At 55.4% G+C, this 56203-nt stretch carries 61 protein-coding genes and 1 pseudogene (1 of these 62 only partly in view); 2 read left to right on the forward strand and 60 right to left on the reverse strand.

Annotated features, from left to right (window positions below):
* The 23 genes and pseudogenes from ACESY8_RS00480 to ACESY8_RS00590 all read right to left on the reverse strand — a co-directional run.
* Positions 1–1043, reverse strand: a pseudogene (locus ACESY8_RS00480) (suppressor of fused domain protein) (its annotated part extends 433 nt beyond the left edge of the window); the annotation flags it as partial.
* Positions 1044–2233: 1190 nt separating this feature from the next.
* Positions 2234–2557: a DUF7716 domain-containing protein gene (locus tag ACESY8_RS00485; protein WP_156621878.1), complete on the reverse strand. Its 324-nt coding sequence runs from the start codon at positions 2555–2557 to the stop codon at positions 2234–2236.
* Between the two features lie 66 nt (positions 2558–2623).
* Complete coding sequence (locus ACESY8_RS00490) at positions 2624–3049, reverse strand: immunity protein PIM1 family protein (protein ID WP_156621879.1); 426 nt, start codon at positions 3047–3049, stop codon at positions 2624–2626.
* Entirely contained in the window at positions 2988–4079 is a 1092-nt protein-coding gene (locus ACESY8_RS00495) for a hypothetical protein (RefSeq protein ID WP_156621880.1), read from the reverse strand. The genes ACESY8_RS00490 and ACESY8_RS00495 overlap by 62 nt, the downstream gene beginning before the upstream one ends.
* On the reverse strand, positions 4030–5208 hold the full coding sequence (locus tag ACESY8_RS00500) for a hypothetical protein (protein ID WP_156621881.1): 1179 nt from the start codon (positions 5206–5208) through the stop codon (positions 4030–4032). The genes ACESY8_RS00495 and ACESY8_RS00500 overlap by 50 nt, the downstream gene beginning before the upstream one ends.
* A 35-nt stretch (positions 5209–5243) precedes the next feature.
* Entirely contained in the window at positions 5244–6341 is a 1098-nt protein-coding gene (locus ACESY8_RS00505) for a hypothetical protein (RefSeq protein ID WP_156621882.1), read from the reverse strand.
* Positions 6342–6356: 15 nt separating this feature from the next.
* Entirely contained in the window at positions 6357–7085 is a 729-nt protein-coding gene (locus ACESY8_RS00510) for a hypothetical protein (RefSeq protein ID WP_156621883.1), read from the reverse strand.
* Positions 7086–7136: 51 nt separating this feature from the next.
* Complete coding sequence (locus ACESY8_RS00515) at positions 7137–7526, reverse strand: hypothetical protein (RefSeq protein WP_498794342.1); 390 nt, start codon at positions 7524–7526, stop codon at positions 7137–7139.
* A 63-nt stretch (positions 7527–7589) separates the two neighbouring features.
* Positions 7590–8597 (reverse strand): hypothetical protein, encoded by a 1008-nt coding sequence (locus ACESY8_RS00520; RefSeq protein WP_156621885.1) that lies wholly within the window; start codon positions 8595–8597, stop codon positions 7590–7592.
* Positions 8598–8621: 24 nt separating this feature from the next.
* Positions 8622–9623, reverse strand: a complete 1002-nt coding sequence (locus ACESY8_RS00525) for a hypothetical protein (protein WP_156621886.1) — start codon at positions 9621–9623, stop codon at positions 8622–8624.
* Between the two features lie 100 nt (positions 9624–9723).
* Positions 9724–10740, reverse strand: a complete 1017-nt coding sequence (locus tag ACESY8_RS00530; protein ID WP_498794344.1) for a hypothetical protein — start codon at positions 10738–10740, stop codon at positions 9724–9726.
* A gap of 133 nt (positions 10741–10873) precedes the next feature.
* Positions 10874–11227 (reverse strand): Imm51 family immunity protein, encoded by a 354-nt coding sequence (locus tag ACESY8_RS00535; protein WP_156621888.1) that lies wholly within the window; start codon positions 11225–11227, stop codon positions 10874–10876.
* Between the two features lie 115 nt (positions 11228–11342).
* Entirely contained in the window at positions 11343–12224 is an 882-nt protein-coding gene (locus ACESY8_RS00540; protein ID WP_156621889.1) for a hypothetical protein, read from the reverse strand.
* Between the two features lie 51 nt (positions 12225–12275).
* The gene (locus tag ACESY8_RS00545) at positions 12276–13103 is read right to left on the reverse strand and encodes a hypothetical protein (RefSeq protein WP_498794346.1); all 828 of its coding nucleotides are present in this window, start codon (positions 13101–13103) and stop codon (positions 12276–12278) included.
* Positions 13104–13113: 10 nt separating this feature from the next.
* The gene (locus ACESY8_RS00550) at positions 13114–13329 is read right to left on the reverse strand and encodes a YdbC family protein (protein ID WP_498794347.1); all 216 of its coding nucleotides are present in this window, start codon (positions 13327–13329) and stop codon (positions 13114–13116) included.
* 73 nt (positions 13330–13402) lie between these two features.
* The gene (locus tag ACESY8_RS00555; RefSeq protein ID WP_156621890.1) at positions 13403–13714 is read right to left on the reverse strand and encodes a hypothetical protein; all 312 of its coding nucleotides are present in this window, start codon (positions 13712–13714) and stop codon (positions 13403–13405) included.
* 278 nt (positions 13715–13992) lie between these two features.
* Entirely contained in the window at positions 13993–14355 is a 363-nt protein-coding gene (locus ACESY8_RS00560; RefSeq protein WP_156621891.1) for a hypothetical protein, read from the reverse strand.
* Between the two features lie 75 nt (positions 14356–14430).
* On the reverse strand, positions 14431–16188 hold the full coding sequence (locus ACESY8_RS00565; protein WP_156621892.1) for an HSP90 family protein: 1758 nt from the start codon (positions 16186–16188) through the stop codon (positions 14431–14433).
* A gap of 68 nt (positions 16189–16256) precedes the next feature.
* Positions 16257–16916 (reverse strand): hypothetical protein, encoded by a 660-nt coding sequence (locus tag ACESY8_RS00570; protein ID WP_156621893.1) that lies wholly within the window; start codon positions 16914–16916, stop codon positions 16257–16259.
* A 24-nt stretch (positions 16917–16940) separates the two neighbouring features.
* Positions 16941–17387 (reverse strand): hypothetical protein, encoded by a 447-nt coding sequence (locus ACESY8_RS00575; RefSeq protein WP_498794349.1) that lies wholly within the window; start codon positions 17385–17387, stop codon positions 16941–16943.
* A gap of 85 nt (positions 17388–17472) precedes the next feature.
* Positions 17473–18162 (reverse strand): hypothetical protein, encoded by a 690-nt coding sequence (locus tag ACESY8_RS00580; RefSeq protein ID WP_156621895.1) that lies wholly within the window; start codon positions 18160–18162, stop codon positions 17473–17475.
* Positions 18163–18252: 90 nt separating this feature from the next.
* A complete protein-coding gene (locus tag ACESY8_RS00585; RefSeq protein ID WP_196037175.1) occupies positions 18253–18426 on the reverse strand; it encodes a hypothetical protein in 174 nt (57 codons plus the stop codon).
* 50 nt (positions 18427–18476) lie between these two features.
* Positions 18477–18965, reverse strand: coding sequence for a hypothetical protein (locus tag ACESY8_RS00590; RefSeq protein ID WP_498794351.1), 489 nt, complete (start codon positions 18963–18965; stop codon positions 18477–18479).
* 193 nt (positions 18966–19158) lie between these two features.
* Between ACESY8_RS00590 and ACESY8_RS00595 the strand changes: the two genes are divergently transcribed.
* Together ACESY8_RS00595 and ACESY8_RS00600 are read left to right on the forward strand one after the other, a co-directional pair.
* Positions 19159–19482: a helix-turn-helix domain-containing protein gene (locus ACESY8_RS00595; RefSeq protein WP_498794353.1), complete on the forward strand. Its 324-nt coding sequence runs from the start codon at positions 19159–19161 to the stop codon at positions 19480–19482.
* A 191-nt stretch (positions 19483–19673) separates the two neighbouring features.
* Positions 19674–20816: a DUF4317 domain-containing protein gene (locus tag ACESY8_RS00600; protein WP_498794354.1), complete on the forward strand. Its 1143-nt coding sequence runs from the start codon at positions 19674–19676 to the stop codon at positions 20814–20816.
* Between the two features lie 180 nt (positions 20817–20996).
* Here ACESY8_RS00600 and ACESY8_RS00605 read toward each other — a convergent pair whose 3' ends face one another.
* From ACESY8_RS00605 to cpaB, 37 genes are all read right to left on the reverse strand, one after another.
* On the reverse strand, positions 20997–21218 hold the full coding sequence (locus ACESY8_RS00605; RefSeq protein ID WP_498794355.1) for a hypothetical protein: 222 nt from the start codon (positions 21216–21218) through the stop codon (positions 20997–20999).
* A 12-nt stretch (positions 21219–21230) separates the two neighbouring features.
* Positions 21231–21485, reverse strand: coding sequence for a helix-turn-helix domain-containing protein (locus tag ACESY8_RS00610; protein WP_498794356.1), 255 nt, complete (start codon positions 21483–21485; stop codon positions 21231–21233).
* 14 nt (positions 21486–21499) lie between these two features.
* Entirely contained in the window at positions 21500–23314 is a 1815-nt protein-coding gene (locus ACESY8_RS00615) for a type IV secretory system conjugative DNA transfer family protein (protein ID WP_498794357.1), read from the reverse strand.
* Positions 23315–23604: 290 nt separating this feature from the next.
* Positions 23605–25050 carry a DUF3991 and toprim domain-containing protein gene (locus ACESY8_RS00620; RefSeq protein ID WP_498794358.1) on the reverse strand — a complete coding sequence of 482 codons (1446 nt, stop codon included), beginning with the start codon at positions 25048–25050 and terminating at the stop codon, positions 23605–23607.
* A gap of 201 nt (positions 25051–25251) precedes the next feature.
* Positions 25252–28026, reverse strand: a complete 2775-nt coding sequence (mobP3, locus tag ACESY8_RS00625) for a MobP3 family relaxase (RefSeq protein WP_498794360.1) — start codon at positions 28024–28026, stop codon at positions 25252–25254.
* Between the two features lie 22 nt (positions 28027–28048).
* A complete protein-coding gene (locus ACESY8_RS00630) occupies positions 28049–28456 on the reverse strand; it encodes a hypothetical protein (protein ID WP_006876451.1) in 408 nt (135 codons plus the stop codon).
* A 563-nt stretch (positions 28457–29019) separates the two neighbouring features.
* Positions 29020–29475, reverse strand: a complete 456-nt coding sequence (locus ACESY8_RS00635; RefSeq protein ID WP_498794362.1) for a hypothetical protein — start codon at positions 29473–29475, stop codon at positions 29020–29022.
* A gap of 165 nt (positions 29476–29640) precedes the next feature.
* Entirely contained in the window at positions 29641–31083 is a 1443-nt protein-coding gene (locus ACESY8_RS00640) for a hypothetical protein (RefSeq protein WP_498794364.1), read from the reverse strand.
* Positions 31083–31343: a DUF6103 family protein gene (locus ACESY8_RS00645; RefSeq protein ID WP_498794366.1), complete on the reverse strand. Its 261-nt coding sequence runs from the start codon at positions 31341–31343 to the stop codon at positions 31083–31085. The genes ACESY8_RS00640 and ACESY8_RS00645 overlap by 1 nt, the downstream gene beginning before the upstream one ends.
* Before the next feature lie 13 nt (positions 31344–31356).
* A complete protein-coding gene (locus ACESY8_RS00650; protein WP_498794368.1) occupies positions 31357–32820 on the reverse strand; it encodes a hypothetical protein in 1464 nt (487 codons plus the stop codon).
* A 40-nt stretch (positions 32821–32860) separates the two neighbouring features.
* Positions 32861–33922 (reverse strand): hypothetical protein, encoded by a 1062-nt coding sequence (locus ACESY8_RS00655; protein ID WP_498794369.1) that lies wholly within the window; start codon positions 33920–33922, stop codon positions 32861–32863.
* 277 nt (positions 33923–34199) lie between these two features.
* The gene (locus ACESY8_RS00660; RefSeq protein WP_498794370.1) at positions 34200–35282 is read right to left on the reverse strand and encodes a M23 family metallopeptidase; all 1083 of its coding nucleotides are present in this window, start codon (positions 35280–35282) and stop codon (positions 34200–34202) included.
* A complete protein-coding gene (locus ACESY8_RS00665; RefSeq protein WP_498794372.1) occupies positions 35279–36673 on the reverse strand; it encodes an ankyrin repeat domain-containing protein in 1395 nt (464 codons plus the stop codon). The genes ACESY8_RS00660 and ACESY8_RS00665 overlap by 4 nt, the downstream gene beginning before the upstream one ends.
* Before the next feature lie 18 nt (positions 36674–36691).
* A complete protein-coding gene (locus tag ACESY8_RS00670; protein WP_498794374.1) occupies positions 36692–37501 on the reverse strand; it encodes an adenine nucleotide alpha hydrolase family protein in 810 nt (269 codons plus the stop codon).
* Positions 37498–39276, reverse strand: a complete 1779-nt coding sequence (locus ACESY8_RS00675) for a VirB4 family type IV secretion system protein (protein WP_498794450.1) — start codon at positions 39274–39276, stop codon at positions 37498–37500. The genes ACESY8_RS00670 and ACESY8_RS00675 overlap by 4 nt, the downstream gene beginning before the upstream one ends.
* 189 nt (positions 39277–39465) lie before the next feature.
* The gene (locus tag ACESY8_RS00680) at positions 39466–40047 is read right to left on the reverse strand and encodes a hypothetical protein (RefSeq protein ID WP_498794376.1); all 582 of its coding nucleotides are present in this window, start codon (positions 40045–40047) and stop codon (positions 39466–39468) included.
* Complete coding sequence (locus ACESY8_RS00685) at positions 40044–40334, reverse strand: hypothetical protein (protein WP_006876463.1); 291 nt, start codon at positions 40332–40334, stop codon at positions 40044–40046. The genes ACESY8_RS00680 and ACESY8_RS00685 overlap by 4 nt, the downstream gene beginning before the upstream one ends.
* Positions 40335–40401: 67 nt before the next feature.
* Positions 40402–41010, reverse strand: a complete 609-nt coding sequence (locus ACESY8_RS00690) for a hypothetical protein (RefSeq protein ID WP_498794378.1) — start codon at positions 41008–41010, stop codon at positions 40402–40404.
* A gap of 131 nt (positions 41011–41141) precedes the next feature.
* The gene (locus tag ACESY8_RS00695; RefSeq protein ID WP_498794380.1) at positions 41142–42977 is read right to left on the reverse strand and encodes a DNA cytosine methyltransferase; all 1836 of its coding nucleotides are present in this window, start codon (positions 42975–42977) and stop codon (positions 41142–41144) included.
* A complete protein-coding gene (locus ACESY8_RS00700; protein ID WP_117546615.1) occupies positions 42977–43366 on the reverse strand; it encodes a DUF7768 domain-containing protein in 390 nt (129 codons plus the stop codon). Before ACESY8_RS00700 ends, ACESY8_RS00695 begins: the two co-directional genes overlap by 1 nt.
* Positions 43363–44268, reverse strand: a complete 906-nt coding sequence (locus ACESY8_RS00705; protein ID WP_498794382.1) for a conjugal transfer protein TrbL family protein — start codon at positions 44266–44268, stop codon at positions 43363–43365. Before ACESY8_RS00705 ends, ACESY8_RS00700 begins: the two co-directional genes overlap by 4 nt.
* A 119-nt stretch (positions 44269–44387) precedes the next feature.
* Positions 44388–44816: a hypothetical protein gene (locus ACESY8_RS00710; protein WP_006876413.1), complete on the reverse strand. Its 429-nt coding sequence runs from the start codon at positions 44814–44816 to the stop codon at positions 44388–44390.
* Positions 44817–44833: 17 nt separating this feature from the next.
* A complete protein-coding gene (locus ACESY8_RS00715) occupies positions 44834–45379 on the reverse strand; it encodes a DUF4259 domain-containing protein (RefSeq protein ID WP_039997420.1) in 546 nt (181 codons plus the stop codon).
* Positions 45380–45423: 44 nt separating this feature from the next.
* Positions 45424–45888: a hypothetical protein gene (locus tag ACESY8_RS00720; RefSeq protein ID WP_498794385.1), complete on the reverse strand. Its 465-nt coding sequence runs from the start codon at positions 45886–45888 to the stop codon at positions 45424–45426.
* A 34-nt stretch (positions 45889–45922) separates the two neighbouring features.
* Positions 45923–46264 carry a DUF3852 domain-containing protein gene (locus tag ACESY8_RS00725; RefSeq protein ID WP_006874004.1) on the reverse strand — a complete coding sequence of 114 codons (342 nt, stop codon included), beginning with the start codon at positions 46262–46264 and terminating at the stop codon, positions 45923–45925.
* Positions 46265–46395: 131 nt separating this feature from the next.
* Entirely contained in the window at positions 46396–46707 is a 312-nt protein-coding gene (locus ACESY8_RS00730; protein WP_498794388.1) for a hypothetical protein, read from the reverse strand.
* A 15-nt stretch (positions 46708–46722) separates the two neighbouring features.
* Positions 46723–48420, reverse strand: coding sequence for a DUF8193 domain-containing protein (locus ACESY8_RS00735; protein WP_498794390.1), 1698 nt, complete (start codon positions 48418–48420; stop codon positions 46723–46725).
* A 67-nt stretch (positions 48421–48487) separates the two neighbouring features.
* Positions 48488–49045: a DUF6550 family protein gene (locus ACESY8_RS00740; RefSeq protein ID WP_498794392.1), complete on the reverse strand. Its 558-nt coding sequence runs from the start codon at positions 49043–49045 to the stop codon at positions 48488–48490.
* A 196-nt stretch (positions 49046–49241) separates the two neighbouring features.
* Positions 49242–49787, reverse strand: a complete 546-nt coding sequence (locus tag ACESY8_RS00745) for a TadE/TadG family type IV pilus assembly protein (RefSeq protein ID WP_419515691.1) — start codon at positions 49785–49787, stop codon at positions 49242–49244.
* Positions 49784–50179: a DUF4320 family protein gene (locus ACESY8_RS00750; RefSeq protein WP_498794451.1), complete on the reverse strand. Its 396-nt coding sequence runs from the start codon at positions 50177–50179 to the stop codon at positions 49784–49786. Before ACESY8_RS00750 ends, ACESY8_RS00745 begins: the two co-directional genes overlap by 4 nt.
* Entirely contained in the window at positions 50176–50496 is a 321-nt protein-coding gene (locus ACESY8_RS00755) for a hypothetical protein (RefSeq protein WP_007492876.1), read from the reverse strand. The genes ACESY8_RS00750 and ACESY8_RS00755 overlap by 4 nt, the downstream gene beginning before the upstream one ends.
* Positions 50497–50511: 15 nt before the next feature.
* Positions 50512–51384, reverse strand: a complete 873-nt coding sequence (locus tag ACESY8_RS00760) for a type II secretion system F family protein (RefSeq protein WP_498794394.1) — start codon at positions 51382–51384, stop codon at positions 50512–50514.
* 100 nt (positions 51385–51484) lie between these two features.
* Complete coding sequence (locus tag ACESY8_RS00765; RefSeq protein WP_498794396.1) at positions 51485–51805, reverse strand: hypothetical protein; 321 nt, start codon at positions 51803–51805, stop codon at positions 51485–51487.
* A complete protein-coding gene (locus tag ACESY8_RS00770) occupies positions 51802–52731 on the reverse strand; it encodes a type II secretion system F family protein (RefSeq protein WP_498794398.1) in 930 nt (309 codons plus the stop codon). The genes ACESY8_RS00765 and ACESY8_RS00770 overlap by 4 nt, the downstream gene beginning before the upstream one ends.
* A complete protein-coding gene (locus ACESY8_RS00775; RefSeq protein WP_498794400.1) occupies positions 52728–54254 on the reverse strand; it encodes an ATPase, T2SS/T4P/T4SS family in 1527 nt (508 codons plus the stop codon). The genes ACESY8_RS00770 and ACESY8_RS00775 overlap by 4 nt, the downstream gene beginning before the upstream one ends.
* A gap of 260 nt (positions 54255–54514) precedes the next feature.
* The gene (locus ACESY8_RS00780; protein WP_498794402.1) at positions 54515–55330 is read right to left on the reverse strand and encodes a CpaE/TadZ family protein; all 816 of its coding nucleotides are present in this window, start codon (positions 55328–55330) and stop codon (positions 54515–54517) included.
* On the reverse strand, positions 55330–56175 hold the full coding sequence (gene cpaB / locus ACESY8_RS00785; protein ID WP_498794404.1) for a Flp pilus assembly protein CpaB: 846 nt from the start codon (positions 56173–56175) through the stop codon (positions 55330–55332). The genes ACESY8_RS00780 and cpaB overlap by 1 nt, the downstream gene beginning before the upstream one ends.
* Between the last annotated feature and the right edge of the window lie 28 nt (positions 56176–56203).

The following is a 56203-nucleotide window of genomic DNA, read 5'->3' on the forward strand; positions in this document are numbered from 1 at the left end:
ATTCGGTGGGCGCCCATACCCATAGTGAGCAGGGTATAGTAATTGCGTTCCTCGGAAGGCGCAACCACATAGATATCCACATGAATATCAGGGGAGACCAACTCATGGAGCACAGTTTCGACCGGACCGAAACACCTCTCAATATGATCTTCAATAGCCTCCACTTCATCCTCGGTGTAGACTTCGGGTTCGTTCTGACCTTCATCCTTGGGGTTTTCGCCGTCCGAATCATCCTCACCACCATCATCCAAAGGGTTCCAACTGATTTTCAAGGTCATCTGCTCCTCCGGGAGGCTTACACCGGGGCTGCGGGTAATGGTGTGCTTATCCTCTGCCGTAAAGCCGATGGTCTTCCCATCTTGGAGCTCTATATTGTTTTCCAGTACAAAGCCAGTAAGGCTTGCCAGGAAGTTCCTCAGATCGTCCGGTTCAGCGTCAGCGTTCAGCACTTCCATCTCATCCTTGCCGAAAACATCCATGCCATAGGTATATGCATTCAGGCCGCCTTTGCTCCGATACAGGCCGAACCAAACCCAGTTGAAGATGGGCAGTTCGCCTTCCTGCATCATGTCGGCAAAACTCTCATAGAATCGGGGTTCAAACACCACGCCGCTGGTGTAAACACCAACAGCATATTTTTGCCGGCAACAGGCGGCTGCCAGCTTGGTGTAGAACATGCCCTTCTCCAGAATATTTTCCTCTTTGCCCAGCACCGCCACCATAAGGTGGGCGCGGTGCTCCTTGGCAACTTTCACAGCGTCCTTCCACAAATAGTTATTTTCTGCGTTAGCCTCAGCCTCTCCATTGGGGATGGGCGCAGGCATTAGGCTGACGGCTGCGATCATGTCATCCACCTTGAACACCACTGCATCATCGCGCTGGTCCGCGTCCTCCACTACGGCGATGTCCCACTTTTCTTTCATGTCTTGGATGAACTGCCGCTTGTCCCATTCCCCTTCGGACAGGAGGACGAAACCGGCGAAGGAGCCCTTGCGGCTCTGCCCACTTTCGCCCAAGGCCTCTTCCAGAGGTTCTTCCTGCTCCTGTTCTATCTCTCCCATTTTGCTTTCCTCTTTTTTGAGGGGATCATTCATCAGCCGCTTGAGCCGCTCCCGGTAATTGGAACTGCCGTTGCGGCGGTCGAACCGTCCGCCGATCTCCTCCGCCCGCTTCCAGAACCACCGGGCCAGGGCGGCGCAGTCATACACGCCGTTTTCAGGGCAGTCTGTGAAGCCGGGAACAGGGGGGAGCTTGATTTCCGTATGTTCCGCGCTGTATGCCTGATAGAAGCTGGCCGCCCCCAGATAGAAATAGAACAGCAGCTCCTGATCCCAGAAGTTGGCCGTCCAGGGCAGGGCCTTCTTCAGCAGCTTCGATCCGTCCTTCCAATCGCCGGAGGCTCCCTTCATCCGCAGCAGGGTGCCCACCCGGCGCAGGTCTGCGGCAGCTTTGATGGGCTGGATCACCATGGCGGCGGAAAAACGCTCCGCCTCCTGGAGATCGTTCCGCTCCAGCGCGTCATCTGTGAGGATGGAGAGGAGCTTCCAGGGCTGCTCCTCGCAGAACTCCTGCTTTTCCAGAAGCTCCTCCACCAGGGCGACAGCCTCCGTCCTGCGGCCCAGGGCCAGCAGGTATTCCGCCATCGCGCCCGTCTCGCACACCGCGCAGTCGGATACATCATCCCGCTCCGCCGCCTGGAACCGGTCCAGATGCTCCTCCAGTGCGGCCAGATCCCCGGTCATCATGGCAAATTCCCCAGCGTGGCACTGCCACAGCCGCTCTCCCAGGCCATAGGTACGGACCTGATCCCGGAACTCCGCCAGCAGGCTTTTGCACTGCTCCAGCGGGATCTGGGGCAGGCGGCGGGCGATGGAGCCGGCCAGCATAGCCACCGAGATCATGGCGTCTCCCTCGGCCTCTCCCAGCTCGCCGGGATTTTCCTGATGGAGCCGCATGAACTCCGCGCACACCGGCAGGGCCTTGGCCGGATCGTCTCCAAATATGTAGGCATAGGCCAGGTCAAAGCGGCCGATCATTTGCTCCGAGGGTTCCTCCAGCCGGTCTGCCACGGCCACAGCCTCCCGGCAGAGCTCCACCCGCTGGGGCGAATGGGGGAGTTCCCGGTACTGCTCCTGCAATTTGCTCAGCTTCTCATAATCCGCCAGCATCTCCAGAAAGCCTTCCTCGCTCAGCTCGTCTTCATCTTGATAACCCATATCCGTTTCCTCCGTTTTCAAAATTCAATAAAAGCGTCATTGTCATAATAATAAAGAAATGCCTCAAATAACTGCTCAATACTACAATCTTCCACTTGCTGCCTTGCATTGTCCATAACCTGCTGAATATCCTGAATCCCTATACTTAAAGGAAGCCCCATTTCTTTCGCAATTTGAGGAATTTCATCATCTTCTGATTCAACATCATCAGGATCGCAAATGACAGCCTTTGTTTCTAACCCCCATATCAATGTGTCCGGTAAAAATAGGGAATCAGACCAAAGGAGATTTGGGGCATTTATTAAAGCATCTTTTATAGTTGTTATTTGCATATTCTCCATAACCCATATCTCCTAAAACTGGAATTGTTATTTATTGGTGCAATCCAATTTTTGCTCCGTGTATTTTTATAACTTGCCACACGGAATGACCGCGTTTTCATAACAGGCAATGAGTTTATCCAACCACATATCCGAGTAGTTTAGCAATTTGCTGTCCGCAATGAGTCCAAAATCATCTGAAATATACCCTGCTAACTCACCGCAGCCTGATTGCTGATAGACTATCATAAATGCTTTTTCCCGGATGTCTTCGGTATCGTCAATGGTTTTGTCTCTCTTTTGATCTTCAACGGCTTGATAAACCCGCACCCACTCACTGTCAAATGAATCCATCTCTCTTTTGTCTAAGATCTCATCTACATCTAATTCTGTGTAATGAATGGCACCCAATTTGCTTAGTAGACCGAACATGAAACCCCTTTCTTCCCGCTCAGCTTCTTCGCACCGCCCGCAGATGCCTCCCGTAATTGGGACAGCCGTTGCGGCGGTCAAACCGCCCGCCGATCTCCTCCGCCCAGTCCCAGAACCACTGGGCCAGGGCGGCGCAGTCATACAGGCCGTTTTCAGGACAGTCTTTGAAGCCAGGAACAGGGGGCAGCTTGATCCCGGCGTGCTGGGCGCTGTGAGCCTGGCAGAAATCCGCCGCCCCCAGATAGAAATAGAACAGCAGCCGCTGGTCCCAGAGGTTCTCCGTCCAGGGCAGGCACTTTGCCAGCAGTTTGATCCCATCCTCTCCCGCGCCGAAAGCCGCCTCCATCCGCAGCAGCGTGCCCGCCCGGCGCAGGTCCGCGGGCCGCTCGACGGGCTGGATGAGCATGGCGGTGGCATAGCGCTCGGCGGCGTCCAGATCCCGGCGGTTCAGGGCGTCCTCCGTCAGGATGGCAAGAAGCGTCCACGGCTCCTCACCGCAGTATTTGCCCTGCTTCAGCAGTTCCACCGCAATGTTAATGGCCTCGTCCTTCCGGCCCAGGGCCAGCATAAATCTTGCCGTCAGCCCGGCCTCGCACACCTCGCAGTCGGAGGTGTCATCCCGGGGAGCCGCCTGGAAGCGGCTGAGGTGGTCCGCCAGTCCCCGCAGGTCCCCGGTCATGGCCGCCACCTTTCCCGCATAGGACTGCCACAGGCGCTCGCCCATGCCGTGGGTCCGCACCTGCCGCCGGAACTCCATGAGCAGGGCGTCACACTGCTCCAGTGGGATCTGAGGCAGGTCACAGGCCAGGTCGCAGGCCAGACACGCGATATTGACCGCCAGCACCGCCTCTAAGTGGGGCTTCCCGCTGGTGTTGGGCGTCTCCTCCCGCATCTGAAGAAACTCCGCGCACACCGGCAGCGCCTTGGCCGGGTCGCCTGCGGTCGCATAAGCCCAGGCCAGATCGTACCGGCCGCTGATCTGCTGGGCCCGGGCCTGCTCCCGGTCAGCCAGGGCCACAAATTCCTGGCAGAGCCCCAAGCGCTGGGGGGAGGACGGCATTTCACGAAGTTCCTTTTGCATCCGGTCCAAAGTGATCTGTTCCTCTGTCATACTGATTCCTTCTTTCTGTCTCGCTGTCCGGCAGGCCACATTGCTTCAGCGCCGCCGCCAGATCGTCTTCAAAATAGTGGCTGCGATTGCGCCGGTCAAAGCGGCGGCCGATGGTTTCCGCCTGGGTCAGAAACCAGTCCGCCAGCTCCTGTACTGGGTATCGCCCGTCCTCCCGCCACAGGGGGAAGGACTGGGGCAGCTCCAGCTTTACCGTCTGCCGCACTCCGGCCAGCCGCCGGAACAGAATACAGGCCCCCTTATCGAAGTCATAGACTTTCTTCTGGTCCCACATCCCGATGGACCAATCCAGCCGCCGGGCGAACAGGGCGAGCCCCCGGTCAGCATTGGTCATGCCCCAGCAGCGCAGGACGGAACCGAGAAAGCGCAGGTCGGTCCGGTTGCGGTTGCCTTTCTTATACAGCTTCTGGGCCAGGGGGACGGCGGTCTCCAGATCGCCCCGGTCCAGAGCGTATTCCAGAGAGGCGGCCCAAATATTCTGAAACGAGTTCTCACAGGGGGAGAAGCGGTAAGTCTCCAGCGGCTGAACATACCGCCGGGCCTCCTCCAGCCTGCCGAGACGGATATACTGCTTAGCGGCCCAAGAATGCTCACAGGCATTGCAGTTGCCAAAGTGGTCATCCGGCGGCGTCTGCATGGCAAGTTCTATGTACTCCAGCGCCCGTTTCGGATCGGCGTACTCCCAGCGGCCCATCATCTGCCAGTAATAGGTGCGCCGGCCAATGCCATAGCGCTTGGTGAGCTGGTCGTACTGCTCCAAAAGCGCTTCGTACTGGGTCATGGGGATCTGGGGCAGGTTCTGCATCACGTCCACGCCCAGCTGGGTGATCATGAGATAGGCGTCGATCATCACAGGATCTTTTTGGATCTCAGGGGGCGCCGCTTCAAAGATGGGGCCGAATTCCGCCGCCGCGCCGATGCACTTGGGCGGATCGTCCTGAAAATACACCTCGCTGGCATAGTGGAACCGAAAGCCCAGCCGCCAATAGGCGTCCTGAGTTTGATCCGCCAGCCGGATGGCCTCCTCATAGGCGTCGATCCGGGGCTTCCCCTTGGGGAGCTTTTCTATGATCCGGCTCAGCTTCTCGCCGTCAAACACTTCCTGCTGCATCTTTTTCACCTCATACCATCCATGACCACAAAACCTTATCGCTTTGCCAAAGCCACCGCGAGATCGTGTCCAAAGCAGTGACTTCCGTTGCGTTCGTCGAAGCGCCTGCTGATGGTCTCTGCCTGCTCACGGAACCAGTTGGCCAGCTCCTTGGTGCTGTACGCTCCATCCTCCCGCCACAGGGGAAAGGCCTGGGGCAGCTCCAGATGTACCGTCTGCTGGTGCTTGGACAGCCGCTGGAAGAGAACGCAGGCGCCCTTATCGAAGTCATAGACCTTTTTCTGGTCCCACAACCCGATACTCCACTCCAGCCGTTTGGCAAACACCTCCAAAGCCCGCTCTGGGTCAGTATAAGCCCAGCAACGCAGAACCGCCCCGATGTAGCTCAGGTCGCTCTTGTCCCGGTTTCCCTTGCGGTAGAGGGCGTTGGCCCGCTTCTCCGCCTCCCTCAGATCCCCGCGGTCCAACGCATCCTCCAGGTAGGCCAGCCAGTAAAGATGGGGCGTATCCGGGCAGAAGCGCATACGCCCCTGTTCCATGGGCTTGGCATACTCGTCCGCCGCCGCTCGGTTGCCCATCAGTAACTCCATCTGCACGGCGTAGCTGCGCTCGCAGGTCCGGCAGTCGGAGAGCCCATCCCGGCCGGTCTTCCAGAACTTTTGGAAATACTCATACGCCTTTTTCCGGTCCACATACCGCCAGAACCGGGCCATCTGCCACCAGTAGGTGCGCAGGCCGATGTGATAATACTTGACCCAGTGATAAAATTCGGCCATCATCGTCTCCCACTGCTTCATGGGGATCTGGGGCAGGAATACAATGGGGTCAATGCCCATCTGCATGATCATCAGGTGCATTTCAGACGCTCCGTCCGGGGAACGCTCAATAAATGCCTCTGAGTTTTCTTCAAAGAGGGCGCAGAACTCCGCCGCCACCGGGATGGCCTTGGGCGGATCGTCCCGGAAGGTGGCCTCATAACAGTACCTGCACCGGAACATCATCCGCCAGTAGGGATCTCCGGCCTCGTCCGCCTGCCGGACGGCGTTCCAATAAGCGTCCATCTGGGGCTTTCCCTGGGGGAGCCGCTTGATCGCCGCCTCCAGCTCCTCGCCGCAAAACTTCGCCTTTCCCATACGGTTCCCCTTCGTTTATTCCGCGGACGTGACCCGAAGGCCGCCGTCCCGCATCCGCTTCACCACATCATTCCGCAGCTCCTCCTGGAAGAAGCCCATGGCGCAGTCCGGGAGGTCGTTCCCATCCAGTCCCCGCTCAAAGCGGTCCTTCCGGTAAAAGCCGATGGAATAGAGGGTAAAATAGTGGTGGGTCTTACTGCTGCCGCCGTGTGTGGTGGCGATCTTCCGCTCGGAGCCCGTCCGGATCTCCGCGATGTCGCTCAGCCGGATCAGCACGGCATAGGGCGTGCTACCCTCCTGCAGGATATAGTGGGGCGTCAGGATCACCCGGGCCGGGGTGCCCTTGGAGTTGGGTCCCGTCATCTGGTAGGAGACCACTCCCTTGTCATCCTCCAGCGCCGCCAGCATCTCCGTGCCCAGCAGTTCCCGCTCCGTTTCGTCCATGGAAAGCTCCCGGACGCTCTGCTCCAGCTTCTGGGTGTATCGGGCGGGGCTGAGACTGGGCATCAGAATGGCCAGATAAATGCCGCAGATGACCAGGCCGAACACCAGCCCTCCAATGACACCAGTCACCAGCCCCGATACACCGCCGCCATTCAGAAGCCCCATGCCGCCGAGCACAAGGGCGGTGAGCAGCAGGGTCAGGGGAACGACCTTTGTGAGGCTGCTTTTTCGGGTGCGGCTGCAATAGGCGCTGATCCATTCCCTGTCCTTGTTCAGCCAAGCTTGATAAGTAGATGTCATGATAATAGTCCTCTCTTTCTGTATTTGCCGCCGGGCATCTCCCCGGGGTCCTCACTCCTCCGCGAAGGCGCCAGTGTCGCATACTGCGTTCTCCATGCGGCGGGGCGTCTGCGCCGTGCGGTCTCCGGGCCGTTGGAACAGCAGCCCGGCAAGCTCCTGATACTCATAGAGATATGTGCCCTCCAAGGTCTCGTCCTGCCGTACCCGCAGGAAGTCCTGGACAAACATGTACTGTGCGCCGCACATAGGGCACCGGAGCCTCCAAATGCGGCAGGCCCGGCGGGCGGTGGGGATCTCCTCCTCCCGTTGGATGGGAACGCAGTTTTCCATAAAGTAGTCCGCGCTGGCGGAGTACCGCCCGTCGCTGTAAACCGGCAGCAGGAACAGCCGGGGCGGCCCCATCTGCTCCATCCGATGCTTACAGGCCCTGCATTTTGGCATTTTCTGTTCCTGCTTTGTCAAAAGAGGCCCAAGCAAAAGCTCCAAAAGGTCATACAGCATCCCTCACACACCTCTCTGCGTCTGCACGGCCCGCAGAGTTTCGCCAAGCTGATCCGCCTTGGCGATGGCCTCCATCACCCGGGGGTGCTTCATGGAGAGCTGTCCACCTGAGATGCGCAGGGTATAGATCTTCACCTTTTTGCCGTCCAGCCGGAACTGGCAGCTCACCAGGGAGGTGCCCCGTAGCTGCTGGCCGTTGTTGGTGCGGATGTCGGTGATCTGGGCCGGATCGGCCATTTGCAGACGGGAGGGGTTGTTCTTCCACACCACACCGACATGACCGCCCTCGGTATCCAGATAGAGCACACAGTTGTGGGATGTAAATTTGTAGTTGATGTTGGGGAAGTCCTTCTCCAAGACCGCCGCCCGTTTTTCCATTCTTTTTTTCATCAGGATGGGCACACAGATGGGGATGGCCACGATCAAAAGCACAAGCAGCAGGGTCAGGAAATCCAAAAACCGTTCACTCGCATCCACTCGGACAAGGAACATAAACAGAGCCGAGATCAGCAGAATGGGCGGGACATACCAGGCCAGAACATAGAGCGGATTTGTTTTCTTCATCTCCGCCGTTTCCCGATTGATTTGGCTGCCGGGACGAAGGGCGGACGGGGCTTCTTCCACGCTGTTCCGCACATCCTGTACGCTGTTTTGAAAATTATTGGTGGCATCATACCACCCGTTAAAATCCCTGTGCAGGCACCCCTGTTCATAACAGTCGAGAAGCATGGACACGCCAAGCTCTGTGGGGAATGCCTTTGTCAGTGCCTTCCACTGCCCATGGAGCTTCAAAATGATCGTGACCGCGCAATTTCCTTCCGGTGCATCCAAGGTGTTGATGCTGATCCTGCATTGCTCTGTTTCAAGCAGTAAAAACGGCCAGTCACCGGCCCGAAACCGGTCGATCATCCGCTGGAGGTCGGCCTTGCTTGCCGCCTCGTTGACAAAGGCGGTCTTTTGGTCTGGTCCCGCTGCCCCGACCTTCCTTATCTGCGGGTTCGTTTTCCTCATCACATTCATCTCCTATTGGAAAAGTTATTTTGAAAGCCCCAGACTGTCCGCGGCGTTTTGCGGGACCGGGCGCAGCTGTCCGTCCTGAAACAGCAGATAGGGGGTCCCCGTCTGGGGGTGGTAGCAGCCGCGCAAAACCTGGACAGGCCAGCTGTCCTCCTCCGGGCGGTAGAGATCAATGCGAAACTCCAGCGCTTCCGGGGACTGGTCTGCTGAAAAAGTGTGCAGGAATTCATCCCAGGAAAGCCCCTCCGTCCGGGACATGGGGTACAGCGCGTCCAGCAAAGGCTTGAGCCGGGGATCATCCTCCGTCACAGAAAGGATCTGCGGCAGGGACGGCAAGAGGGCCAGGGCATCTGTCAGTTCTGTGGGACAGGGCCGGAGCGCCCCATCCAGGCACCTTAGATAAGGAGCTCCCGTCCGGGCGCTGAAATAGAAGCCGATATGAGCGCTCAGCCCCGGGATCTCCCGGTGGGGCAGCTCCAGCCAGCGCCACAGCCGGTGGCTTTCCAGTTCCAGCGCCCGGGCCTCTGCCTGGGCGTCCTCATAGGAGAGGGAGTCTTCCTGCTCGGTACTCTCATACAGAGCCAGAAGCTGGGTGAGCTGCGCGTCTGTGAGGGCCCCGCAGGAGACCTTTTCCTCCGTCAGGGGGCCGGACAGCTCGTCCAGCAGATCCTCCCGGAACCAGACCTCATAGGACAGCGGGCCGAAGGAAAAGCCGTCCCCCCGCCCATAGAGAAGCCGCCGCTCCGTCCCGTCGGCAAAGACCAGATAGGTCTCCTGACCGCCGCGCTCCCCAGCGCTGGCGATCTGCTCTGTGACAGACTGTTCATATCTCCATCGGTGAAGCCCATCCCCAATGGATACCAGCGCCTCATCCTTTCGGTAGCGCACGCCGTCCACGGTCAGGGTATCGGCCTCCCGGTCCCATTCGCCCAGGGGCTCCTGCCCGCTGTCCCGGCAGCCGCCCAATAGAAGCAGAAAGACCAGAAGGACGGAACAAATAAAAATCGTTCGTTTTTTCATATCATTCTATCATTTATATTTTAAATCTTTTGTTTTCTGTTCCGGCCTGTCCCTTGACGCAGCGCTCTGGTCTGCCAAAGGCAGCCGGAAACAACAGATCTTAGAACAACAGATGGAAGCCCCGTGTCATGTTCTCCCAGGTCTGCACATCGGCTGTGTACACGCCGCCTATCAAGAGGATGAACAGGAGCGCGCCTCCGATAAAAAGCAAAATCCTGATCTTGGACGCCCGCTCAGCGTATGCGTCCTCCCTGGAGTGGAACAGATCCCGGGCCAGCAGGACGCCGCAAAGGAGCATCACCAGAATTCCGCCGTACATCACCACATAAAACAGAAGATTGGGCCAGAACAGAAGCGCGCCATAGGCGTCCGCCGGGAATTGGAGCGCCTCCAGCAGCTCCGCCTTCTCCCGGAAATGCTCCGCCATAACGATGGAGGCCAGGAAGCCCAGGACTGCGGCGAGGCTGCAAAAGAAGGCGGGAAGGCCGCTCATGGTCTTTTTCAGCGCCTGCTTGACGGCACGGTCCCGCTGGGACTGCTCCTCAGAGGTATCTTTGACTGCCTGCATCCTGGACTTTAAAGACAGGATCTTCCGCTCGATCTCCTCCGCCTGGGCCTGACTCACCTCCAGAGAATAGGTCACAGTATGTAAAATGGTTCCCTCCGGGCTCAAAATGTCCAGCTGATTTTTTGCCCTGCCATTTTGGCCGATGCTGACGCCCCCGATCTCCGGGTAGGGGATACAGGCAAAGCCCTGCTTGCGCCGGAACTGGAGCTGATAGACCAGGAGGAAATCGCTGGTAAAATACAGGTCATTGATCCGGTCCCCGGTTTGCAGATCCTGGTCCAGCCGATCCCTCACCAAGCTGGGGAGGGCGCGCAGACGGCGGCTTGCCCGCTGGACCTGGATCACATAGCGGATCACGCCCACCACAAGCAAAGTCCCGTGCAGAGCGCCGAATCCCAGGCAGATCCACCCCAAAACACGCGCCACCAGCTCGTCCCCACCGCTCAGGAGGCCATGGAACTGGTACAAAAGGGCGCTCAGCAGGAGCCCGAACACCGTAACTCGCACCAAGGGATAGAAGCATAGTTTTTGATAGGCTGTTTTGACCACCCTGATCCCTCATTTCTCTGTTGTTTGACCGCTCCCAGTCTGAGCACATGGAATTGCCGTTGGCCGGACCCCTACCGTCTGTCGGAGTGATGAGGGGATCTGCTCGATAAGCTGGACGCTGTCGCATCGATTTTTAGTCTAATTCAGCTCGACTAAATAAGTCTAAAATAAAAGGCTTATCCTCACAGGCCTTTTTGAAACGAAGCATAAAATCCGCCAGCACATCTTTATCTTTTGAATAGACACAGAACATGCTGCTCTCTGGGTCAAAACCTATTTTTTCTTGCAAATCCGAGCACTGTTCGTCCAAAAACACTTGTGCTAAACTTCCCCAATCATAACCGCTTCCTTCAAAGCCTTCATCTTCACGAGTATCAAAAATCTCTTGCAGATACTCTCCCACATTTAGGCAGACAGAAGCGCTTTCTTCATGCTCGACCCAGAAAAACGGTGCAATTTCTTTTTCAAATTCTTTTGTGATTTTCATATCTTTGCACTCCTTCCAAATTCCAGTTTGTCATTTCCACCTGAAACAGCAGACGCTCCCCCTCAGACCGGGGATAGAAATGCAGTTCTGGCGGCCCGGCGCTCCGCCCCCCGAATTACGGGGTCATAGGCGGGACACACAGGTCCTCCCGGTATTCGCTCCGCTCGGCCAGGGCGTCAAAGTCCATACCGGAGATGACCGCCTGGCACCGCTCCCGGTCCTCGCTCTGGTCAGAGAGGGCGGGCACGCCCTCGTCTGTCAGACCGGCGTCATAGCCAAAGGACCAGATGCTGCGCTCGGCCTGCAAGCTGGTAGAGTCCTCATAAGAGAAATAGGAGATGGACACATTATGCCTGCGGTCCTCCTGCCAGCTCAGGCCGAAGCCGTCGTAGCTTCCGTCCTCGTCCATATAGAAGTATAATTCGGCGAACCGGATCTCCCGTCCATCCGACAGCTCTATGTCAGGGTATGCAGCTCTCAGCAAATAAGGCTGCGAGGACATGGGGATATATTGGTAGGTCAGTTCTGGATCATCCCGTTCCAACAGCTGTTGGACGATGCTCCATCGATCTGCCGCGTATGCTTCAAACCCCAGATCCTCCCACGCCATATCCCGGTAAGTAATGTGGTCGTTGTCATAGTAGCTATGGTAAAGGCGGCCCTTGTGCCAGAGATAGTCTTCACCAGATGCTTCTGCCGCAAACACCATGTATTCCTCTGTCTTATAGACATCATAATCGAAATCGCTCACATCTTCGCTGAGGATAAACGGCCGAATCTGGATGATGTATCCGCTCTGATCCATAAATTCCTGCTGTTCCATATCAGCGGAGAGCTTCTCATAGACTGCCTGGGCCTGTTCGACGGGGTAGGTCTTCTCTCCAAACGGCTCCTGTCCCGGCAGCGCAATGCAGCCGGACAGCAGGCAGGCCAGTCCCACCGCCCACGCCGGAGCAGCAAACAAAAGCAGCCGCTTTTTCGTTGTCTTTCGGTACATCTCATTTTCTCCCTTCTATGGTTTGGCGGATCTGGCAAAGGAGAACCTTTTTCAGCGCCACACGATGTTCCCCAGGTGTTCCCTGAATTCTTCCAGATGCCTCTTGTCCAGCGCGCCCGCAAGGACATCCCCATAAAAGCCGTTGCTCCGAATCCATGCGATCAGCTTGTCCTCTGAATACATCACCGCGATGCCGTACACCTCAAACTCTGACAAGAGATGGTACTTGTCGTTGCAAAAGGCTTCCAGTTCCTTTGCGATGTTAAGCGCTGTCACGAACTCGCCCTTGCATCGCCCCTTTTTTACTGCCGGCTTAGCCTCCAGCGCAATGGTGATCATCCGCCCAACGCAAAATTGATAAAAGCTGACGTCGCCTTTTTCGATGCTCCATTCTTTTTTATAGCACTGCGCCAAACGGCCGCTGGCGATGTTGTAACCGGCAATGGGGGTCCGTTTCTTTTGAAAGAAAACAAGCTGTCCTTCCTCTATGTAGAGCTCGTCCAGGGTCAAAAAGCGCTCCGCGCTTGAAAAATATTCTGCCTGGTCATGGAGCGCGGTATAGATCAGCTTGAATTCCCTTGGGAGCTTCATCCGGAGTCTTTTTTCAGCAGGGGAAAAATCGACCTCCTGCTCGGTGTTCAGATCCATAAACAGGCTCATTTTGGAAAGTATCGCCTGTAAATCCGCATATTCCGGTTCAAGCAGGCTGTGGTTTTCCCAGAACCGGCAGACAGCCCTGTCTTTCCCGCTGAAATGCTCTGCCAGCTCCGGCGTCAGATCTTCAGGCCGGACATACCCGCTCCCGGCAGTCTGGTCCTCGTCATAAGTACCATAGTAGAGTTTTCTTCTATAATAATAGAAGCCTTCCTTCATCCTCATCTGTTCACCATCATTCTCCCTCTTTCATTAAGTCTTGTAATAACGCCATTTCATGTAATGTCAGGGTAACACCTTTTCCGTACTTCGTGTGTTCTTGATTCCAAGTCCTAATATCATAAACAGGTTCTCTATGATTCCAAGATATAAAATTAAGCTCTTTTGTATATCCGTTATTTATATCAGACAGTTTACCTATATGTTTAACTATTTCAAATTTATTTTCCATAATTATTTTACGCTCCAAAGGGTATTCCGAGTCCTTGCTCTGCTTAACTTCTCGGCAAACTGGAATTGTTATTTTACATACGAGTTTTTTGAAAATACTTAAAATCATACCCTTCTTCTGGCTCACCAATTTCATACCCTAAAGCTTCGGTTAATCTTTCTTTTAATAAGCAATACCATTCCTCCCAAATATCATCAGGCATTATTCCAGCAATCTGTATTCCGCTTGGCTCAACAGAAGCCCATAGATCTATATCTGTCCCTGTCCATTGAGGTCCATTCTTGCTCCCTGCCCAATAAGGCATTGATTCATATATTTTGTCTATCTTTTCCCACATTTCTTTAGGCGCGCTATAATGAAAATTTAAGTTTACATCATGGTTCATGGTCAACTTCTCCTCTGCAAATCGGGATTTATCGCAGCCAACTCCATCACACGAGCTATGTATCTTCGTTTTCCGGCTATCAAATTCCCGCCGTATGCTCCAACAGGTCCAGCACATACAACAATCGCGCCTTTCGCTCCATCAGATTTTCTCCATTCTCTGGTTTGGCGGCTCCAAGCCGGGGTTCCTTTTCTTGATCGGTAGTGAGCTTACTCGACAAACTGGAATTGCTATCCTGATTTGTTTTTGCTCACGCTAAGTCCTGATAAACAAAAATACTATGACAGAATTTTTTCAAATTTCTGAATGACAACATTTGAACAATAGAATTTAATCGCATCGTCTTCATAATCACCTACCCTATACCTTACATCGTTTTCATATCCATTTTCACTCATATCTTGAATATAAAATCCCTTAATTTGTCCATCTCCATCAAAACACCAACTTTTTACATCCAAAAATTCCATGATGATTTTATAGTTTTCATCCGAAATCATCTCTAATATAAGATTGGTAATATTTCCCCAATCGCACTCATCCAATTTTGTTTCCCACTTCAATAAGGTAATTTTGTTAAACATATTGAAATTTCCCATCTGGAAACTGGGAAGAATAGACCTGATACTGTCTAAGTTCATCGTTCTCCCTCCTTAACAAAATTCCGATTTATCGCAACTAATTTTATCACACTATGTATCTTCCTTTTCCGGCTATCAAATTCCCGCCGCATGCTCCAGTAAGTCCAGCAGGGCCTGATTTATAGTCTTGAGCTCGCCGCCCCGGAGGGGGTGCCCCCCCGCCAGCAGGGCCTGCACATACAGCACCTGCACCATGCTTTCCAAAAGCCCGGCATCCCGTGTTGTACACAGGCGGCGGACAATGGGGCTGTTCAGATTGAGATAGAGAGTGGCCAGGGGCCGCTCCTCCACGCCGGAGAGCATGGAGGCCAGGGCATCGGAGAAGATTCCGCTGCTGCTCTCCTGGGCGGACTGGAGCTGGCGCAGGAACTGCACCTCGTCGCTCATGGCGTACAGCACCGGCAGGTCGGCGGGCAGGAAGCGGCGGAGCCTGGCCTGACACTCGAATGGGAGCAGGGCCTCATCCGCAGCCCGGAGCAGCCGCTCCCCCCGCTGACGTTCGGCGGCGGTGACGTCCTCCAGGGTGTCGAACATCTCCTCCTCGTGGAGGGGCTGGAAGGGCAGGCCGAAACGCTCCGCCATGGCCAGGATCAGCTCCTGGTCGCTGGCATAGCCGGTGCAGATGAGCAGCCGCCCCTGGGCCATGAAGATGGGTTTGAGCTGCTTGAACTTAGGGACGCTGTGGACCCAGACAGCCTCGCCCGCCCGCTTCAGGGCGGCGCCGGTCATGATCCCCTCGCTGGTCTCAAAGCTGAGGTAGTCGATGAACAGCCGGAACAGTTCCTCGTCCCAGACCGCCATGGCTTTGATGGCCTCCGCGTGGACGGACACGATGCCTTTCAGCCGGTCCGGGTCCTCCTCCGCCAGCCGGGCCAGATGGCGGCGCATCGCGGCGGCAAACTCCTCCCGGGCCTCGGACAGCGCCCTGTCCTCGTAAAAATCCTCCCGGGAGGCGGTGGGCCGCAGGCCCCGGGTGTTGAGGAAGCACTGTAAAAAGAAGGCCCAGGGCGGCAGCAGGGTATCCCCCCGCTCGGTCAGGAGCATCTGCTTCAGATAGATGCGGTGTCCGCCCTTGGCGGAGGGGGCGGTGCGGTAGGGGAGCACATAGGCCACACCGCTGATGTGGGGCGTCTGGATGGGGATGGCCTCCAGAAATTCCTCCTCAAAGAGCCACTCGCCAAAGGAGAGCAGCTGGCTGCGGCTGACGCCGGAAAAGTCGGCGGGGATGCTGTTGAGCCGCTCCGGATCGCCGGACAGATAGACGGGGACAGGCAGGGCCAGCCCGTAGTAGCGCACCAGTTCAGTCACCTTCCGGGGCTGGAAGTAGTGCTCCATGCCGGGCTTGGCGGTCAGGATCACCGCCGTGCCCACCGGACACTCCTCCAGCGGCTCCAGGGTATAGGTGCCGTCCGGCAGGCCCGTCCACACATGGGCCCCGCCGCCCTGGGCCGGCCGGGTGTGGACCACGATGGAATCCGACACCATGAAGCAGGAGAGCAGGCCGATGCCGAACCGACCGATGTAGTCCTCAGGAATCCTGCCGTTGACCAGCTCCGTCTTGGAAGACTGGCCGATCACCGCCAGAAAACGGTGGATGCCCTCCTCGCTGAGCCCCGCGCCGTTGTCCCGGAAGATCAGGCGGCGGCCTGGCTCCACCGTGATGGTAATTTTCCCTCTGTTCCAATCCGGCTGCGACTTCTGCCGCAGGGTGATGGCGTCCACGCCGTTTTGCAGCAGTTCCCGGAGAAACACATCCGGGCTTTTGTACAGGTGGTTGGACAGCACGTCCAGCATCCCGCCCAAATTTACTTGAAAATGATAGGTGTCGCTCATCGGTTTCTCTCCTTTTTCGTCCTGTTCTGTGTTGCGATCAGCGGAAAACCACTGAATCGCAAGAGGTATCAACCATCCTTACAATCGACCTCTATGTAATCAGAATGAAAATGCAGTCCATTCTTTTTCGCTTCTCTGATCAGTCCCATTGACAAAATATCCATGCAAAGAAAATGGTCTACATCAAATCGCCTGATTTCTTTGATCCTTTTTATCAATGCGTTTTCAAATTGTTCGGAATCTTGCAGGCTGATTGCGTTTATCATTTCATCAATCGGATCATCAGCTGCTTGCTCAACTGTTTTATGGGAAAGCATTTGAACAAGATTTGAGTCCGGGCTGGTCACTTTAGGAATCACATCATAGTTGGAAACAAAAAGTGCTGCACAGCCATAATATACGGATTTAAGGCGGCTTTCAATATTCCTTTTTGTAGCTGCCGGTGCATCTCTTCCTTCTTGTAACAGCTGAACAGCAAGCGCAAATTCGTCAATTTGTTTTGACACGCATACATAGCATTCCCGATGCTTGCCTTGTATGAATTCATTTCTGGCAATCCTTGAGAAACATAATGAAAGCAGGGAATGGTACTTTACTTCATTGATTTTCCCATTCAAATAATCGCTGTTCATGGATTCAAGTTCTTCATAATCATAGTGCATTCCTTGGAGGATCATATCCCTCCGCTTATCCCATTTAGCGGTTTTATAATCAGGAAATTTCTTCATTTTATCACCTTCCAAAACTCCGCTTTATTGACGTTTTGAAAAACAGGAAATCACGAATTGGACAAACCGGACGCAAAGGTATCCGATCCCCGTGATCCCCCAGGCCAGGATCAGATAGGATACCACCGCAAAGGCCAGGATGATGAGATCCAGCTCCTCCTGCCACGGCTCCAGACGGCAATAGACCAGAAAACTGAGGGGAAGGCCCACGAGATTCATGGCAACCCACAGCTGCCACCGCTCCAAGCCCAGCCAGCGCTGAAACAGGCTCCCGGCGATCCAGAAGTACCCGATGACGGCCAGTGCAAAGCCGCGCATGATGGCGTCGGCGTCGATCCTGCTGCCAAGCAAAACGGAAAAGCATACCTGAAACAGCCCGATATAAAGGCAGACAGAGACAAGCAGGGCCAATGCCCGCTTCATATATACTGTGAGCTTCCGCTTTGGGGATGGCTGATCGAACTCTGACATGATCCTCTTCTCCACATCCGTCTCTTGCCCATTGTTTTCTGCTTCATTCCACTTCATAACAAATGCCCATGCATTGTTGACGCGCCTATGGATCAAGCCGATAGGTCGCGGTCAACTGATACCAATTTTCTTTAATCTCCAGCATCTCCATCTCGCTGAGATCGTAAAGCGGGGACCCTTTTGCGTGCTCCTTGATCGCTTCTACATCGCAGGAGGTATCCTCAGAGTAAATGATATAAATGTGCGTCATATAAAATTGGCCGTCGTCCTCTTTGCTTTCACCAGTTGAATATTGAAAGAAAGCTACATCTTCGCCGCCATTGACGCCACCTGTCATATCCGTATATCGGGCCATCTGCTCCCCGCTGTGGATTCTATCGACGGTCGATTGATAGCCTTGTATTTTGAGATCCACTATGACCCGCTCGATTGCGGGAGACAGGCAGCCAATGAAACTCCCAGCCAGGAATACGATCAGACACCACAGGATGGAGAGCACACAATTTCTGATATATCTCCGGTTCCTCCTGCGTCTGACCGCCTGCACAATAAACATAACCAGCAAGACCGGGATCACCAGCAGTCCAAAAAAGAAGTGTGAAAAAGCAAGAAGTATGGCAATGAGCTTATAAAAGCCAAAGACGATTCCGCCGCAAGTCTGGACAATCTGATAGAAACTAACAACAAACACATCTATGGTAAAAAGAACTGCAAGGAGCACTCCCGCTATGGGGATTTCCCTCTTTTGCCGCCCCTTTTGCGTTATTTGATCCATCACTTTCTCCTTTCCTGTCGTCACTTATGCAAGAAAGCATTGTTTTCTAAAAAGTGCAACTCTTGTGGCTTACACAAACCAACACATGGCCTAAGCAGCAAAAGTGCCCCGCGACACCCTGTCACTTGGACAGGCTGACGCAGGGCGCGAAAAGGCCGCAAGGGAGACTCCACATCCACCAGCGGATGTGGTTTCTTCTTCAGCCAAAATCAATTTTTCATATTTGAACAGAACAGCCGTGGACTGTCCCAGTTTTTCTTCCATAGCAAGACCTCGGGTTACAAATTTCTAAATGGGTATACTTTACTATTTTATTATATCACATCATCTGTTTTCTTTGGAAGAGAGATTTGCTCCTCAGCCAAATTTGTGATGTGGATTTTTCCCTTTCTCTTTCCCGTCCCGGCATACTCCAGCAGTTCTCTGGCATTGCTGGCCGGATGCCGCACATAGGCGATGAGAAAATCGCTGCGCTCCACCATATATCGGTTTGCGCGGACGATGGCAAGCCGTTTGGGGACCGTTTCCAGATCCGGCGGATAGAACAGAGCGTCGAACTCCTCTGGCAGATCCACCTTTCTGTTGACTGGGTAATATGGGGTCATCAGCATCAGCGTAATATCCGGGTGCGCTCGCTTGGCCTGCGACAGTGCCCGGATCACCAGACGGTCAAAGCTTCCATACTGTCCCACCACAAATTCAGATACGCCATATTCCGTGATATGACGCTCTATGGTTTCAAGCAGAGTTGGGTACACCCGATCCGGCGTCTCCCTATGCCCTATAAAAAAGCAGTTTCCCATCTGACAGCCCTCATACACAGTCGCAGTCATATTTTATTGATTGTGATTCATAATAGAAATATAAAGCGCACGCCCATTTTAATAATTATATCACTAATTATTCGTTGTGTGAAGCGAAAGTTAATGATTTAAGTGCGAACCCGCAACGCTCCCTTATATTAAAATAATAAGCAGAGATTGGAGGGAGAGGGTCATGGACGATAACCGCCGCTATGAAGCGTTTGTGCGGAACCGCATCACAGAGCTGCGGGAACAGAAGGGTATTTCTGAGCATCGGATGAGCCTGGAGCTTGGAAAGAGCGGCTCCTACATCAGAAGCATCACCAATGGAATTTCTATGCCCTCTCTCCGGGAGCTGTTCAACATCATGGAATACTTTGATTTGACGCCAACTCTTTTCTTTGCTCCTATGGACGATCCGGATTCCCTGCGTGGGATCATAGGTAATAAACTGCTCACCCTGCCGGATGAAGACTTGGAGAAAGTAGCTGTTTTTCTGGACTGGATCAGAAAATAACCGCTCCTACTGGCGTTTGACATGAAAAATATGCCGCTCAGTCAGTTCCTGATAGTTTCTGACACGGGCGGTTTCTTTTTTGCGCTCTTGGGGAAAGAACTTCCGGCTATTGAAATTTCAAGCTCTTTCCACTAAAATGGAATTCATCGTCTGTTACCAACCGTTCCAATTACAAAGCGAGGTAGGAAAAAATGAACCAAAAAGAAATCAATGAGCTTCGGCGCCGTTTTCGCCCGGAAAAAAGCGCCATCAGCCGTGTTTATGGATGCTATGTCAACAGCAGTAAAGAGATCGTTTCCGATCTGGACGAATCCCTGGGCATGATGCCGCAGGAGGAGTCCGAGAAGTATTTGAGCCTTTTGAAGAAGGGACTGTCCGGCTCTCTTGGGAAAAACCTCATTGATATCGTATTCTCCACCCAGCAGGTGGTGGACAGTGAGGAACACCGCCTGCTCATCACACTGCGGGATTCCCAGCTGAAGGACAACGAGGCCCGCCAGACCTTTTACCACAAGGTAATTGACAGTCTGGACATGGGGGACAGCAGTTACCTGCTGCTCATGGCCTCTGACAGCTACGATGTCCCCCATCGGGGCAAGGATGATTCCCTGCAAGCGGATGCCTCAGATGAGGTGTTCACCTACATCGTCTGTGTGGTGTGCCCCATCAAGGAGGGCAAGGTGGAACTGGGATACTTCCCCGGTGATAATGAATTCCACTGCGCTGCTGGGCAAACCGTCGCTCCTCCTGAGCTGGGTTTTCTGTTCCCGGCATTTGATGACCGGGCAGCAAATATCTATAACGCTCTCTTTTACAGCAGGAAGGCCAATGAAATTCACCAGGAGTTCATTGATGCGATCTTCCATGTGGAAGCGCCGATGTCTGCTGTTGAGCAGAAGGAAGCATTCCAGTCAGCTCTGAGCGATGCGTTTGACTGCAGTCTGGAAGTGATGCAGACTGTTCATGAACAGCTGCGTGAGAAAATCAAGGAGCACAGGGAGAGCAGGAGTTCGGAACCTCTGGAGATGAGTGCCTCAGAAATAGGGCAAATCCTTCAAAGCTGCGGGATTGCGGATGAGCAGGTGGCAGCATTCCAGGAAAAATGCGGCGAGCAGTTTGGTTCGGGGGTTGTCCTGAATCCGGCAAACCTGATCGACAGCAGCCGCTTTGAGATCAAGACACCTGAGATCACCATTTCTGCTGATCCAGAGTATAGTTACCTGGTGGAAACTCAAATTATCAACGGGCGCAAGTACCTCCTGATCCCTGCTGAAGATGGCGTGGAGGTCAACGATTTTGCTGTCAGCATTACAGCTGCACAGAAAGAAGATTAAATTTCAAAAGCCGGACACAACGCAAGGCGGTATAACCTTTAAGGCCAGATATTGTTTGTTATTTTCTGTCTTAAATAAAATCCTTAGAGTGGGCGCTTCTGGTTGGTTCATTATGAACCGGGACTCGGTTCACATGATATGTAGACCCTCCCCTTGGCGGGAGGGTCTGCTTTTTACAGGCTATCTCACCAGACGGTTTCTTGCTTCCAGTGCTGATGCGCAGTCATGGCCTGTCAAATACTGTGCCGCATCCAGCCATTCCTGTTCACTGCATGCACCTAAAGGGATCGCGGCAGTGAGCCTGTGCAGCCGTTCACTTTGCTGGGACAGCCGAAGATCAGAAAGAATTCCGCATCCCATTTGATAAGCCAAATAATCCAGTAGATCGATCTCAACCAGCATTGGACACCTCCGTCATACCACATGATACAGATTGGAAGTAAAACTCCCATTCTCCCGCCAGCGTGGGTCCTTTTGCAGCAGACCAGCCCTGCAGAGATCATCCAGTGCCCGCTTGACCGTAGAGCGGGAAAGCCCCAACTCCAGAGCAATGGTTCTGATGGCCGGCCAGCAGCGTCCCTCGCTGTCTGCCCGATCTTTGAGGTACATATAGACGCTCTTGGCTCTGTGGCTTAGATTGGAATTGTAGATATTTCTAAAGCTGTTCATTCTGTTTCCCTTTGTCAAGGCCGAAATACCGTTTTGTGGGAATCCGGTGCGGCCTGAATTCCCTGAGCCATACCGCCAGCGGATGTGCCGACTCCCTGCGGCTGCTCACTATCCATTACAATCGTCCCATAGTGGCGGCGGATGATGGACTCCTCCAACTCCTGCTTGTCAGCATAGGCAACGAACCGCTGGGCCTTCTCCGGCACTTCATAGGGCATGCCGAACCGGATGCCCCAGTCAAGGAACAGCCGCAGCTTGACCTTCATGGGGTGGACGCCGGTCTTGGCCACAATAAAGTTGCCCTTGGGCATGGACTTGAGTTCATCCGGGGTCATGAGGGGACGCTCCATCATCTGGAGGGACTGGCTGGGATCGTTTTTTCCGCGGGAGATACTGCCGCTCATTACCGTCCGGCTGCCCAAAGACTTGGACAGTTCCACCGCGGTCTGACTGGCCGGGGCGAAGCCGCCGTAAAGGTTGACCTGGCAGTTGTCCACGATGATCTCAGAGCCCTCTTTTCCATAGTTTTTCTGCAGCTGTCCCGTAATGCTCTGGACGATAGGCACCAGCATGAGTCCTCTGGACCGGGAGGCGGAAAACATCAGCTCCAGCGACTGGATGGGCGGGCATGTCCCAAGCTCATCTGCAAAGAAGACCACCCGGTTCTTGAGCCGCCCACCGTTCTCATCGGCCACGGTGAGGATCTCCCGGTACAGATTTTGGAGGATCAGGCTGACCATGAAATACTTGGTCTGATCCTCCTCGGGCAGTACGATAAAGATGGCGGATTTCTCATTGCAAAACTTCTCCGCGTCAATGGCGGTGTCAAAGCAGAGGATCTGCTCCATCTCCGAGTCGAGGAAGGCGTTTAGGCGGGACAGTACCGTTGAGATCACGGAGGCCATGGCCTGCTCCGCCGTGTTGAGGGCGGACCCGGCAAACCAGCGGGCCTTATGATTAGGCGGGAGCTTTTCCAGCAGGAGCTGGAACTGATTCTTTCCCTTCACCCGGCTGGGGGCCAGCAGTTCCTGCACCAGCTTGAACACCGACACGATGTGGCGCTTTTCAATGGGATTGCCGTCCGCGTCCTCGGTGGGCAGATACTCGGCCACCAGCAGGAACATGGCGGTCAGCAGGCCCTCGGCGGAATCGTAGAAAAAGGCGTTTTGCCCATACTGGGCGCTGTCGCCGCCGCTGGTGTTGATGAGCGTCTTGGCGAGGATCTTGGAGTATTTCTCCGCCTTAGCCTTTGCCGCCAGGTTTTTGGGGTCGGCTTTATAGATGTCCATGTACTTGTTGATCAGATGAAGCAGATTGTTGCCGTCCGAGCGGGTGGGATTACGCAGATCCAGCACAGCGATCTGGTATCCGTAGCAGTCCTTGGCGATACCAGCGTAGTTGCGGAACAGGTCGCCCTTGGTATCCGTGCAGAGGAAGGACATCCCGCTGGCGAGGGCATATTCGATGTTGGGGTACAAAAAGAACGCGGTCTTTCCGGCGCCGCTGGCGGCGGTGACCATAGCATGGATATCATCGGTGTCCACCAGAGCTGTAACATGGTCTTTGAGCCCTTCGCAGCCAAGGACAAGGCCCTGCTTTTCCGGCAGATGCTCTCCCTTGCGCCACAGCTCTGGTTCAAAAGGGACATGGGCATAGGTCTGCCGAATCTCCTGTTTGGTAGCCCATCGTGCTGTCCCGTGCTGGCCGTCGCCCACAGTCTTGGATTTGATTCCGTCAAGGGTATAGTAATGGGAGAGAAACGCGAGGCCGCCGATCACGAGAAACATGATGGCGCCTACCACGATAAGTGTTATAACTTGCGTTGGCACATGATCCTCCTTTTGATATCTACGCCTTAATATCAGAAGGGGATGTTCAGTTTTCGCTTTGTCTGCTATAATAAATGGGTATGAGGTGATTGCTTTGATTTGCGCATGTGACCATTGCTACTATCTGTTTGAGGCGCCGGAGCTGCCGGAGCAATGCCCGGACTGTGGAAAGCAGGCAACCCGGCCAGCCAATAAGCAGGAGCGGGCAGAATATCTCAGCAGACAAACAAGCAGCCAGGAAGAAGCGGAGGAGTGGGACTGAGCCATTCCTCCGCTTTGCTGTTTCAGGCTTAGGCCATCACTGGCTCAGCTTCCCTCTGGGTCTTTTCCTCTTTCTGCCGCCGTTTGATCTCGTCGGCCTCGTACTTGACCGGCACCTTGGCACAGGAGATGGCCAGCTCCAGCCATGCGCTGGCCACCTCTTTTTTCTCTGCCTGGGTACGGATACCCTGGCAATTGTTCTTGGCCAATACGCTTTGGAATTGCATGGCGATCTCATCCGCCCGGTTCTTGAGGATACCCCGGTTCTGATGAGGCAGGATGTGGCTTTCTAAAAACCGGACGCCCTGCTCAGTGGTCAGCGCGGTACCCATCTGTTTGCACTCCCGCAGCACCACCGAGAGGGCCAGCGCCGCCATGGTTTCCATGCGCTCCATCGCCTGGTCAAAGCGTCCCCAATGGAGGTCGTTCCGGTACCGCAGGAGCAATCCGGGAAACTGGTAAACCGCCCGGTCCGGCTGAACTTCCTTGCACCTGGCTCCGATTCGCCGGCAGACGAGCCCCGCCACCGCAAACTGCGGATGCTCCTCGGCGGGCTGGGCCTCCAGTCCATTCCACGCTTTCAGATCCTCGTCCCAGTCTTTGTATTCGGATTGCAGCGAGGCAATTTGAGAATAGCCATGCTCCCGCAGAATATCCGAGAGCCGGCCGGCGGCCTCGATTCCGGCGGCATCGTGATCCAGGCAAAGGATGGCTTTCCGCAGATTTGGATTTTTCTCCAGCATCCACAGCATAGCATGTTCCGCCGTACCACAGAGAGCCACATAGCTGTGCTGCTGCCAGCCGTCCGGGTACAGGGTGAGAAAGGCAAGCAGATCGATGGGGGCCTCGAATACATAGAGACGGTCGCTGGTACCGACCCAGTGGAAACTGCACCGGAGATCACTGCCCTCTATGTTGCCCCGGTAGCTTTTGCCTTGGGTATAGAGCCCCCGCTTGTGGGCATGACGGGCAACGCCGCGTTCATCGAATCCTACGAACACGGCGTTGTGATACACCTTTGTCTGATCTATGGACAATTCCCGGCTCTCATAGATCAGTCCTTTCTGTGCGAAAGCGCTTAGTACCTCCCGGCTGATGTGCCTCTGCTGGAGCAGATAAGCATATACCCGCCGCATGGTCTGGTTTGAGGGAGGCAGGGCAAATTCCTTTGGTGGCTCTTTTTCTTTTTTCTCCGCCGGTACATACACCTCCCCCTGTTCACCGTTGAGCAGACGGGTCACTGCTTCAGGGTAAGTCAGGCCGTAGAAATTTTGGACAAAGGAGATTGCATGGCCACCCCTCTCTGCAGCATGATCGTACCACTCATTCCCATGCACAGTAATACTGTGATCCGAGGTGAGGCGTTTGTCCTGGCCGGAGGAGATGAGTTTCTCTCCCTGGCGTCGCAGGAACTCCACCAGATCAACTGAATTTGCCCGGAGCTTTTGCTCCTCCGTAAAGTGGATATATGGCATCCTGCACCTCCCGCAATAATCAATGCTGCCTGTATTTTACACAGTTCATCTTCTCATTGATTTCTCCCCTTGAGCTTCCTGTGGAACAGGATGGGCTTGCTGGGGATCAGTTTTCTCTTTTTCAGCCTTTGAATGTCCTCAGCATGGGATAACAATGTCTGCTGTCTAAATTTCCTTTTCTGTTTCAAAAAAGAGCCTCCCTTACAATTTCATCTCCGGCTCATGGTCATCCGCCTTGTGGCCCTGAGCGATTTTCTTCGCCTTGATTTTTCGTAGGAGCTTCCGGTCCACAGCCACCCGGATACCGTCAGAAGGTGGCTGGCTCTGCTCCTGAAAGATGTTGGCCAGATGGTGGAGCAGTGAAATGACTGCCGCTGCAGGCGGTTGGCCCAGCCAGTCATCCATGTGTTCCAGAAAGTATTGAGCGTACTCATTCCCCTGATCCGCCGCCAATTGGAACCACTTGATCGCATTGCTCTTGTCTTTTGGAACCTCTTTCCCAAGCAGATAGAGTTTGCCGAGGGCATACTGGGCGTATTGATTGCCCTGTTCCGCTGCGGCAGTGAGCCAGCGAATGGCGGCTTCCGTGTCTTTCGGTACCTCCTCGCCCTGGAGCAGCAGCTTTCCCAACCGGTACTGGGCGAACTGGTTTCCAAGTTCCGCGGAGAATGTGAGCCACTTCAGTGCGGATGGCGGATCTATGGGCAGACCTGCGTCACCAGAAAGGTACAGCTTGCCAAGGGCAAAAGCGGCGAAACTGTTTCCTTGCTCCGCCGCAAGTGTGAACAGATTCACCGCCTTTTGAATGCCTTTTTCCACGCCCTGACCATCCCGATAGATTTTGCCGAGCGCGTATTGAGCACAGTCCTGGCCGGCTTCCGCCGCCTTTGTCAGCCGCTCCAATGCCTGGGCTGTCTGCTCCGGTGTAGAGGATGGATCATTGAAAATCATCCGGGCCAGTTGGTACTGCGCGTGGGGATTGTCCAGTTTGGACGCCTGTTCAAACCACTCCCTGGCTGCCGCCTCATCTTTACCAGTCCCTACACCATGGAGGAGCATCCATCCGATGCGGTACTGCAATTTATCGTCATGGCTCTGCTGCTCCAATTCGAGAAATCCGGCGAAGGCTTGCCGGTACCACTGTTCCGACGCTTCGGCGTCCTTCTCACAGCCAATGCCGTCCCGATACATCTTTCCTAACTCGTAGGCGGCATAGGGGAAGTCCTGCTGTGCGGAGGCTGTGTATAACTCCAGCGCCCGCGCATCGTCCTGTTCCACACCCTGTCCACAGCGAAACAGGCCGGCAAGGGAATATTGCGCATACTTGTACCCTTTGTCTGCGGAAAGTTGGAACCACCGGGCGGCATCACCATAGTCCTGCTCACAGCCGAGGCCCGCGGCATACAGTTTGCCGATCCGGTACTCCGCATAGCGTTTTTTCTTCTGCCTCTCAACAGCATAGAAAGCGGCCAGCGCCTTGCTGTACCACACATGGGCGGCCTGCATATCAATCTTCCGGCCCAGCCCGTCCGCAAGCATCCGGCCCAGATCGTGCATGGCCAGCGCATTGCCTTTTTGCGCCTCCTGTTGGAACAGGGTAAACGCCTGCTCAAGATCCTGGGGCTGATCCTTGCCGCCAAACAAACAGCGGCGGGCCAGGCGGTACTCATCGCTCCAGTTCATCTGCGCTTTGGCTGGCGCAGACACCGTTTTGTCTGGGACATCGTCCGGTGGGGACTCCGAGAAATCATTCCAGTCATTATCAGGCTGGGGCGCCTCCGGCAGCGGCGCTTCTTCCTGGTCCTCCACAGGGACACGGTCTTGCTGGTCATCTGGATGGAAAACCTGCTGGCGCGCCCCCAGTGTTACCGCTTCCTCAATGACGATGTTTTTGATCCGCTTGAATTCCTTCTGCTGGGAAAGGGGAAGGCGTGGAGGCAGGTCGTCCTTGTAGGTGCGCAGCACATCTTCCCGCAGTTCATACCACAGGGCATAGGCTGCGGCGACACATGGCTCTTTGGTCAGCTCGTCCACAATCTCATCCACCACAGCCTTCAGCGGAGCCTTGAGGTAGCCGTACTGCTTCCGGCCTCCGGTGTGCCGCAGGCGTTCCGCCAGATGCTCCATGAGCTTCTCCATGCGGTGGTTGACCACGGTGCCGCTCCACATCTGTTCAATCAACTGCTCCAGCACAGAGCGGGCGTCCTCATTCAGCGTGTTCCTACTCTGGGTCTGCTTCTGGTAAAGCTCCGTCAGCTCCTGCCGGAAGATCTCTTTTGCCAGTCCCGACCTGATTTGGGCGATGCCCTGCGTGGTGAGGAAGCCTTTCGACGGATCGGCGCTGTAGCAGACCATGTGGATATGGGGATGGTGTGCTTCATCATGGAATGCAGCGTACCACCGGAAATCCTCCCAGGGGATCTTCATCGCCTCCGCCATTTCCATGGCATACTTGGAGAGCAGTGCTTTCCATTCTTCCGCCTTGTCATAGCCGAGGCGGGCAGCGTCTTCCCGCCGCAGAGAGATGATGGGCAGCCACACATTACCGGGGTGGGCCGCGACCGCTTCCGCTACCTGCGCCAGTACGAGCTGGTCTTCCTCGCCGGTAAACAATCCATGGGAACCGACGCGCTGGGCGCGGGGGCGGGTGGCGATGTACTTCAGATAGTTATCCTTCTTGGCGATCTGGTCATAGTTGTCCTCCAGAGCGCAAGTGATGAACTCCGATGCGTTGGCGCATGTCGGCTCGGCTGCATAGTCCTCGTATTCAAACATCCCACGGCTGAGCGGGAAGTCCCGCAGAATCTGTTCCACCATCTTTTTCTGCTTTGAGGTGGCCGGCCACTCACTGCGTCCCGGATCGATGCGCTCCACACCATTCCGTGTGGCCATATATTTCACATAGTTTTCAAGATGAGCGGTGGCGGAGGAGGTACCGCCCTTGATGTAGGGGCACTTGAAAATCAGGCGCGGCACAGACTGTCACCACCTTTGTGCATCACTCCACGCCCCGCTGGTAGTCGATGGCGTCCTTGAAGCTGATGCGCCCATTGGTCTGCTTCACTTCACGGACGGACCGGGCGCGGAGTGTCTTGAGATCCTCGTCACTGATTTCCATGCCCGCCGCCAGTACATTCATCATCATGTTGACCTCAACCGCCAGTTTGAAGAGCAGGCGGGCGATGCGGTTCTCACTGTCCTGGACGGTTCCGCGCATGGCTGCCACCAGTGCGGGCGGCAGATATGCTGTGGCTTCCTTGCCGGAAACATAGCCGGCATAGAAGCGGATTGCCTTTTCAATAAACTCGTTCTGGCTCTGGCAGTTATCCCTTTCACAGAGTTCTTTGACCAGTTGCTGTGTTTCGGGAGCAATACGCAGAGCGAACTTGATTTTTTCTCTCGCCATACTTTCCTCCAATCAAAAATCCCTGACCTTTGCATGGCCAGGGATTCGTTTTCTTTGAGAGGCTTCTTTACTTCAAAGCTGAATGCCGCCCATACTTTGCTTTTGTGCCTCCTTTTCTGTCCATATCCCTGTTTTAATGCCGGATAAACGCCGAAGCGATGGGCCATTCCAGCCGTGGTGACCCCCGGTGTGATCCCATCCCCTGAAAAGTGACCCCCGCAAAACCGTTCCCCGGCCCGCATTGCGGGGCGGTGTGAGCCGAGCGGGGGACGCTTTGCGACCCCCGCTCTTTATCCCGCACTGTTTTCGACCCCTCGGTTCACCCTCGCTAAAGGCGAAAGTGAGAGGCCATCAACGCAGGACGGTCACTGCTCATTTTAGGAACGGCCCGCACAAAGCCCCCACAAATCGCCGGGAGGGACGGCAGGGGTACGGATGCCACCCAGCCCCGGAAAAGGGCACACCGGGCCGCACAGGGGGCAATGGCGGGGGAATGCGCTCCACTTCACAAAAAGAGCCGTGCTGCCGCACGGCTTCTCATGGAGCATCGGCTATTGGTTTGCTCAGTTCTGTGTGCAGGCCATAGACACCTGGGCCCCCTCGTTCTCTGTCTGGCTCTTGATGATCCAGTCCGTCAGGTTCTGGCATTCACTCAATTCCCTGGCCAGTGCGTACATTTCACGGCGGCCATCGGCGCTGTTCAGCTTCACTGCTGTCTCGAACAAGCCCCAGATATTATCCAAGGTTTGGAGGCCGCTGGCGTTTATCGGCAGGTCTTTTTCCTCCATCACATGATTCACCTTTTCGGGATTGGCTGCTTGGGCAACTGCGATTTCTTCCTGACGGATCAAGTCCAGCCACCGCTGTGTGTCTGGTATTGGAAGTCCCCATGCCATTCCAACCTGTGTCACAGCCTTTCGATATGGAGTTACATCCACGGCTGTTCCATAGAGTATAAGGTATGCAATGGCCTCCTTTGCGAGATTTTCCTGCAGTTTACATACTTGTTCGGCTTTCATTCGTTGAACCCCTTTCTTCGGATTTTTGGTTTGTTTCAGGCGCCGATTTGCTGCCCATGCAACAACACAATGCCACACTTCCGAAGAGAAATTCATTCATCACTGCCAATAAAAAGCGGCCTGGAAAGCTGTGGAAAGTCGATAAAATTTACCGAGCGGCGTTTCCTACAGCCGAATCTCCAGCCCTTCTTCCGCCTGCTCCCGCAGCAGGGCGGTCCTTGTTTCCCCCAAGCTCTGTCCATTCTGTTGGTGACAGTAGGCGTCCATCTGGTTCCACAACTGGACCTGTTCCGCGGGAGTCAGCGGGTAGGAAAACTCAAACTCATGACCGTTAGAGCAGACGAGACATACGGTCAATGCGCTGTCTATCCGCCCGGTCTTCCAGTCAAAATTGGCGTACACATTCAGCCAGTCATCGTTGAAGGCGGAGGCAACATTGGTACCAAATACTGCGTCAGGATCGAAGTTTATGGGGATATAGAAGTTCAGTTTCCCATCGCACTCTGTGATCTCATCGGTGAAGGACACCGTATCTACCGGCAGCCTTTTGGTACCTGCAGTGAGTTCCGGAGGGGCTTCACGCTCCATATCCAACTGTGCGTAGCAATCGTTCAGCGTTTTCCCGGTCCTGCCGAAGCAGTCCGCTTCCATCTGTTTTCGCAAAAGAGCCCGTTCTTCTTTTCCCAGGGGATAGGTGAAAAGTTTCTGTACCACTCCATCCTGGCAATGTAGAGTAAGGGAAAGGGTGGCGTCGGCCTCCTGCCGTGCGGCGTCGTAATTGCAGAGAATATCCAGCCAGCCCCCCGGCTCTAAACAGTCCGCCGCCGGGCCAAGAACCTCCCGCTGGGCCTCATCGCTGGTGAAGTCAAACTGAAAATTCAGTCCATGGCCTGACAGAATGATCTCCTCCGAGAAGGTAAGATCGCCCTCCCGCAGAGGTCGGATTCCTCTGGTTTCAATCGAACCAAAGGTCTGCAATTCAATATTCCGGCCGTACAGATAATCTGCAAGTCTGCGCCATTGTTCGTTTCTCTGGAGGTTGCGAGTTCGGTTGGCGTGGTAGGCGGCCGTAGATACATCCTTGTTTTTGAAGGTCTGACAACCGTCTGCGAGATTCAGCGCGGAACACCAGCCGGCATCCAGATCAATCTCAAACGCACCTGTTACCTTGCCGGTATTTTCGAGGCGCAAGGCGGCCAATTCATCAAACCGCTCCCGCGTAATGGGCTTTGTCTTATAAAAGTGGTGGGAGAAACCGCCCTTCACCGCCTCGGCGCCTCCTTGCAGATAACGGCGCAGCCGTATGGCCACATCCAGAAATTCCTCGCCATTACCCGTTGAGAAGATACTGTCATGGCCATTCTCCCGAATATGAAAAGCCGCATAGACTTTCTGGTCTTCCGCTGCCTGTGCTGACTCCAGTTCTTCCTTTGTGATAGCTGTTTCAATCTGTACCCACCGTTCTAATGGAACAGTTTCGTTGTACAGCGTTATCAAATAATCCTGCAGATGCCGTTTAACATTACTGCCTTGCGCCTTCAGCGCCTCCTCCAGCGCCGCCCAGCGCCGCTGATCCAGCCACGCCTCGGTAGATACAGAATCGGCCATTATTCACCCCCCTTCTTCTCGTCAAAAATATCCGGCGCGGCGCTTCGAGGGGACCGGGCAGGCCGCGGGCGGGGCTGTTCCTCTGGCTCCGCCATGCTTTCAATATACTCCCTGGTCTGAGAAGGCACATATTTTTTGTAGAGCTTCTCCATGAACGTATCCAGTTCCAACTCTAAAGAGGTACCGTTCTTTCCCGCATAGAACTGGACGGCTTTGAGTTTTTCCTGCTCAAATGAAACCGTGACTGTGGCTTTTTTCATCGTGATCCCTCCATTACAGAAACAGTTCCATGGCATGTTCTGCCCTGGAACTGTTGGCAAGTGTTTCATCGTATTGTGCCAGAAGCTGTGAATTGACGCCGTCCAGAACCAGTTCCACTCCATAGGGGCCGGGGCGGATGGCGGCAATCTTGGCATCCAGAAGAGCCGAGAATTCTTCTTTGCCCTGGGCGGTCAGACGGGGAAGGTCCGCTGCGGGTACCCAGCCAACATCTTCGGCGGCATGAACTAAATAGACATCATGATCCGGCAGTCCAAGTGTCAACAGATCCCGCAGATGGACGGCCGGGGCTTCCGCCAGCGCATGGAGCTGCTGCTCCTGCACAGGCTCTGGTGGAAAATACACTCTGGTTTCACTGCCATCCCTGCAGAAATAATCGACCTTTCTCCACTCGCCGCCATGGGCAACCTGCAACTCCCCAAGATGGCTGTATCTCCAGTTCCGATTATTTTCCTTGCACCACTGGACTACATGGTCGCTGACGCTGCCGGACTTCCAGTCGAAGGTGAAGAGAGTTTCACCCTTCTGCCGGAGCAGTTCCGTCCACTGTACCCGGTCTGTGAAGCCCATACTTCGGGCAACAAACGCCTCACACATCCGGATCGCCCAGTCGGACGGCTCTGCCTGATGTTCATGTTTCTTTCTGAACTCCTCCAACTGCCAAAGCAGATCCAACTGATCCTGTTTAATATTGATGTTTCTTTCCTCCTCTTTCGTGTCATCCTTTGACTGTTTATCCAGCGATAGATTGTTTCCAAAGGCTTCCGTCAAGCTCTCGTAGATGCTCTCCGTATCCCATTCGCCAGCGGCAGTCAGCCGGCCAGCGATCTCCTGCAGGGTCGTTTCCTGGGCAAGCATCTCATCGCCGGAGATAAGCCAGGGCCACATCTTCGAGGTTTCCTGCTCAAAGCGAATGTAGTCCACGATGTCCTGGTATGCGTCATCGCAGTCAGGCTCATAGCGGTGGGCGAGATCGAAGCCCATGGCCTCAATCTCCTGATTAGTCAGTCCCAACTCATTGTGAAGCGTCTTGTAGAGTTCCTCACTTCCGTCATGCTCCGCAAGGAAAGCTATGAGCCTGTTCTGGATTCTGTTGGCGCCTGCCGTTGGAAAATGGTTTGCCAGGGCATCCAAGCTCTCCCGCAGGCTGCCGGCCCGGTGGTCATATTCCAACCGTATTCGCCCATTGTCCAGATCAATGACCGCCCGCTGTTCCGCAGCCCCGCCATGACCAAGGTCATGGCTCAGGGCCTCCGCTTCATCTGCAAATACCCGTCTGAGTGGAGTGCCGCGTTCAGCGGCAGCGAGAGAAAGAGCCTCCGCGAAGCTGTTATTCTCATTTTCCGTGATGGCAGCGGCCCGCGCTAACAGTGGATACAGCCCCACAAGCCCAGTTCCATCCTCGCCTACAAAAGCGGTTTGCCGTCCCTGTTGCTCTACTTGATACAGCACTGCCATAGTATCCCTCCCATCGTTTTATTACCGTGTTCTGTCTGTTTTACATAGAGAGATCCTGTTCCTCACCCATCTCCACATCCCACATGATCCGGACCTCATTCAGGTAATACCCAGCCAGTTCTTTGTCCTCGCAAAAGAAGGGGACGATGCCGCGGACCCCATAGTGCTCCTCACCAACCGCTGGGTTGTACCGCCCAAGCACATAGTGAAGGGGGACTTTTTCCATTGTGAAAAAAGTTCCCCGCACAGAGCAAGTCTTGTCCTTTTCATCCACGCTCTCTATTACTCCACCGCGTAGATCGAAATCGCCGGGGCCTCCATATGGCTCGGTAGCGACAAACAGCACCTTGTCTCCAGCCGTCAGCTCCTTAGCTAACAGGCAGTCCCGCATACGGGAAATGATTTCATCACGGGAGGTGAAGCTCTCGGCCTCCTGAATTTCATCGCTCTCCAGTTCGAGAACGGACAGAGCCTGCTGGTACACGGTATGAAGCCGTTCATCCGGCACATCTGGGTCAAGGCAGTAACCGAAAGCCCCTGGAGCCAGGCGGGTGATTCGTTCCTCATCTGGGATCTGTTGTAATTCTTCATAGGCGGAAAGCAGATTCACCAGCTTCCCTGATTTTGGGAGAAGGTCAGACTGCACCTCAGATGCTTCGATCTGCTCGTCCACATATTCATCATACAGAGCGAAGCCGAGGCATCCAATTTCATCGTTGCAGATTTCCAATGTGTTATGAAGGATATCGTAGAGGCTGCTGTCATCGAAATACTCTGCCATATAGTTCAGAATGCCTGATATGATCTCCTCCTTCCGCTCTGCGGAAAGAGAGGGGGCGGGCTGCTCCGGCGCCAGGTTTTTGCAGTAGTCCAGATAATAGCAGACATCAAAGCACTCGTCTGTCAGGGTGACATCCGCCGCCTCCGGCCGCTGCTCCAGCTTCTCAAGGAGCATGGTATCGAAGCCGTTCCCGTCCTCTATCACCAGTCCCATTTGCTCATAAAGCTCGCTGAAATAATAGCACCAGCTACCCTCGTTGGTGTTTTCCGCTCCCTCCCTGATGATCTTTTCCACTGCCTGCTCCAGAATGGAATCAACCACCGCTCTTGCTCCGGGCAAGTAGGCAAAGTGTTTCCCCCCATCATAGGCAAAAACTCCGTCTTTATGCCCCTCTCCCAAAACGAGGACACCCTGGTAGATCCGTCTGCCGTGTTCATCAGCATAGAACGGCTCTGCAGCCCAGCGGCCATCCTGGTGAGGGCCATTCAAAAAGTCTTGGAATTCCTCGTCCGGCAGCGTAACCAGCCGAACTGCCTCACACTCAAAGATGTGGAAGCGTCCGGCCTTGGCCGGCAATTGAAGTTTCAGCCGCAAAATATCATCCTCCAGTCTTCGGTAAATAATAGCGGGGATTGGTACGCTCCCCATTGACCCGCACTTCAAAATGCAGATGCGGACCTGTAGACCGCCCAGTGGAACCGGAGAGGGAAATGATATCCCCAGCCTCCACTGTCTGGCCAACCTGGGCCAGTAGACGGGAATTGTGGCCATACAAGGTGGATAGTCCATTGCCGTGGTCGATTATCACATAGTAACCATAGCTGCTGTTATATTGGGAAACTGTGACCGTCCCAGGCAGTGCGGCCCGGATAGGGGTGCCTGTGGGTACTGCCAGATCTATCCCGGTGTGTCCCCGTGTCTCGCCAGTGAAGGGGTCGCTGCGATACCCGAACTCCGAGGTGACCACGGACTCCCAGCCTGCTCCGATGGGAGAGCAGAAGCCATCCACCCCAATGAACGGGACATCAGCCCCAGGGAACCAGCCGCCGCTTTCCCCGCTGGGGCTGCCATAAAGGATGAGATGATAGATACTGTCAGCGTTGGCCTGATGGTCCGCGGTGACCTCGACTCCAATGGCATGGCTGATCCGCTCATAAATTTCAGCCAGGTCTTCAATAGGAACGGCCACCATGTAGGTTTCTGTGGTCTCCACCTCATTGCCTTCTTCGTCGGTGGTGGTAACCGTTCGGGTTCGCTCCTCATAATCCACGAAACAGTCTGCAAACTCATGGATGACATCTGTATCTGGCTGTTCTGCGGCGAAATACAGAGCATAAAAAATGGCCTTGACGCGGGTATCGTCAAGGCTTTTTCCCTCTTCGCATTGACTATTGATCTCCGCGATCACTTCGTCCAGTTGGTCAAAGCTGTTCCGCATATCCTCGATGTATCTCCGGTACTCCGGCGTGGCGCTGGCGGAAATGGAGCCGCCGTGGAAGCACAGCTCCACGGCGGATATATTGTGCTGTGAGGTTCCTGAGAGGATGGCGCAAAGCAGAACCACCAGAACGATCAGCGGGGAAAGGATAGCCACAATGACCCAGCCCACCTTTTTGCGGGCTTCCTCATTGGAAAGAATTGCTATCGCCGCTTTGACGGCCGCTGCAACGGCGGCACTCATAGGCTCATACCTTTCATGGACGAATCCTCCGGCTGTGTACTGTTTTGCAGTTCAGACCAGTACGCAGCCAGCGCCTCCATGGTTTCCGTGTACCCATCGCCTTTGGGCCGATGCTCCGCCCACAGCTGGTACTGCTCCAGATCGATCCCCCGATCCAGCAGGAGCTTGGCGGCGCCGACCGCCTGATTGCTGACGCAGGCATAGAGAGCGGCGTAGTTGTCTGGCTCCACCGGCATCCCGTGTTCCAGCAGCCTCTCTGCCATCCACTCCTGATGTTGGCCCGTGAGGGTGCGCAGGATGCCGGCCACCTCATTGCCCGGCCGGACGCCCTTGTCCACCAGATCCACTGCGGTCTGGAAGTCCAGCTTTTCGGCAACCCAGCGGAGAAGCTTCGGGGGCGCGGAAGCAATCTGCTCCGGCGTGCATTGGGCGATCAGGTCTTTGGCGATGTTCCGGCAGTCATTTGTATAGGCATAGAGGATCACCTCACCGTGGAGAGATGGGAGCGGCTCCGAAAAGCGGCCTTCCGACTCCTTCACCAATGTTTGTACCCGCCAGCTGTCTCCCGTTTCCACCGCCCGCTTACAGGCGGCGAGATATGCCTCCGGGGAAAACCGTTCCACCGCCGCGAGAAGCATCAGGGTCATATTTCCACCTACGGTTCCGGGGCGTCCCGCCACCTCGATCAGCAGGTCATCCGTCTGGCCTGATACCCTGGGATAGAGGTTTTTGAAGGCGTCAAATTCTCCGTCCCGAATGGCCAGCACGGTTTTATCGTAGTCGCTGATGTGCAGGGGGTACCGTCCCACCTCATCCATATAGGCGGTGATGCTCCCGGTCATCCGGCGCAGGAGCTGCTCTGTCTGGGACATGGCCTGTTCCTGCCGCTCCCGCTGTTCCGCCAAAGCCTGGATGATGGTGCGCTGTTCCTCGGGATTCAGATGGACAATCATGTCCGACGGTTCTGCCCGTTCCCCCAGACGGAGGTACCGGGCATAGGTTCCGCGGTCCCCGTGGAACGCCTTGGTAATGGCGGAGGAGATGAGGAACATCCGGTCCAGAGCCGCGCCGGTTTCGTCCAGCGTCTTTCCGGTAATGAAACTCCTGGTAACCGGCCGGTTGTTTTCATACCACTTCAGGTACACATCTAAATAGACGCCCTCGCTGCCGCCGTAGTCGGTGGTACAGAAGATGTCGGCGTCTTTGGGGATCTCCCGGCCATTTTCCCATTCCCGGTCCATAAGAAAATACTCGTTCGGCAGGTACCCCATACCCTCCAGGCGGTGCTTTAACTCCTCGAAGACCTCCTGAGCGGTGCGCTGTCCGGCATACTGCGCCCGTCGGGGATCTCCCGGTAACGGCTCCCACTGTTCCAATTCAATTTTTTTCATTCGAATTCCCTTTCTCTTTTATAGATCTGCTGCTGGCAGTTCACCTTTCATACAGCAGGAGCAGGGCAGATTCTCATCTGAGAAAGCGCCCGGAATCGCCAGCTGATTTTCATCGGCACGGATAAAATCCCGCCAGGCCCAGTCCCTGCCCAAGCCCCGCACCGCTGTGAGGTTTGGCCTGGCTGCGTCTTCAATTGCCAAAGCCCTCCGCAACAGATCCGGGTAGCGGTGGTAGAGGGTGCGGATCTCCCACCGTTTCATCGAAGGGCAGAAGAAGCAGGATGATTTCCCAGGCAGAGGGAGTCCGGCATCCCGGATTGCCTGGATGCAGTCCTTTCGGCTCCAGCCCCACTCCATCAGGGGATATTCCTTCTGGTATTTTTTATCCTGAAGGTCATGAGGAAGAGCTTTGGCCAGACGGCGCTCCTCTCCGGCGTCGTATCCAATGAACTTGACGATCTTTTCTCCTTTCGCCCAGGCATCAATGCAGGGCTGGTAGTGCCTGCAGAACTTTTCCTGCGGGGCAACCTTGTGCTTGAGGGAGCATTTTTTGTACCCATAAGCAATGGAGGGCAGCGTTCCTGAGCGGAGGCACTCCTGCTCCAGCGTCAGCCTCTGGCCGTTCTTCTCGGTGTACCACACCCGCGTGATCGCCGGCATCCCATGGTTCTCCAGCCAGCGGCTCATGGTGTCCAGGTAGGCGTAGGTATGCGGCTGCTCGGCTCCGGGATCGGCAAAAAGGATCAGGTCGACTGGGACATGGTGCCGCCACAATCCTATCAGCATTGCCGTGCTGTCCGTTCCACCTCCATACCCGACCACATTCATCGCCCGCCCGCTGTGCCGAACAGCGCCTCCTTATAGGCAGGAGCGTGAACCTCCAGCAGGTACCGCTCGTTGCCGCATTTGAACAGGCACACACCCCGCTGGGGGAATCGGATGAGGTTGTACTCCGCCTCCTCCAGCTGGAGCAGATCCATATAAAACCGCTTGTCAATGGAGCCGCAGTTGAAGATGAACTGGTGGGGCGGGATAGCGAACAGAGGCTTGGTCAACTCCCGGATGCCCTCCCGGTCAAAGTCCTCCAGATTCTGCGAGGCCATGATGAGGTTGGATTCCTTCTTGCGGACCCGCTTGAGTGTGTTGCGGATATACTCGATGATGGTGGTACCCACCGACACATTATCCGACAGCCACACATACAACTCGTCCAGCGCCGCTGTGGTGTTGCCGATGGTCAGCAGGCGGTCGGACATATAGGACAGGATGTTGAACAGCATGGCACCGCGCACATTCTTGCTGGCCTGTAGCAGCCCCTTGACCCCGAAGACGATAAAGCGGGAGGAGGTCACATTGGTGTGCCCGTTGAAGAACTGAGCCTCGGCGCCCTGGCACATGGAGTGGAGGCCCAGCAGGATCTCCTGCAGCAGTTCCGCTGTGTAGAGCTGGTGGCAGTTCCCATCGTACTCTCTGTACTCCTGCTCAATGAGTTTATAGAGGTCGGAAAGGATGGGATAGTCCTGGGGCTTGAGGCCGGCGAAGTTGGTGCTGTCGCTGATGCCCCATTTGGCGTACAGCTTGCCCACCATGATCTCAATGGCGTCGATGTGGCGGTCTGAGAAATCCTTGTAGGCCCGGAAAAAGTCCTTGAGAAAGGAGATGTGCTGGGAGAGCCGGGTGGATTTGCGGAATGCCTCCGGCGAGTCCCTGTCCTCCGGGCCACTGCCGTCATCCCAGCACTTGGGCTCCAGCGGATTGATGCGGTACACGCCGCCCATCAGATCCATGAAGCAGCCGCCCACCGTCTCACACATATCCTTTTGTTCGTGTTCCACATCCAGGGAAATCACGGATTTGCCCGCCTCGAGGAAGTTGAGCAGGAGCAGTTTGAGCAGATAGCTCTTACCCTGGCCGGAGTTGCCGAGGATCAGGATGTTGGCGGAGGTCTTATCGTCATCCCGCTTATCAAAATCTACGAGGATATTGGCCCCGTACTTGTCCTTGCCGATGTAGAATCCGTGAGGATCGGTCTTGCCAGAATAATTGAAGGGATACAGGTTGGCCACCGAGCTGGCCGGAAGGACCCGTTCAAATTGGGCGCCGAAGGCGTTGCGGCCGGCCGGCATAACAGAAACAAAGCCCTCCTGCTGACGGAGCATAAGCCGGTCCACATTGAGCTTGGAGCGGACCAGTTCGGTCAACACATCGGTCTGGAGCAGCTTGAGAGCGTCATAGTCCGGGGCGGTCAGCTCCAGGAACACCGCACAGTGGAGGAGCGGCTCCCGGTTGCGGTGCATGGAGGAGACCAGGGTAACCACATCCTGCAGGTTGGCCTCGGCGGTGACAGTCTGCTGGAGATCCTCGGTGCTGGAGCGGGACATTCGGTGCTTGTTGGCGGCGTTGTGGATGATCCGGCGCTCCTCACTGGGGGTGACCTGCCGGGTGTAGATGCGGATGGTGACCCCGTCCATCTCGCCCAGATGCCGCAGGATGGCCTGCTCATCGGTAGAAGTGGGGTACTCCCGCAGCGCCCATACACAGCGGCAGGTGTTGCCGCACAGGTAGTGGTCCACCTTGAAGTCGATGACCGAGGGGGCGACCATGTCGAGGAAATCCTTGATATATGGTTCCTCCACCACAGGCCGGGGAGAGTTCTTTGTTCTGTTTTTCGGCAATGAAAAAACCTCCTGTCCAGGCCGGCAGGAGATCTTTCATTGTGCTGTTCTTTTTCCTTCCTGATATGGCCCGGAAGTTCTCCTGACGGCCATATCAATTAAATTGCGGGACGCAGATCAGTCATTCAGAATGATCCAGCGTTCCCCGTCGTAATCCTCATATTTTTCCGTGGTGGCGTTCTGCTCAAAGTACACGCCCAGCATGCGCTTGAGATCCTCGCCGCTGGCGAGGCTTACCTTGAAGCCCTGATCCTCGAGGCTTTTCTGGATGCGGGAGAGGTGGGTGTGCAGCTCCATCCCTGTTTCCTCACGCAACCGGACCAGTACGAAGAACTCACGGGCGGTCGCCATCTGGATTTGCAGGCGGTCCAGTGATTTAGCGTCCGCCTCCAGCAGCCGGCTGATGACCGGCAGGTCCTCCTCGGCAGCCCGCTGGCGGTAGTGCCTCTTGTTGTCCTCAAAGCTCTCCTTGGAGTTGAGGGCCAACATCTCGATCTCAGCCTGCCCCTTGAGGACGGTCATGAGGGCATAGATACGGCTGCTCACCGCATCCGGCGGCTGTACCGAGAGGTTGGTGGGCTTGATGGCAAAGAAAATCAGCCTCCCATGACTGGTCTTTAGGCCGCTGTCGGTGATCTCGTCGATCCCGATGAGCTGCCGGGTAGTCTGTTTGGCCGTTGCTTCTTTTTTTCTGCTCATTTTCTATCACTCCTATCCGTTGATGGATTACACAGCCCCCAGGCATAGGTCTGCTGGCCCAGGAGGAAATATCGGATTGCATAGCGCAGGAAGTCCAAGATACTGGTATCCTCCAGCCGAATCGAGAGGAAGGCATAGGCCGCAGTGATTACCACTGGGGGCAGGAAGCCAAGTTGGGCCATGGCAAACACAGAGATCAGGGCGCCCACGCCAATGATAGCGATGTCCCGCAGTTCCCACAGCCACAGGACGGCTTTGGATTTCAGGTTGTCCGGGTAAATATACAATACAATCACCTCCGCATGAAAAAGGAAAAATTAGAAGGGAGGCCCTGTGTGGGCCTCCCTCGTCTCGTCATTCTGCTCCGTCTTCGCTCAGAGAGTCTTCGGTGGTTTCTTCCGGTTCCGCGGGTATATCAGCCGAGGTGCCTATATCTTCCACTCTCTCGGGGGTATGGGGAAGGTTGTCTGGGCTGTCATCTGGATTCGGCTCTTCCTGTGCATCCAGTTCCCGCAGGATCAGCCCAGCCACAAACCCTTTCTTACTGAGGCCCTTATGTGCCTCAAGATACTGTTCGATGCGCTGGAACAGTTCGGCGGATATCCCGTAAGCGATGGGGCGACCTTTCCCTCCGCTGCTCATGTCCCTGCGGAGTTCCGTGACCTCACCCGTGTTCCATCTGGCCAGTTCATCTTCAATCAGCCCCAGAACAAACGCCTTTTGCGAGAGCTTTTTGCCGTCTTTCCAATGGGTATTCAGATATTGTTCCAGCCGCTGGTGCAGTTCCTCAGAGATCTGGCAGCCCAGAGTGCGGTTCCCGGTCTGCCCGTCGAGTCGGGCGAAGTATTCCGTCAGCACCCTGGTCAGATATTCACCGTTGGTGATGTCAGGCCCCTTATCCTCCAGCACACGCCTGTGCAGTGATTCTGGGATTTGTCCGCATAGATTTTTCAGATTTTCCATTGCGTTGTGCTCCTTTCCTGATTTGCAAGGCCAAGTATACCGAAAGTCATGGACAATAGCCATTACCAAGACCAACAACAATTCTCCCGGAAATGAAGCACAAGCAACAACCCCTTGTTAGCTGTTAAAATCTATGGATGGTTTTCTTCTTTCCACCTTAAAAAATAAGCGATCCCGCGCAGGACAAAGTCCACGCAGGGGATCGCCACGGAGTTACCCAGCGCCTTGTAGCGGGCCGAGTCGGAAGCGTCTGGCAGTTCAGTCCAATGGTCAGGAAAGCCTTGAAGCCGTTCACATTCCAGTGGGGTCAGGCGGCGGATGAGCCGTCCAGTCCGGACTGGGTGGATAGAGTTGAGGGAACTTCCGGTGGTACCCTGTTGAAGTGTACCGCACAGATCGCCATTCTCCCGGCCATTTCTGCAGTCTAACCCTGCCACATCCATCACCAGATCTGTCGCATCCTTATGCTGGCGGGCGCTTTGGGTGCTGGCCACTGCATCTTCTCGGAAGACATCCACCCGCTGCCTGCTGAATATAGCGTGAGAAGACTCTTGGCATGGCTCAGACCCTTGTGCGATTAACGGCACATTGTTGCCGCCAGTCCCATACCTGGCCGACATGGTCGGGGCAACAGTGTGGGGACCGGTGTAGCGTGCGTCAATTCCATGGTTCTCATATAGAGCAGGCATCATCTCATCTGATCTCTTATCCACGATCAGTGGCTGGTGACCATGTTCCTGTGCCCGGAGTGTCCCGGCAACATCTTCGCTGCAGGCCATGACGCTGCCGCCCTGGTCATTAAGGCACAGGATGGAGGGAACCATGTTGGAGCCACTCTCCGAAGCTTTCAATGTGGGGGAACATTCTGTCTGAAAACCAATCCCACCAGCCGCCGAGCCTTGTCCAGCAGAAAAACCGGCTGTAAAAATGGCGGGATACCCCTGTCCAGGCATACCGCCGCCTCCACTCAGCGAGGTGTGACGCTCCTCAGAGAGAAAGCAGTCACCGTTGCCTTTAGCCGTGATTCCGGCCACGAAGGTCTGTTGCTTCATCCCAGGCTGGGCAGTCAACGCTGCGGCCACATCATGCAGATCCCGCACCTCGTCCCGCTGGTTGGTAGCAAAGGCGGTGATCACGCCGTTCCGTCCGGTGGACATTCCGCAGTTGACGCCAAGGGTGGCCGCCTTTTCTCCCGTCAGATCTCCGTTGTATCCGTCAAACCCGATGGGGCCGGCCCTGCCTGGAGAAGCAGGGCTTCCCGGAGCTGAGGCGGGAGTTCCTTGCCCCGGACCTCCGCCCGGCGCAGGATACCCAGGCAGGCGGTCCTGCTCAAATAATATTTGGATGGCACTTCGTCCTGCAAAATCTGCGACAAGGAAGATTCTCTTTCTTCGCTGGGCGACACCCCAGAATTGAGCATCCATGACTCTCCAAGCCAGGCTGAATTGATTTCCCAGAATGATTGCCCCAGCAGATTCCCAGCGCCCGGAGTCAGGTCGAGGCACTGAACAGGAGCCGTCTTTAATTCGGACAATCTCCTCGAGGACGATGCGGAAATCTTCGCCGCCCGCTGAACTGAATGCTCCTGGTACATTCTCCCAGCACATATATCGAGGTCGAACAGTGTGAGCTGTTCTGTCGCGCCGCTCATCTGCATCCCTCATTTCTTTTACAACGCGGATCTGCTCCATAAACAGGCCGGAACGCTCTCCGGCAAGACCGGCTCTGGCCCCCGCCACGCTGAGATCCTGACAAGGGCTGCCTCCTGTGATAATGTCTACCGGGGGAAGTTCGGCGCCATTCAGTTTCGTGATGTCCCCGACATGGAGCATGGAGGGGAACCTCTTTCTTGTCACTTCGATGGGGAAGGCTTCGATCTCGCTGGCCCACACCGGCTCGATGCCGTTGCGGACCGCCGCGAGGGGGAACCCTCCGATTCCATCGAACAGGCTGCCCAGCGTGGGCATTATGCCATACCCATGCTCTGCCCTGGAGCTTCGCTTTGCTCCATCTCAGCGGGCAGAGCCTCCTGCTTGATTTCCAGCTCCCCAATCTGTCGGATGGGGATGCCGAGCCGTTGGGCCTCCTCAATCTCACGGGCCATGCCGGAACTGACCCTGCCGCCGCAGAGCCACAGTTCATCGCAGACTTCCAGCACCCGGTGTCCCAGCCGCAGTCCAATTTCCCGTTCTGTTGGCTCAGCGTCATCCAACATCTGTGGGTAGAGCAGGTGGACGGCGATGGGCGTATGCCCCTGATGGATGGCATACCGGCACGCTTTTTTCGCAAACGCGGTGTTTGCCTCAATATCTCCTGCATAGGGAGAGGCGATGTAAATCAGTTTTTCTCTGCTCATTTCGCCGCCCCCACTGCCTGTACCACGGTGCGGGTGGTGTTGACCGCTGACTGTGCTGCATAGACGGCGGACATGATGTTGGCGCGTGTCGAGGTATCCAGCCCAAAGGCGCCGCAGATGCGGGGCACTTCACCGGCCGACAGCATCAGGCCAAGGCCCAGCAGCGCATGATCCTTCAGCACCAGCAGTCCCGCTGTAAGGATGGTGGCCTGCAGGAAGGTGGTCAGACACAGACCGATGATCTGCTTGCACCACTGCACAAAACCGTCCATATAGCCGCGGGGCACCGAGAACATATACAGGGAACCCACAGCTATCTGGATGAGTAAGATTCCTCCGCGCTTGAGGTTGGAGAAAAAGCACTTGATGACGGCGTACCCCATCATGATGATAATAAAAATGACCATGATGGGGCTGGTGATGCTGCCGATCCCGCCGAATACGCCGGAGGAGGCCGCGTCCCCGATATCCACGCCCTGCAGGGAGTTGATGATATCAGTGGAAAGGGCATCAAAGCTCTCGCCATACCCGGTAATTCCAGAGGTCAGGCTGGCCTGCAGCGTGACGGAGAGTTTATAAAGTTCCACCGGCACCAGGGTAAAGCACCCCACGGCCATAAAGCCCTTGACGGCGCTGATAGCCGCGTCCTTGATGCTGGCCCGTCCGGTCTGGTATTCGATTCCGACCTCGAACACGGCCACCACCAGCCCGACGACATACAGCGTCCAGGCCAGATAAGAAAAAAAGAGAACAATGGACTGTACCCAGCTCATCTCAAAGAGCTCGACGCCCATGTTCCCCATCTCGGCAAAAAAGTTGCCAAAGAAACCAACAAGCTGGCTGTAGACCCAGTCGATAAACTGATCCATCAGCCCGCCAAGGAAAAAGTCCAATATAAACATCTGGTGGTTTCACCCCTTTGCGTAAGGGGGACCGTGCCAGCATTGGACGCATACTCCTGCTCAAAGGCACAGGGGCCGTGACTGGGCACGGCCCCTGCTTGTATTCGCTTCCTATTTTCTTAGCACATTTGCGGGCTGTGTTCTTGCGCCTCCTCCTGACGCTGGAACACCTGCAGATATTCGTCCACCGTACCCGCCAGCAGCCTGTAATCCGCCTGAGTAGGCTGGTAAACATACCAGTCTACCTTCCCATAATCGTCCCAGAGGTGTGGTAAGATACCATCCGAGAAGTTGGGATTGCTCACTTTTTTCTTTCCCAGTAAATCGCCAAAGCGTAGGATATTCACATCCACCGCGCCCTCGGTCCGGTTCAGGATCGTCAGCTTGAGGGCATTGTACTGGCTGGCAATGTTCAGAGAAACAAACTCCAGCCTGGCCCGCAAATCCGGGTCAAGCTGGATATAGGCGGATCTGCCCGCATAAGACACAACGCCGCTGGTTTTGCACTGAGTGAGGATTTTCCTCAACTCCTGTCCAAATGGATTCAATTTTCTTCTTTCCCTCCCTACATGGTTAATTCCGGGACAGTCGGCGCCAGTGGATGAGCTAACTCCAGCGTACTGCCTTCCAAGGCCAGAACGCCATCCAGCCGGTGAATAAGGCCCTCCATGTGTTTCTGCCATCCGTCCCAATCCTTCGGATCAAACCAGCCGCCGGGCAGCTCGCCGGCTTTGATCTGCCGCTCCGCTCTGATCCTGGCGTATTTCAAAGTGTCCGCAAGGTAATCCCGGAGTTCCCGGAGAGAAGCCCTTGATGCTGTAAACGAGGTGATGGACCGGAACTTGTTGTCCTCGGCCGCCCACTCCTCATCATAGTCCAAACTGCCGGGATCACCGTCAAGATACTTTACAATGATCTCAGCCAGTGCCATAGGGCTGGTATGCGCACACCCCAGCTTTACATCACAGGGGGCATTCCATCGGTCTTTCTTTAATCGTTCAAGCATTTCTCCCAGGTCCAGTTGTCCATCTGCCGGTAAATTGTACCGGACACATCCAACCGCATCCAGTCCATCGTCGGACTCCAGTGCGGTGATTCCCCAACAGCCCATAGAAACCGTCTCCCATTTCCGGCTTACACCTCATCATTCTTGTCCTACATTTCCAGTTTCGGTCCAATCTGCTCCTGCTCACCCAGCCCAAATGCCTCGCGCATTTCCGCATCCGCCAGAATCCCGAACGCTTCCTGACAATCTGCGCAGCTCACGATCCAGGTCTTTCCTTCAAAGTACCGGAGCATTTCCGCCAATATTCTGGTCTTCGGGGCCGAGGCAGAGAGAAGCTGCTCCACCTCCTCCCGCGAAAGATATTTGCGCTCTCCGCTCCAGGAGCCAATCACGCCGACAGTGTACTCAGGGATTTCCTCCGGCAGTATTTTACAATTCAGAACCGGATCTGGATCAAAGGTGAAAAACACATCAATGGGAGTATCTTCTACCACGCTTACCCCGATGCCGTATGGACCTGCACCTGCTCTGCACATCCCGGTAGACCGCTGGTACAGCTCGTTAACCAATGAAAGCATTTTATTTCCGGATGGATTTGGAATTGGATATTCCATTGCTTCCTTCCTCCTGTATTCTCAGAATAATTCTTTACATTCCCAGGATCGTCCAGACATAGGTGGGAGCCGTCAGGGTGAAGATAAGGCAGGCAAACAGGATGGCCGGCGCAGTCCATTCGAACTGGCCGTGCTTTCTATAGTCAAAATACGCCATGCCCAATTTGGCGAAGAAGAACACAGCCAGAACAAGGTCAATCACGGGAAAGACCACATTATTGACAACCGTTTTGATCTGGGCGGATGCGTCCGTCCAAGTGCCTTCAATGGCACCAGCCACATCCCCGGTTCCTGCCGCAAATGCGGGTACCGTAAACATGATGGCCAGCATCATTACCATTACGACCGCACAGAGCATCTTTTTCGTTTTCATCATCAAATACCACCTTTCTTTGCTGAAAAAAGAAAGCCGCAGGGGTGTTCCCGCGGATGGATGATCTATCCCGAACAGGCCGCGAGGCACTTTCCCACGGCCCGTTTCTTTTCTGATTTTGTTACTGTGAATGCTTACATCGTGAGCACAGGTCCACTCAGTTCCTGTGTTTCCAGGAACTGAGCCCGGATTATTTCTTCAAACGCTTCCTTTGCTAACCTACAGAAGACAGAGTACATACTGCCGCCCACCTTATAGTAGGGCTTCCCCTCCATCATGACGGTGGCCCGCATGAGCGTCAGGGTATCCTCCAAAGAGGCGCAAAACCAGCACTCCCTATCGCCCATACGCCTGATTCGGCCATCCCGCAGGATGCTGTCCAGATTCTTTCGGTGCGTGTAGTGGTAGACCTCGCCAGGCTGCTCATCCAGTCGGATGTATCCCATGGCTTCACCTCCCACCTATAGATCAAGCGGAGCGATATGCCAATCGTCCCATAGATTGCCCCGGATATTCAGTGAATCGGTGAGGTTGACCGAGAGCATCCCTGCCGGGGTCCAGCAGTCAATGACCCAGGTGTTGACCGTATAGGAGCCATCCGGGTACCAGATAGGAGTGAAATGGGTACGTCGGTTATAGGTGCTATACTCGTTCTTCTGGAACTCCAGCCGGGAGGACGAGGAACTGATAGAGATGCGGTCCAGTAGCCTCCAGAACGACTCATAGTTAAATTCCGGGAAGTAGCTGACTGCGTTCTGCAGGGCAGTCGTGGCCGATCTCTGGGAACTGCTCACCCTGGCGGTGACGACCTGATTTACGCCATAGCCGGACTTCATGCTGTTGCCGCTGGCGGTGGGGTTCTTCTCATCTGGGGTAATTTCCATGTCGGCGGAAAGGCTGGCACTGTAGCGGTCCAGATCAAATTCCCACCAGCCGTGGTCGCACCAGTATCCATCCTCATCATCGCCGTGCCACACCCAATACTCCTGCCACCATGGGTCCCAAATGGTCCACTGCGCGGATGCCTTCTCTGGCCGGTCTGGAACCGGGGAGGGCGTGAAGGAATCGTTCCGGTCATCTGCTACTGGATTGGGTGGCGGGTTCTCGTCCAGATCCACGATCTTGCAGTGGATGGTGGCCTGCGCCGATCCTGGGCCGGATACATCCACATCGATAGTCATGTCCTGCGGCTCGTCCGGCGTAGTCCAGCGTACCCAGGCCAATTGGGAATCTCCGTCCGGGTAGTAGACATTGCTGACCGTATAGGTCGTCCCATCAATATGGAACCGTACAGTGACTGGATTATCCGGATCGCTCTGGCCCCCGCTGACCTCTACTGCCGTGATGACCTCGGTATTGGTCCGGTATTCATAGTCATAGGCGCTGATTTCCGGCTCCTCCGGCTGCTCCTCAAAGCGGACGATGCCAAGGCCCAAAGAAGACTTGATGTCCGAGTTGGACACATTCTTATTGGTGGGACCAGACCAGGCGGGGTAGCCCAAATCCGGTGTTTCCAGGAACATGGACAGCGGGAGGTTTTTAGCGGTCAGCGATCCCATCCAATAGCGGAGCTGGCCTCCAACCACCTCGTCATAGAGGGCGGCCTCTGTCGCTGTTGTGGCGATCATGACGCCCTCGAATTTATAGTAGGCGATGGGTTCCAGCAGAATTTTGTACTCACCACCAATGAGTGTGTCATAATCCATGCCGGTATGATTTGCAACAAGCTGTACCAAGAACTCAGAGCAGAAATACTTTTTGATAGCCTCGATGTTATTTCTTCCATTCGTGCTTATAACACGAGGAATCGTTTGTGGTGGGACAATACAAGCATATCCACCTTGTACCGGCGATAGGGCTGTTCCTCCGTTGTATTGAATCTTACTCACTTTTCCAAAGTGATAAATAGATGATGCAGGCGGCTTATTTGTCAAATCAATGGGCGCTGACACTACAGCGTGGTCGCTGGAACGCACGATGGTCACCCGAACGCCTTCATTTCCAGGATTCCAACTACCATGGCTGGTGGCGTCTCCCATGTTCCCGCCACCACCATCAATATTACCAGACCCGCCGGTTCCATCTGTAGCATAGACTTGTACACAAGTAAAGGAAAATATCAGTGTGATGGCCAGAAACAGGTTAAAGAGTCGTTTCACTTGTTCTCCTTTCCCGCATAATAAAAAGCACAGCCGAAGCTGTGCTTTTCGTCGATGCGATGCTATTTTATCCCATTATACCAACCTGCATATTAATATCTCCATCGCTGTGGCCTTCAGTCACCTGATTTTCTCCCGCATTGGGGACATTGTCGAAACCAGGCAGGCCGCCACTGGTGTTGGTGGAGGGCTGTTCAGGGGGAGGCGTCACATTGTTGTGATCCTGCGGTTCAGGGGTACCCTCGACCGGAGTCCCATCCGGCGTCTTGGTGGGGTCCTTCAGTTCATCCTCTGTATATTCCGGTTTGACCGGGTCCGGCTGAATGGTCTGCTCTGTGCCGGTAAAATCCGCGCCGTTTCCATCATCGGTGTTGGTACTGGCATCCGGGGTTTCCGGGTTAACGTTCACATCATCTCCCGGCTCCTGGTCATCCCCGGATTCTGCGGGAGGCGGGGTACTGCTGTCCGGGTCCACCACTACATCGCCCTGCTGGGAGCTGCTGGGCGGGAGCGGGTCATCGGTGACCTTGTCTTTGCTGAAGCTGCTCGCGATCACAGCGACCAGGATCGCACAGACCACAAGACATCCGGCCACGGTCAGCCATTTCTTGGTGTTGTTCTTCATCGTCTGGATTCCTCCTTTTTCTGTTGGTGATACTTTCTTGGGCCTGCCTGCACATAGCTCCAGGCGGTTAAAATAATTGGTATCCGATATCTTTTGCTTTCATTTTCCTATACCGCCCAGCCTTTGTCAACACGAACCCTACCACATGCATGGGAAGAAGTCTATTAGAACAATAGAAAACTTTTTGAAAACTGTGTTAAAACCGAGGGGTATAGCCAGCACTGACCTGCACTGTCATCCGCATGGGCGGGAGAAGCTCCCCGCCAAAGGACACCGGAACCTCCAGCTCAATCTCACAGTCCGCAAGAAAACGGTCGCCGGCGCTGTCGCCAGAGGCGAACGGCGCGTTGCGGATCTCCACGTCAAGGCCCCAGACCCGGAACTCCATATCTCCATCGTCTGTGTACTGGGTATGGTAGCCGCCCCGGTAGGTCAGCCCAAGAATATCGTCCAGCCGTCCATAGATGTCACCGTAGTCCAGAGATTCCTCAAAATCCCCGGAAAGCGGCTGGTAGGCGCCGGAGTAGCCCTCCCGGACTCCATGGTACACATCGTCATAGTTGTCGTTGACGGTGGAGATCACGGCCTCCTGTACCGCATCCCGGACACCCTGGGCCACGATGAGCAGGCGGAAATACTCGCTGATGCAGCACATCAGCATCACCAGCACCAGCACAATGGCAATGATCAGGGGAAAGGCCACGCCGCGCTGGTCTTTCAAAATCTGCCGGAGTCTGTTCATTTCCAGTACACCTCCGACTTTCCTGTGGCATCTGCCCACAGAGTGATGGGAAAACTGCCAAAGCCAGCAAAAAGGCCGAGGTCGATCTCATAGGTGAGAGTGACCGAAACCTCCTCGTTGAGCTGAATGTGGCCGGTATCGCTCCATTCAATCTCCGGGTCCAGGCCGGTCTGCTCCCGCAGGGCCTGTTCCCGGCGGTCAGTCTCCGATCCGACCCTGCCGGCGATTTCCGCCTCCCGCACCAGTTCAGTTGCAAAGGTATCGAGCTGCTGTTTGGCAATAAAGGCTGGGAGGACCTGCACTGCCAGCGCAATCACCAGCATGGCGCAGAGCACCAGGACGCACACATCGATGTATCCCTCTCCGCGTCGGGATCTCAAAATCTGTTTCAGCACATGGTCACCTCCATCCCGACATTACTTTGTTCCAATTCGGAATGATCACTGATGATATACCACGCTCCCTCATGGTAATTGCAGTTTGCGATTACCTGGGGGAGAAGTTCTTCCGCAGGCATCTCCCGGTCGTATCCTGGGCATCCCGGATGGCCGGACATGCTTTGTCCTGTCAGCAGTTCAGCCGCCTGTGCCACAGTCAGATCCACATATCCGCCAGGGGTCATCAGGTGAAATGCTTCCCCTGGATGAGCGGCGATAAAATCTTGAACGGTAAGTGGCTGCTTCTTCAACGAGTCTTGCATATAGTCCATTTGGCGCCTCCTCTCTTAAAACATCCCGTCCAGGGAGTGGATGATTTCATAGATGATGATGGCCAGATAGGTCACCAGGAAGCACATGAGCAGGACAAAGGAGAATACACGGATCTTAGGCGGGATCTTCATGGCCTTTGCCTTGAGCCGCTGGAGTTCCAACTGCTTCATATCGTGGCTGAGCATCTGAAAGTAGTGGACTCCGTTGTCGCCTCGCAGCACGCCGATGAGTCCGCGGACAATGTCCGAAAGGAGGGGCGAATTAAACCTGGCCTCAAAGCGGGTCAGCGCCGCCTCATAGGAGCCGGAACGCATATCCGCAGTGAGGACATCCAGTTCAGCGGAGAAAACAGGACCGGAGTTCTGCTTGTAATGCTCGATCATGCTCAACACATCCCGGCTGGCGGCCAGTTCTTGGGTGATGGTGGCCACGAACCGGGGCAGTTCCGCCTCAATCTCGTCCCTCTTGGCAGAGAGTTTTTCCTCCGCCCTGCGAATCTCTTTGAAATAAACCGCCACCGCCAGAAGAACAACTATCAGCGCCAACATTGGGAAAATCAACAGGCACGGAATCACCGCCAGTAGCACTACACCGGTCTTGACCATGGCAAAGGCGGTGTACTCCTCCGGTGTCATGTTCAGCCCAGCAGCGGCCAGCGTATTTTTCAGACGGCCCCGCTTATACTCATCCATATGGATGTGTGGGGCCAGCTTGATCGCCCAGCCCATGAGCAGGGCCTCCACACTGCGGGCCTGCTTCTTCTCCTGGCGGCCCACCGAGAGCATGGCACGCTGGGTGGCCAGACGGGGGAGTCTGAGCAGATCGGCCATCAAAAGAAACATACCCAGTGCAAGGAATATGCCAAATAAAAACAGAAGGAAAGTCATGGTTGTTTTGTTCACCTCCACATAAAAACAGAGCCGGTTAGATGTGTACCGGCTCTGCTTTTCTTCTTATGCTGTATTACAAGGCACTCTTTCTATGGCATTATTTCATCACATCTAACTCCGCAACAAATGACGGATCAAAGTCATCCCGCCAGTTTCGATAGTCAGGATACAGTCCCAAACCCTTTCGGATGAGTTCCCGGTTTTCCGGGGTGTCAATATAGATACCGTCCGGAATGCCGTCCATTCCATAGATGAGCCGGACCCCATCCTGCTCCGTTGCCTTTGCTGCTTCAAAATCTCCATCATAGAGCGCCATGTCATCGATGCGTTCTACATGGAGGGCCTCCGGAATATAGGAACCATGGTTGATCGTTGCGGTAATAAAATATCCCTTTTCCTGGTTACTGATGAGGATCACCTCCGATACTCAATGGGCTGGGTCAGCTTGATGACCGCTGCGGTGCTGATGAACATCACAGCGGCAATGGCTGCCAACAGCGCCTGCCCCAGCGGGGTGTGCATCAGAACATCGTACCAGTCCTGATTGAGCCAGTACAACAGCGGGATATTGCCGATGACCAGCACCTGCATGGTGATAAACTCCTTGCGGGGCTCAAACACCAGATTCTCCAGCTCACCGTTGACGATCCGCATATCGGAGAGTTTAGCCACGATGGGAGTCAGGATGGTCTTGAGCCCCCGGTCGTGTCGGCAGGTCAGCAGAGCGGCCACCCACTCCCGAAACACGGCGTTGTCGATCTTCGTCCCCATGTCCTGGAGGGCGGCGTCCACATCGGGGTCCACCAGCTTGATCCGGGTGAGAAACTCCACAAACACACTCCGGACGGGTGGGTTGAGATAGTCAATGTTTTCCTCCACTGCCGTCTGGATGTCCTCATTGCGGAGATAAGCTGTGGTGATGATAGAGAGGGCGGTTTCCAGTTCAGCGGCGATGTTCTTTTTGTAGTGATTTGCGGTCAGACGGATAAACCAAAACGGCACGAACATCATGCCCACCGCCAGCACCGGCACCAGGAAGAGGTTGCCCAGCGTCAGGGCGAAGGTGGCCCCTACCAGAAAAAGAAGCAGGGACAGGGCGCACATCATGGGAAACTTGGCGGCCCGGCCAGTCATCCGCAGAATGGTCTGTGTCTCCTCGATTTCCCGGCGCAGAAAGGATTTCTTTTTGCGCCGTGTACTCTCATTAACCTCCGACCGGATGCTTTTGGGCTTACTGGTGATTCTGCGGAACACCCCTTCAGTGAAGTCCATAGGGGAGATGCGTAAAAGGACAAAACAACCTGTGATCAGCCCTATACAGGCAATCAACTGGATCAGATTCATACAGATTCGCCTCCTTCCTTGCCGGTTTCAGGTTTGGCAGGCGGCTTGGACTGTGCGCTCCTGGTCTTCGGAGCGGGCGTTGCCTGTCCTGCCTTTGCCGGACTGGAGCCTGACTTACCCTTAGAGGGAGCGGACTTTTTGCCCACGAGTTGGGCCAGCACCTCCTGCGGCATACCATTGTCGATGAACCGCTTCTGCAGGCTTTCCGAGATGGGGTTGACCGCCTCGTGGCGGCCCTTAATACGGTATTTGCCGTCCTCCAACCGGTTTTCTTCGATTTTGAAGTGATAAAGGGTGTTGTACCGGCGCTCCCCAGTGGGCAGGATCTCACACTCCATGATCTCCATGATTTTACGGCTCTTATCCTCCAGCTGCTTGGCGAACACCACGATGGGGAATGCCTCGGTGACCAGATCCATGAGGGTATCGTCGGCCATCTCGTGCTTACGCTTGCAGAGGGTGACCATACGCCGCCATGTAGCCTGGGATGAGTTGGAATGAATGGTGGTCAACACGCCGTGGCCAGTACGGGCGGCCTCCTGTGCGGCATACGCCTCCGCAGACCGCATCTCGCCCACACAGATGATGTCGGGGTGGTACCGCAGGGCCATGTCCAGCAGCATATCCTGATCGATATTCTGCTTGGCGTTCTCGCTCTCACGGGTGATGGTGTGGATGACGCTGTTGCACACCCGGCCATCTTTCTCCCGCACCAGGTCCAGCTCACGGGAGCCGTTCTCGATGGTGAAAATACGCTTGTTGTCCGGGATGGTGGTCAGGAGCCAGCCTGCCACCGTAGTCTTGCCGGAGCCGGTAGCCCCGGCCACACAGACGGAAACGCCGTACCGCAGGCAGGCGGCCAGAAAGTCCAGCATGGGGCCGGTGGCCGTGCCGCCCTTCACGAAGTCCTCCTTCTGCATATTCTGCGGGTTGACGATACGGATGGAGGCGGTGACGCCCACATCCTCGTCCACCAGAGGGGTCTTGAGGACCGCGATGCGGATGTTTTTCGAGAGGTGACCCAGAACGGCGGGGCTGGCGTTGTCCAGCACCATGCCGCTGACATGGAGCATGCGGCGGATCACATTGACAGCGTGTTCGGGGCTGTCGAAGTGTTCCTCCAGCTTGACCGTTTCACCGTTGGCGTACAGCACCTCGATGTCCCGCCAGGAGTTCACATTGATCTCCTCGATGCCGGTCCCGAAGATGTACTTGGTGAGCAGACCGAACTCGGCCATCTCCGTGTAGAGAGCGTCCACCAGCTGGTCGCCGGAATAGCCTTTGACCGCGATGCGCCGGTCCTGCACATATTTGGTGATGTACCGTTTGATCTGGGCCTTGGCGTCTTCATCGCCGCCCTCGGTGATGAGGGCGGAATACTTGCCAGAGATATATTCCTGCACATCCTGCAGGACGGTGTTGAAGTCCTGCCCTTCATTCTCCGGGGAGAAGAAGAGAGAATGCGCCCGGTAGCCGCCTGCCGACTCTGTATTCAGGGACCGCCTGGGGAGATCCTCCGCCATATCCACGCTATCTGTGGGCTCAGGTTCAACCCCTGTCCCATCATCAGCTGGGGTGTGACGCAGCGGCTCATCCGCGGGCTGGGGTTCTCCAACGCCGGCTTCATGCTGATTCTGACCCATATTGCCGCTTACCGGGCAGTCCGGGCCGAAATAGAGGGGGAGTTCTTTCTTCCGCCCGTCCGGACCTGTCGTGATATGCGTCGCAGTGGGTTTCTCCGCAGACGCTTTGGGAGCGAACAGGGACTGACTTCGCTTCTCGCCTAACACCCAAACACCTCCCTGGCAATCTTCTCGATCTCCTTGCGGAATACCCGGCTGTCCTTCATGGATAGGTCCGCCAGCAGGTTGCCGGCCAGATACTGTCCCTCCAGTTCCGCCGAATGGGGCAGCGTGAAGGCCACTGTCCCCAGCGCCTGACTCATGTGATCCCCGGCCTGCTGGGGCTTTACATTGCTGGCGGTCTTGTACTGCTTGTCCGCGTCCCATTTGGCATCCCGCAGGAGGGGAAGTTGGCTGGACAGGTAGCTGATGCTCTTGAGGTCGGCGTTGGCCAGCCGCAGGACGGAATCTGCCTCCATGAGCGCCACAGCGGAGAGGATGTCGTTGGCGATGTAACTGCCGCAGTCAATGACCACATAGGGAGCGATCTCCCGCAGGCAGTCGATGAGCTCCCGCGCCTGCACCTCGTTGTAAGGCGGGTAGGTGTACTCATTCTCTCCCTTGAGCATCCCCAGCATGGTGAGGTAACCCAGGCGTTTGTGGGTGACCAGGTTGTTCTTGACCAGATTCTCCGACACATGGGCGGCGGCCAACACGCTCCCGAGGGAACGCTCGCACTCCAGATCTGCCGCCGGGCAGATACAGGGAAGCATTGGGGCTGTCATGTCGCAGAGAAGGAGGATCACATTCCGGCGCTTGTCGGCCAGATACTTGGCCAGCCGCACGGCCACGGTGGTCTTGCCGCTGCCGGGGCTGCCCCACACCGCCAGCACCCCGCCGCTCTGGTCCTCCTGCTCACAGGCGTCCTCCTGGCCACTTCCTCGGGAAAAAATACCCGCTTTCTTGAAGTTCAGCATCAGGCCACCTCCTCGGGTTTCGCGGGCGCCTCCGTTTCTGCGGTTTCGCTGGGATCAGCGGCAAGTTCGGACTCTGCGGGATTCTCCTGTGTCTCCTCCTCGGGATCAGGTTCCGGGGGATACAGCTCCAGAATGATTTCGTCCTGAGCGGTCAGAAACTTGTCGGCATTCTCCCGGTCGCCCCGGTAGACCAGCGCCAGATGGATGGTGCCTTCGGCCTCCAGCTCGGCCAGCACCTTGGCCTGCTCCGGAGATACCAGCAGGGTGACGGTATCGGGCAGTTCCTTGTCGTCCTCCTCGTCCACAGGCTCACCGGTGTTGGCGTCATAGCCGGAGGAGGCGGTGACGCTGATGATCTCCACATACTGCAGCTCAGCGGGGACAACAGTCTGCCCCTGCTGCTTGTAGTCCGGGGCGATCACCGACACGATATCGCCGCTCTGCAGCTTGCCGGAGAGTCCCTCCGCAAAACTTTTGATGGACACGGAGATGGCCTGCTGGCTCCCGTCCAGGCTGTACAGGTAGGCGTTTTCCGCTGCTGGGGCGTCTGAGAGTTTGGAAGGGATGATATAGTCGCCCACAGCCAGATCCGCAGTAGCGTATTTACCCACAGCGCTCTCTTTCTGCCGCAGGACATCCTCTGGGAGATTATAGCCGCCCACCTCCACGGTCTGGACCATGCTCTCGGTGATCTCATCCCCGACCCGGATGGGCTGAACCACACGCACAATTTCGGCCTTCTGGCTGACACTCTGGTTGAACAGCGGGGTCAGACCGAAGCAGATCAGCAGGGAGAGCAGGATGCAGATTACACCGACCACGGTGCGATTTTTCAAAAAACTCATACTGGCATTTCCTCCTTGATTTCATGTT

This window comes from Clostridium sp. ATCC BAA-442 (genome assembly GCF_964239415.1).
In the GTDB taxonomy this organism is placed as follows: Bacteria; Bacillota; Clostridia; order Oscillospirales; family Oscillospiraceae; genus Flavonifractor; species Flavonifractor plautii.

Excerpts from the sequence above, each read along its gene's own strand:
- cpaB (WP_498794404.1), bottom strand. The coding sequence starts at position 56,175 with ATGAGTTTTTTGAAAAATCGCACCGTGGTCGGTGTAATCTGCATCCTG.
- ACESY8_RS00595 (WP_498794353.1), top strand. The coding sequence starts at position 19,159 with ATGGACGATAACCGCCGCTATGAAGCGTTTGTGCGGAACCGCATCACA.
- ACESY8_RS00545 (WP_498794346.1), bottom strand. The coding sequence starts at position 13,103 with ATGAGGATGAAGGAAGGCTTCTATTATTATAGAAGAAAACTCTACTAT.
- ACESY8_RS00575 (WP_498794349.1), bottom strand. The coding sequence starts at position 17,387 with ATGTCAGAGTTCGATCAGCCATCCCCAAAGCGGAAGCTCACAGTATAT.
- ACESY8_RS00640 (WP_498794364.1), bottom strand. The coding sequence starts at position 31,083 with ATGGCCGATTCTGTATCTACCGAGGCGTGGCTGGATCAGCGGCGCTGG.
- ACESY8_RS00695 (WP_498794380.1), bottom strand. The coding sequence starts at position 42,977 with ATGCCCACGCTGGGCAGCCTGTTCGATGGAATCGGAGGGTTCCCCCTC.
- ACESY8_RS00690 (WP_498794378.1), bottom strand. The coding sequence starts at position 41,010 with ATGGAAAATCTGAAAAATCTATGCGGACAAATCCCAGAATCACTGCAC.
- ACESY8_RS00725 (WP_006874004.1), bottom strand. The coding sequence starts at position 46,264 with ATGATGAAAACGAAAAAGATGCTCTGTGCGGTCGTAATGGTAATGATG.
- ACESY8_RS00635 (WP_498794362.1), bottom strand. The coding sequence starts at position 29,475 with ATGAAAGCCGAACAAGTATGTAAACTGCAGGAAAATCTCGCAAAGGAG.
- ACESY8_RS00505 (WP_156621882.1), bottom strand. The coding sequence starts at position 6,341 with ATGGGAAAGGCGAAGTTTTGCGGCGAGGAGCTGGAGGCGGCGATCAAG.
- ACESY8_RS00600 (WP_498794354.1), top strand. The coding sequence starts at position 19,674 with ATGAACCAAAAAGAAATCAATGAGCTTCGGCGCCGTTTTCGCCCGGAA.
- ACESY8_RS00745 (WP_419515691.1), bottom strand. The coding sequence starts at position 49,787 with ATGAACAGACTCCGGCAGATTTTGAAAGACCAGCGCGGCGTGGCCTTT.
- ACESY8_RS00670 (WP_498794374.1), bottom strand. The coding sequence starts at position 37,501 with ATGAATGTGGTCGGGTATGGAGGTGGAACGGACAGCACGGCAATGCTG.
- ACESY8_RS00730 (WP_498794388.1), bottom strand. The coding sequence starts at position 46,707 with ATGGGATACATCCGACTGGATGAGCAGCCTGGCGAGGTCTACCACTAC.
- ACESY8_RS00610 (WP_498794356.1), bottom strand. The coding sequence starts at position 21,485 with ATGAACAGCTTTAGAAATATCTACAATTCCAATCTAAGCCACAGAGCC.
- ACESY8_RS00705 (WP_498794382.1), bottom strand. The coding sequence starts at position 44,268 with ATGTTTATATTGGACTTTTTCCTTGGCGGGCTGATGGATCAGTTTATC.
- ACESY8_RS00560 (WP_156621891.1), bottom strand. The coding sequence starts at position 14,355 with ATGAACTTAGACAGTATCAGGTCTATTCTTCCCAGTTTCCAGATGGGA.
- ACESY8_RS00755 (WP_007492876.1), bottom strand. The coding sequence starts at position 50,496 with ATGGACTATATGCAAGACTCGTTGAAGAAGCAGCCACTTACCGTTCAA.
- ACESY8_RS00485 (WP_156621878.1), bottom strand. The coding sequence starts at position 2,557 with ATGGAGAATATGCAAATAACAACTATAAAAGATGCTTTAATAAATGCC.
- ACESY8_RS00515 (WP_498794342.1), bottom strand. The coding sequence starts at position 7,526 with ATGCCAAAATGCAGGGCCTGTAAGCATCGGATGGAGCAGATGGGGCCG.
- ACESY8_RS00680 (WP_498794376.1), bottom strand. The coding sequence starts at position 40,047 with ATGAGCAGAAAAAAAGAAGCAACGGCCAAACAGACTACCCGGCAGCTC.
- ACESY8_RS00580 (WP_156621895.1), bottom strand. The coding sequence starts at position 18,162 with ATGGATCAAATAACGCAAAAGGGGCGGCAAAAGAGGGAAATCCCCATA.
- ACESY8_RS00700 (WP_117546615.1), bottom strand. The coding sequence starts at position 43,366 with ATGAGCAGAGAAAAACTGATTTACATCGCCTCTCCCTATGCAGGAGAT.
- ACESY8_RS00550 (WP_498794347.1), bottom strand. The coding sequence starts at position 13,329 with ATGGAAAATAAATTTGAAATAGTTAAACATATAGGTAAACTGTCTGAT.
- ACESY8_RS00535 (WP_156621888.1), bottom strand. The coding sequence starts at position 11,227 with ATGAAAATCACAAAAGAATTTGAAAAAGAAATTGCACCGTTTTTCTGG.
- ACESY8_RS00570 (WP_156621893.1), bottom strand. The coding sequence starts at position 16,916 with ATGAAGAAATTTCCTGATTATAAAACCGCTAAATGGGATAAGCGGAGG.
- ACESY8_RS00565 (WP_156621892.1), bottom strand. The coding sequence starts at position 16,188 with ATGAGCGACACCTATCATTTTCAAGTAAATTTGGGCGGGATGCTGGAC.
- ACESY8_RS00660 (WP_498794370.1), bottom strand. The coding sequence starts at position 35,282 with ATGAGTGCCGCCGTTGCAGCGGCCGTCAAAGCGGCGATAGCAATTCTT.
- ACESY8_RS00780 (WP_498794402.1), bottom strand. The coding sequence starts at position 55,330 with ATGCTGAACTTCAAGAAAGCGGGTATTTTTTCCCGAGGAAGTGGCCAG.
- ACESY8_RS00495 (WP_156621880.1), bottom strand. The coding sequence starts at position 4,079 with ATGACAGAGGAACAGATCACTTTGGACCGGATGCAAAAGGAACTTCGT.
- ACESY8_RS00540 (WP_156621889.1), bottom strand. The coding sequence starts at position 12,224 with ATGTACCGAAAGACAACGAAAAAGCGGCTGCTTTTGTTTGCTGCTCCG.
- ACESY8_RS00645 (WP_498794366.1), bottom strand. The coding sequence starts at position 31,343 with ATGAAAAAAGCCACAGTCACGGTTTCATTTGAGCAGGAAAAACTCAAA.
- ACESY8_RS00760 (WP_498794394.1), bottom strand. The coding sequence starts at position 51,384 with ATGACTTTCCTTCTGTTTTTATTTGGCATATTCCTTGCACTGGGTATG.
- ACESY8_RS00775 (WP_498794400.1), bottom strand. The coding sequence starts at position 54,254 with ATGGCGGAGGATCTCCCCAGGCGGTCCCTGAATACAGAGTCGGCAGGC.
- ACESY8_RS00665 (WP_498794372.1), bottom strand. The coding sequence starts at position 36,673 with ATGAAAAAAATTGAATTGGAACAGTGGGAGCCGTTACCGGGAGATCCC.
- ACESY8_RS00715 (WP_039997420.1), bottom strand. The coding sequence starts at position 45,379 with ATGGGCTGTTGGGGAATCACCGCACTGGAGTCCGACGATGGACTGGAT.
- ACESY8_RS00740 (WP_498794392.1), bottom strand. The coding sequence starts at position 49,045 with ATGAAGAACAACACCAAGAAATGGCTGACCGTGGCCGGATGTCTTGTG.
- ACESY8_RS00500 (WP_156621881.1), bottom strand. The coding sequence starts at position 5,208 with ATGCAGCAGGAAGTGTTTGACGGCGAGAAGCTGAGCCGGATCATAGAA.
- ACESY8_RS00675 (WP_498794450.1), bottom strand. The coding sequence starts at position 39,276 with ATGGTCGCCCCCTCGGTCATCGACTTCAAGGTGGACCACTACCTGTGC.
- ACESY8_RS00590 (WP_498794351.1), bottom strand. The coding sequence starts at position 18,965 with ATGGGAAACTGCTTTTTTATAGGGCATAGGGAGACGCCGGATCGGGTG.
- ACESY8_RS00555 (WP_156621890.1), bottom strand. The coding sequence starts at position 13,714 with ATGAACCATGATGTAAACTTAAATTTTCATTATAGCGCGCCTAAAGAA.
- ACESY8_RS00770 (WP_498794398.1), bottom strand. The coding sequence starts at position 52,731 with ATGAATCTGATCCAGTTGATTGCCTGTATAGGGCTGATCACAGGTTGT.
- ACESY8_RS00510 (WP_156621883.1), bottom strand. The coding sequence starts at position 7,085 with ATGACATCTACTTATCAAGCTTGGCTGAACAAGGACAGGGAATGGATC.
- ACESY8_RS00720 (WP_498794385.1), bottom strand. The coding sequence starts at position 45,888 with ATGGAATATCCAATTCCAAATCCATCCGGAAATAAAATGCTTTCATTG.
- ACESY8_RS00650 (WP_498794368.1), bottom strand. The coding sequence starts at position 32,820 with ATGGCAGTGCTGTATCAAGTAGAGCAACAGGGACGGCAAACCGCTTTT.
- ACESY8_RS00525 (WP_156621886.1), bottom strand. The coding sequence starts at position 9,623 with ATGAAAAAACGAACGATTTTTATTTGTTCCGTCCTTCTGGTCTTTCTG.
- ACESY8_RS00605 (WP_498794355.1), bottom strand. The coding sequence starts at position 21,218 with ATGCTGGTTGAGATCGATCTACTGGATTATTTGGCTTATCAAATGGGA.
- ACESY8_RS00620 (WP_498794358.1), bottom strand. The coding sequence starts at position 25,050 with ATGCCATATATCCACTTTACGGAGGAGCAAAAGCTCCGGGCAAATTCA.
- ACESY8_RS00585 (WP_196037175.1), bottom strand. The coding sequence starts at position 18,426 with ATGGAAGAAAAACTGGGACAGTCCACGGCTGTTCTGTTCAAATATGAA.
- ACESY8_RS00520 (WP_156621885.1), bottom strand. The coding sequence starts at position 8,597 with ATGAGGAAAACGAACCCGCAGATAAGGAAGGTCGGGGCAGCGGGACCA.
- ACESY8_RS00630 (WP_006876451.1), bottom strand. The coding sequence starts at position 28,456 with ATGGCGAGAGAAAAAATCAAGTTCGCTCTGCGTATTGCTCCCGAAACA.